Raw genomic sequence first — 55,640 nt, forward strand, 5'->3', positions numbered from 1 at the left:
CGCCGCCCGGGTCGAGGTTGAGGACAGCGGGGACGCCGGCGCCGGTCAGCGTGACCCGGGTGGGCTCGCCGGTACCGGCGACCAGGGTCGCGGCCGGGAGAGCGTCCTGGCCGGACGTGATGCGGTACACGCCTTCGTTGTCGGCGACCGTGCCGCCGCGCGCGAACAGCGTGCCGTCGGGGGCGGTGGCGGCGGAGGTGAGGTGGTCGAGGAGCTTGCGGGTGGCGCCGCTCGTCAGGTCGTAGGCGGTCAGCGCGTCTGAGGAGTACGTCCCGTCCGCGTCCAGTGCGCTGCGGTTGCCGTACGTCACCCAGGCGCCCTGCAGGCCGATTTCCAGCCTTCTCTGCGCTGCCTTGCCCACCGGAATGGTCTGCCGCGTATCCGTGGAGCGGTCGGTGACGACCACCGTCGCGTCATACGTCGCGTCCGGCGCGGCGTTGTACTCGACCCACGCCACGTGCGTGGTCGAGACCGCGATGTCCGTGCCCGCCGCAGCGGCCGGAAGCTCGTAGGTCTCGGTCACGGTACCGGCCGCAAGGTCGAGGAGGCCGAGGTAGCGCCGGGTGTCTGTACCGGTCCCGGTGGCGTAGGTCACCTGGGCATGGGTGGCGGTGGCGGGCACGACCCTCACCTCTGTGGCCGTGTCCGGCAGGCCGGTCACCGTGCGCAGCGCCGCGTCCTTGGTGTGCATGCGGAGCGTCTTGCCGCCCGCGGCGTTGTCCAGCGTGGTGAAGAGGCAGACGCCGGCAGCGCCCGCGAAGGTGGCCCCGGTGGCGGAGGGGCCGGGGTAATAGGAGTAGACGACCGTTCCGGTCGCCATGTCCGTGATCGTGCCGGTGGTGTTGGTGGGGGCGGCGTACGTGGCGACGAGGTCGCCGGACCCGGTGCCCAGGACCGTGTAACTCGACGGCCATTTCGTGGGGGAGCCGCCCGGGGCGGGAAGCCAGGTCCGTCCGGTGGCCGGGTTGTAGGTCAGGTAGCCCGAGGCGGTTGCCCCGGTGATGACGTCCCTCTTCGGGAAGGCGGTGACGGATTGGTCCGCGGCACCCGTGGCGGCGATGACGTCGGCGGGCGCGGCCGTCGCGGAGGAGGGCAGGGCGCCACCGGCGGCAGTGAGAGCGAGGACGACGGTGATGGCCGCGGCGAGGCGTGGCCGGGCGATGCGCAGGGGGAGCAAGGAGTGGATTCCTTCGTTTCAGGCGAAGAGGTCGCAGGATGTATATCTCTAAGAAGTGGACGTCGACCGGGGCGCGGACAGCACAAGTTTCGTGCCGGCGGGCCGCGTTCATGAAGGCAAGGAACCTCGCTGCTGTACTGCACCCGGGGCGCCGCGCCAGTACGCGGTGGCCAGCAGCACCCGGCAGATCCGGGGGCGAGTCGGACAGGGCCGCGTCAGCGCCGGCAACCAGCTGAGCGAGACGGCGTCGCGCGTCATCGTCCCCCGCCACGCACATCGCGACGAAGCCCGACAACACGTCGAGCCGGCGCGACACCTCCGCCCGCTGCCAGATCTCGTACAGTCCCGCCATCCACCGTTCCCTCGCCGCCGACCACGTCTCCGCGCCCCGAACCCTATGTCGCGCCACCGCCACCGGGTCCAACGGTTTTCTCGGGCTCAGCGAACGAACCTCATGCCGGCTCCGTGCGGCGCACGGTCTCCTCTCACAGCTCGCCTGTCCGCGAGCGCGTGCTTCTTGATCATTGCGGGACAGCCCTCAGTCCAGCCCCGCCCGCTTGCGTTCGTCGCCCGTCAACGGCGGCCCGCTCAACGCCGGTCTGAGCGGGCCCACCGCGGCGGCCAGCAGCACTCCGGGCGACAGCAGGACCTCGGGGCCCCGCTCCAGGGACGTCACGTCCGTCACCCGGCGGGCGACGCGGCCGTTGCCGGTGGCGGTGTACAGCAGGCGTCCGACGTACGCGGCCAGCAGACGGTCCCGGAGGCCGGGGCCGTTCTCGGTGGCACCCGGATAGAACACGTCCATGCCGAGGGCCAGGTCCCACGCGGTCGACGCCGGGCGGGACACCGCCTTCTGGACGCGGCGGGCCAGGCCCGGTGAGCCCGTTCCGTGGCGTCCCGCCATCTTCTTCAGCGCCAGTGCCCCCTGGGCGGCGACCGACATGCCGTGACCGTAGATCGGGTTGAGGGCGCACAACGCGTCACCGAGGACGACGAAGTCCTCGGGCCAGCTCCGCATCCGCTCGTAGAAGAGACGCCGGTTGGCGGTCGTCCGGGTGAACGCCACCTCGCCCAGCGGCTCGGCCCGTTCGACGAGGTCGGCGATGATCGGGTCCCGCAGTTCCTCGCGGGCGTAGCGGACGAAGTCCGAGGCGTCCGCGGTCGGTTCGCCGCCGCGGGACCCGAACAGCGTGACCAGCCACTGCCCGTCCTCGATCGGCAGCAGCACTCCGCCCCGGCCCGGCTCCCCGGTCCGGGGGGCGGGCTGCACGTTGACGACGGGAAAGGCGTCGCGGGCCGCCTCGGGCGCCCGGAACAGCCGGCTCGCGTACGCGACACCGGAGTCGACCACCCTGCGCTCCGGTTCGGGCAGACCCAGTGCGGTCAGCCAGCGCGGGGCCCGTGAGGCACGCCCGGTGGCGTCGACGACCAGCGCGGCCGGGACCGCCTCCTCGGTGTCCGCGGCGCCGCCCCGGTCACCGGCCGGACGCAGCCGTACGCCGGACACGGCCGCCGCCGTGCCGGTCAGACCCACCGCCAGGGTCCCTTCCCGGACCTCGATCCGCTCGTCCGCGAGCACGGCCGCCCGCACGGTCGCGTCCAGCAGGTCCCGGCCGGCGAGCAGCATGTGGTGCGACTCGGCCCACCGCCGGTACCAGCCGTGCGGTGACAGCGCGACCATGTCCGTCGTGACCGGCAGCCGGCGCACCCCGGCCGCGCGGAGCCGGTCCCCGACGCCCGGCACCAGCTCCTCCAGCGCCCGTGCACCACCCGACCAGAGCTGGTGGGCGTGCCGGGCCTGGGGCAGGCCCCGGCGCGGTGCGGGCCCGGTCGGCAGCGTGTCGCGTTCGACGAGGATCACCCGGCCGGTGACGTCCGCGAGGGCGCGGGCGGCCAGCAGGCCGGCGAGGGAACCGCCGAGGACGACGGCGGGGGTGCGGTCAGTCGTGGATCTCATGGACGGGAAAGGCCGCTCTCTGCTGCGGGAGCCCGATGGCCGGGCTCCGTCGGGTCGGTCACACGGGCACGGATCGCCGCCAGGTCGTCGGATGCGCGAAGGGCCCGTGACACGGACCCGATCTCCTGGAGCAGGTCCGTCGTGTCGGGGTTCTCGGTGCCCGTGCCGTCCGTCTCGCGGATCTTGCGGGCCGCCGCGTCCTGGATGCTCAGGGCGGCGGCCAGCGCCCTCGACCGCTCCGGGGGGAAACCGAGGGCGAGGGCGGCGGCGTACGCGTGGCGTACCTGTTCCTCGTCGATGTGGCGGGCCAGTCCGAGGAGCACGTCCCTGATGAACGTCTCACGGCGGATCAGCCGCAGTTCGGGGGTGGCGTACAGCCTGAAGCAGACCCCTGAGCCGTTGACGCTCCGCATCAGCATGTACAGGGGCCGCAGTTCACGGCGGGCCGTGCGGATCCGCCAGCGGTCGTGCAGGTACTGGCCGGCGTGCGGCAGGATGAAGCCGGCCGCGACGAGGATGGCGGACAGACAGGCCGCGAGCGGCGCCACGTTCGTGCTCAGCCAGTCCAGGTCGTGCCCCGTCCAACGCGCCCCCACCGCGGTGAGCTTGAGGGCGTCGAAGATCAGGTTCAGGCCGTAGCCGACCACCAGGCAGACCAGCCCCGAACGGAGCCAGACGTCGAGCCCCTCGGTGCGGACCCAGTTCCAGATGAGCCGGGAGGTGATGAGGACGGCCACGCAGTGCGCGAGGAGGTAGAGCAGGATCAGCTCACGCATGTAGGGCGTGTTGGCGTAGTAGGTGTCCAGGTCCCGCAGCCGCTCGACGGAGGCGTCCGCGAGGAAGAACAGCACCCACAGGGCGACGATCACACCGGCGTAGGTGCACAGCACCCAGAGCATGGCGCGGCGGGTCGCCGGCGACCGCTCGGACAGACCGTTGCGCCAGGCGATGATCAGCAGCAGGCAGGAGCCGGCGAAGGCGGTGAGGAGCGAGTAGCACCACGGTGCCGAGATGTTCGGCACTCCCGTGACCCGGTTGGTCCAGGCGATGGTCGAGGGAGCCACGAACACGAAGACCGTGCAGGCGAGCAGCAGGAGACCGCCGACCGCCCGCAGGAGGGGGTCCCGCCACAGCCGGATGATGGTCGGCAGCTTGATCGCGAGGGCGGCACACAGGACCGCGGTGGGGATCCAGAAGGAGATGTAGAGGTGGTCCAGCAGTCCGGATGAGCCGGCGGCCAGCAGTTCCGTGGGGGCGTTCGCGCGGGTCACCGGGCCGCGCCCCCGCGTCCGCGGTAGCCCAGCGTCCGCTGCACCGGCGAGCTCTCCCCGCCGGCCGCGCCCTCGGCGAGATAGCGCCGGAAGCGGGCCGCGAGCCGGTGCCCGAAGTCGTCGGCCTCGGCCTCCTCGGTCTCGCGGGACCCGTTGCGGGCGGCCACCGTCAGCGCCATGGACTCCCAGCCGCGCCGGTCGGCGAGCATCCCCGCCGCGTCCCGGCCGACCCCGTGGTGGTGCCGATGCCCGGCGTGCAGGTGCCACAACTCATGCCCCAGGATGACCAGTTGCTGCACGGCCTCGGCCCGCTCCTCCACGATGACCAGGTCGAAGTCGCGGAACTCCACCCACAGCCCGGTCACCCCGATCTCGTCCGGGAACCGCTCGAACCGCAGCTCCACGGGGCGTCCGCCACGCCGCGCGGCCATCGCCTCGCACAGGGCCCGGGACACCTCCCGCACCCCGGCCGGCCGCCGGGGCCTGGCTCGCAGCGCGGCGGAGAGCCCGACCGTCAGTTCGCGCATGGCAGGTCCGGTCCTCGGGCGCCGCAGCGCGGAGGCGATCCGGGACGCCGTCCCGCGCGCGCCCGCGATGTCCATCAGGTCCCGCCCCCTTCTCACCGCCGTACGGCAGCCCGCCCGGCGCCCTACGGCCGCGGCTTCGAGCCTACGCGGATGGTTGTGTCCGCGTCACGAAAAGCCGCGACGAGCGGGACGAGAAGCCGCCGACCGGGACGGAAAGCGCTATCAGGCTCCGGGGGAAACCATTGACGCGCACGCGCATCGATCTTACGGTCGCGTTCGAAGTCACGTGCGTGATCCGAGATACCGAACGGTAGTGAGGTGATGGACCGACCGGCCGTCACCCACCCTCGGACAGGAACCGAACCGAAAGGCAGCCATGCGCACCGCCCGCTTCACCCTCGACCCCGCCTTCACCGTCGGCGACGTCAACCCCCGTCTCTTCGGCTCCTTCGTCGAACACCTGGGCCGCTGCGTCTACACCGGCATCTTCGAACCGGACCACCCCACGGCGGACGAGGACGGCCTGCGCCAGGACGTCCTGGACCTGGTGCGCGAACTCGGCGTCACAGCCGTCCGCTACCCCGGCGGCAACTTCGTCTCCGGCTACAAGTGGGAGGACTCGGTCGGCCCGAGACAGGACCGTCCGCGCCGTCTCGACCTCGCCTGGCGCTCCACGGAGACCAACCGCTTCGGCCTCTCCGAGTACATCGCCTTCCTCCGCAGGATCGGCCCGCAGGCCGAACCGATGATGGCCGTCAACCTCGGCACCCGCGGCGTGGCCGAGGCCCTGGAACTCCTGGAGTACGCCAACCACCCCTCCGGCACCGCCCTGTCCGACCTGCGGGTCGCGCACGGCGACAAGGACCCCTTCGGCATCCGGCTGTGGTGCCTGGGCAACGAGATGGACGGGCCCTGGCAGACCGGCCACAAGACGGCCCAGGAGTACGGCCGGCTGGCCGCGGAGACCGCCCGCGCGATGCGCCAGCTGGACCCGGGCGTCGAGCTCGTCGCCTGCGGCTCCTCCAGCCAGTCCATGCCCACGTTCGCCGAGTGGGAGGCGACGGTCCTCGCCGAGACGTACGACCTCGTCGACCACATCTCCCTGCACGCCTACTACCAGCCCGAGGACGGCGACCTCGACTCGTTCCTGGCCTCCGCCGTCGACATGGAGTCCTTCATCGAGAACGTGGTCGCCACCGCCGACCACGTGGGCGCGCGGCTGAAGTCGAAGAAGAGGATCAACCTCTCCTTCGACGAGTGGAACGTCTGGTACATCTCGAAGTGGCACGAGATCGAGAACTCCGGCGCGCGGGACTGGGCGGAGGCCCCCCGCCTGCTGGAGGACAACTACAGCGTCCTGGACGCCGTCGTCTTCGGCTCGCTCCTGATCGCGCTGCTGCGGCACGCGGACCGCGTCAAGGTCGCCTGTCTGGCCCAGCTCGTCAACGTGATCGCCCCGATCATGACCGAGCCCGGCGGCCCGGCCTGGCGGCAGACGACGTTCTTCCCGTTCGCCCAGGCCGCCCGCCACGGCCGGGGCCGGGTGCTCGACGTACGGGTGGACTCGCCGACGTACGAGACGCAGAAGTACGGCGAGACCGACCTGCTGCACGCGACGGCGGTCCGGGCCGAGGACGGCACGGTCACCGTCTTCGCCGTCAACCGCAGCCGCACCGAGTCCCTGCCCCTGGACGTCGTCCTGAACGGCCTCGATCTCACCTCGGTCGTCGAGCACACCGTCCTGGCCGACGCCGACCCGGACGCCCGCAACACCCTGGCCGAGCCCGAGCGGGTCCTCCCGCACCGGGCCGAGGGCACGGCCCTGACGGACGGCACGCTCACCGCCGTGCTCGAACCGCTGTCCTGGAACGTGATCCGGCTGGCGTGAGCCCGCCCGCGGGCCGCGCCGCGCGTCAGAATGTGCGCATGAGGATCTCGGCACGCGCGGACTACGCGGTACGGGCGGTACTGGAGCTCGCCGTACGGCAGGGCGGCGACCCGGTGAAGGCGGAGACGGTCGCCGCCGCACAGGACATTCCGCACAAGTTCCTGGAAGGGATCCTCGGCGACCTCCGCCGGGCCGGTGTGGTCGACAGCCGGCGCGGCGGAGGGGGCGGCTACCGTCTGGCCCGCGATGCCGCGTCGATCACCGTCGCCGACGTGATCAGGGCGGTCGACGGCCCGATCGTCTCCGTCCGGGGCGAACGCCCCACGGGTCTGTCCTACACGGGTACCGCCCAGCCCCTGCTCCCGCTGTGGATCGCCCTGCGGGCGAACGTCCGCCGGATCCTGGAGGGCGTCACCGTCGCGGACATCGCGGCGGACGCCCTGCCCGACCCGGTGAAGGAACTCGCCGCCGAACCGGCGGCCTGGGAGAACCCCTAGTGGGAGGGGATGCAACGGTCAACACCCCGTGATCTCACACGAGTTGGGACAAGTGCCGGTCAGTGGCGGGACGTCGTCCGCTTCGGCGGCGCTATGCGGACCCGCTTCTCGGCGGGCGCGCTCTCGATGTCGTCGAGCTGCGCGACGATCGTGGCGCGCAGGTCGTCGTAGTCCTCGAAGCGGTGGTCGTGGAAGAGCGTGTAGCCGGTCCACATCAGGTTGGCGCACACCCGGGCCGGCACCCGGCCGGTCTGCGCGCCCAGCCCGACCAGCGCCACCGAACCGATGCCGCCGGGCGCCGCGGCGTTCACCCGGTGGATCGCCTGGAACGCGGCGGCGCAGGCCAGGGCCACGTTCAGTGTCTCGCTCACGTTCTGCGAGGACTGCTCCATGGTGGGCGTCGAGATCAGGAACCTCGGGTTCGTCGCCCCGGACGGCACGCACACCGCGCTGCCCACCGGCAGCCGCCCGCCGAACTCGTCGCGGATCGCCCGCTGCACCCGCAGCTGGATGCCCGCGCCGAGGTGCCGCTTGACCACGGCGTCCACCCCGCCGTTCATCAGGCCGCGGGCGTTGGTGGGGCTGACCCAGGCGTCGGCCGTCACGTCGAGGATCGAGCCCTTGCGGATCACGACCTCCGGGGTGTCGGCGAACGCGGCCCGCCAGGCCTCGACCACCTTGGTGTTGACGTCGGTCAGAACCACCTTCAGCGGCGGCTGCACACGGTTCTCGGTCATCTTCCACACTCCCGTCGGGGACCCGGTCCGTCCAGTGATCACGACGCTACAAGGACCCACTGACAACGCCCCGCGGCCGAAAGGCGTTGTCATACCCCGCTGTTAGCGTCGCCGCCATGATCGAAGCCAACGCCTCCGCGCAGCCCGACCCGAACGACCCGCTGGCCCTCGCCGAACTGTTCCAGGGCGGCGGTGAGCCGTGGCTCGACCTGCTCAAGCCGGTCATCGAGGCGCAGCCGGGCGCCGCCTCGTTCATCGGTCCGGGCCGCGGCCCGGACGTGGTCCCGGTCCGTGAACTGACCTTCCAGGCGCTCAAGCCGAACCCGCCGCACAAGTGGAAGGTCGTCGTCTTCGGGCAGAACCCGTACCCGCGGCCGGAGAGCGCCACCGGCATCGCGATGTTCGACAACACCTTCCACGACTGGAAGGACAGCCAGTTCGGCCGGGTCGTCAGCATCCGCTGCCTCATCAAGGCGGCGGCCATGTGGAAGTACGGCATCCCGAAGAAGACCCCGATAGCCGACGTCCGCGCGCTGCTGAAGAAGCAGGACACCGTCCAGCCGCCGGAGTGGTTCCAGGCGATGCTCACCCAGGGTGTCCTCCTGCTGAACGCGGCCCTCACCGCGAGCAGCGACGGACCGCGCGGGGCCGATCCGCACACCGCGTTCTGGCGGCCGGTCGCCGAGCGGATCGTCGAGGAGATCCTCAAGGCCAAGCAGGACGCCGAGGACGAGGAGGACCGCGGTGTCGTCTTCGCCTGGTGGGGAGCGCACGCGCGCAGCCTGAAGTCGGTGGTCCAGCGGCTGGAGAAGAAGTACCCGGACGTCGAGGTCCGGCACATCGACCACTGCAATCCGGCCGCCCAGGGTGACATCTTCTGCGACGGCGACCACTTCGCCCTGGTCAACGACGCCCTCCAGGCGGTCGGCGCCGAACCGGTCGACTGGCTGCCGAGCAGCGGCTGGGACCGGCGGGCGGGGGAGGGCGGCGGGGCCGACGACGGTGTGGCCGCACGCATGGGCGCGTTCATCACGTCCACGATGGAACTGCACCAGCTCTATCTGGAGCGGCTCTCCAGCGTCAAGGACGAGGGTCTCGTCCTCCCCGAGATCACCGGGGTGTTCGACACCCCGCTGCTGGACTTCCGGGACGCCGTCGGCCCGGTCGCCGGCCTGCTGCGCGGCCTCGACCGGCATGTCGAGCGCTCGCACGAGTTCGGCAAGCGGCTCGCGGACCAGCAGACGGGGAGCCTGTCCGCCGACGCGGTCGCCGCGCTCTACCTCTACACGTGCGAGTCGGCGTTCTACCGGGAGATCAACGCCGTCCTGCGCCACCCCGACCGGTCGAGACTGGCCCCGTATCTGCCGTATCTGCGGCTGCTGTTCTCGGCCGTGTCGGGGCTGCCCGTGCGCACCGAGCCGCTGTGGCGGGGTGTGCCGCTGGACCTGCGCGCGCAGTACCCCGTCGGACGGACCGTCACCTGGTGGGGTGTCTCGTCCTGCACCTCCGAACTCGGCGTGGCCCGCGCCTTCCTGGGCGGCCGCGGCAAGCGGACGCTGTTCGAGGTGCGGCCCGCGCGGGCCGTCGGCATCCGGCAGTTCTCCGCGTTCACCGGCGAGGAGGAGTTCATCCTGCTGCCCGGCACCCAGCTGAAGGTGACCGAGGTGACGGCCGAGCGCGGCGGCCTGTGCACCGTGCGGCTGACCGAGTCGGAGGAGCAGCCCCTGGTCTCCTGAGCAGGGGCCGACGGGCCGGGGTGTGAACGGGCCGGGGTGAATGGCCGGAGTTCATCCTGACCGGTTCCCGACGGCCTCCCTACGATGCGATCGCCGCGGTGCTCCACAGAAACATCACAGGTTCTCCACGCTTCAACGAAGTGCTTCCTCGAAGAGGAGAGACCCCCCATGGCAAGTGGACTGCTCCTGGGTGGCGCCGTCGCCGCCCTCGTCACCGCGGCGATGCCCGCGCCCCACCAGAGCGGGATCTCCAACCCGCCCCCGGACAAGATCGTCATCGATGTCGCCACGGTCAACGGCTCCGGCTGCCGGCCCGGCTCGGCGGCGGTCGCGGTCTCCGAGGACAACACCGCCTTCACCGTGACCTACAGCGAGTACCTCGCCCAGGTCGGCGGCAACTCCGACCCGACCGCGTTCCGCAAGAACTGCCAGCTCAGCCTGATCGTCCACGTCCCCCAGGGCTTCACCTACGCCATCGCCCAGGCGGACTACCGCGGCTACGCCTCGCTCCAGTCCGGGGCGAACGCCGTGCAGCGGTCGTCGTACTACTTCCAGGGTTCGTCGCAGACGGTGTTCAAGAACCACACCTTCAACGGCGCGCTCAACGACAACTGGCAGGCGACCGACATCACGGACTGGGCGAACCTCGTCTACGCGCCGTGCGGCGTCCAGCGCAACTTCAACATCAACACCGAGCTGCGCGTGAACGCGGGCAGTTCCCCACGGTCCAAGGTCAGCTTCATGACGATGGACTCGACCGACGGTGATATCAACACCACCTACCACATGGCGTGGAAGGAGTGCCCCGCCAAGTGAGCCGGCGCTGACCCTCGGGTCACCTCCCCGCGTGGGCCACGAACTCGGCCCACGCGGTGGGGGAGAGGGTGAGATGGGGGCCGCCTGTCCTGTCCTTGGAGTCGCGGACGAGGATCTGGTGGGGGCAGGGGGCTACCTCTACGCAGTCATCCCCGGAGCCGCTGCTGTATGTGGACTTGTGCCAGGTCAGGGCGACCTCTACGCAGTCCCCGTCGCCGCCGCTGCTGTAGCTGCTCTTGAACCAGGCCGGTTCGGACGCGTTCATAGGTCTCCTCGGATCTGCCGCAACAGGCTCGTGGAGTCCTCCGGTCGCTGAGCCTGTGAAAGCATCCTGGCATAGCGCATGTGCAGGATGCTGACCTCTTTCGCGTCGGAGGTCAGCAGGCCGCCCCGCTGCCCTTCGCAGTAGGCGAACCACTTGTTCTGCGGAGTTTCGAGCAGCTGGATGGGGCCGTCCAGTCCGGCGTGCGACGCACGGACCGTCGGCATCACCTGAATCTCGATGTTCCGCAACTCCCCGATCTCCAAGAGGTGATCGACGGCATCGCGGGTGATCTGCCCGCCCCCGGTCTGCCTCCGCAGGGTGTGCTCCTCGATGATGAAGCTGAAGTTGGTGTTCGGCCGTTCGCGGAGCAACCGCTGCCGCTTCGCCCGCGCCGCCCAGTTGACCTCGATCTGATCATCATCCATGGGCGGGAGTTGCTGGGTGAACAGATGCCGCGCGTACGCCTCCGTCTGCAATAACCCCGGAATCATCCGCGACTCGTACACGTACAACGTGATCGCCGTCGCCTCCAGCCGAGCCCACCGCTGGAACCAGGTCGCCAACCCGGCCTGCCGTTCGACGAACCCCGCCGCCCGCCTCAACGCCCCCGTGTTGCCCAGGGCCCCCTCCGCCGCCTCCACGAACTCCTCGTCCGGCATCCGCCTCCCCAACTCCACGGACGCCACCGTGTGTTTGGAGAAGCCCACGACGTCGCCGAGTTCCTCCCTGCTCAGCCCGTGGTGCTCCCGCAGGCCCTGGACGACCGCCCCGAACGTCCGCAGACTGTCCGAGGACTCCGGCTCACCGCTCTCGACCGCCATGGTCACCTCCCGCGCCCCATGCTCACGGTGGGTGATCGGTACTGTCCAGTGCGTCACCGCGTACGCTTGCGCAGCGTACGCGCCTCCCACCTGGCGTGCCGGGGGCCGGGCCCGACACATTGGCCCCATGACAGTCCGTCCCACCCCCCAATCCCCGGTCACCGTACGTGTGTTCACCCAGCGCTTCAGTGCGACGCCCCGGGGCGCCCGCCTGGCGAGGCGTCTCGCGCTGCATCAGCTCGACGCCTGGGGGATCCCGCACGGAACCGAGGCTTCCGACACGGTTGCGCTGATCGTCGCCGAGCTGGCCGCGAACGCCGTGACCCACGGCCGGGTACCCGGCCGGGACTTCGAGCTGTGTCTGTCCCTCGTGACCGGAAGTGTCCGCGTCGAGGTCAGCGACACGTGTGCGGGGGCCCGTCCACCCGGCCCCCGGGCCGTGCGCGCCCCCGGTCCGCTCGACGACGCCGGGCGTGGGCTGTACCTCGTGGACGCCCTGGCGGCCCGGTGGGAGGTGGTGGACCGGGAGCCGCCGCCGGGGAAGACCGTGCGCGCCGAGGTCGACGTCCTCAACTGGCTCTCCCTGGCCCGGCGGCCGTCCTGCCGCCCTGCGGATCAATACGCTCCCTCTCCAGGGGGAGAAACGGGGAGAGCATGAATCAGGGCACCGCGGTGGTCGTCGGCGGGGGCATAGGCGGGCTGGCCGCGGCGGTCGGGCTGCGGCGGATCGGCTGGGACGTGACGGTGCTGGAGCGCGCGCCCGTCTTCGCGGACGTCGGCGCGGGGATCTCGATGCACGCCAACGGCGTACGGGCGCTGGAGGCGCTCGGGGTCGGCGAGGCGGTGCGAGCCGTCGTACGCCCCCTCTAACCCGGCGGCACCCGCACCCCCCGTGGCCAGCTGCTGGCCCGGATGGGCGGCGCGGCCCTGGAACGCCGGCTCGGCACGCCGGTCGTCGGCGTCCTCCGTGCCGACCTGCACCGCGTCCTGCGCGAGGCGCTGCCGGCCGGGTGTATGAGGAACGGCGAGGAGGTGACCGGTCTGGGCGAGCTGCCGGACGCCGACCTCGTCGTCGCGGCCGACGGCTGGCGTTGCCAATAACGCGGGCAGAAACAAGGCCCGGCACCCCACCTCAGTGGGGTGCCTTCGTGTCAGGAGCTCGAGTACTACGAGGTGACGGAATACTGGTCAGAGCATTTCTGTCCAGCGTTGCCACCTATGCAAACCCAGAACTTGTAGGACTTGTCCTCGGTCAAGTTCCCACCCGTTTTGGCCGTGTAGGGAGAGCTGTGGCCATACGTGCTTGCCTCACGCACCGGGCTGGTGCTCAGGTAGGCAGCGATACCGAACCCGTCCGGGTGGGGGTCGACGGCCTCAAGAGTGTCCCCGTCGGCGTGCCAGTAGCCAATGCCAGAGTAGGTGCCGTTGACGAAAACTTCGACGAACCGCGACCCGTCACTCATCTTACCGCTGTCATAGAATCTGACGTTCTCCGGGACTGCCGCGGAAGCGGTTCCCGAACCAACCGTCATGACGGCACCCACCGTGATGACGGTTGCCGTGAGAAGATTCATGCCACGCTTGAGCGTAGACGTATTCATTTTCCCCCTTAGTGCAGTGGCTGATGGTCGAAAAAGATCGTAACTGAACTCTCACGAAAGCGCGAGCGAAAAATCAAATTACGCAAAGTAGGCCCATGTCGCTTATTGGAAATAGAGGGTAAAATGGGGCAAACTTTATCGCTTTTGTGACTCGCTCGGGGTTGTGAGTTTGGGCGAGGGAATGTCCAATATGGGCGCTCGGCGTAGGCAGGGCTAGTCTTCAAGCCGCGCAGCGGAATCGGTACTGCCATTCGAGCATTGGTGTAATTACGGGTGTTGTCGTAGCGTCTTTGTTCAGATCCCCACGGCGAAACCGGCCGACCAATCCTGCAAAGATGCAATCATACTGTCCCAGGCACCTGTTAGAAGCAGCACGCCAGTCAGGATCATCATGCTTCCGCCGATACGCATGACCCAGACGTATCGCTGCTTCACCCAAGCGAAGGCGCCTAGCGCCTTACGGAATGCGATCGCGGCCAGGATAAAGGGCAACCCGAGACCAAGACAATACGCGATTGTCAGAAGTGCTCCACGACCTGCACTGCCCTCATTGGCTGCGAGGATCGTCACCGAGGAGAGCGTGGGGCCCAGGCAGGGCGTCCAACCGATACCGAACAGCGCCCCAAGTAGAGGGGCGCCAGCGAGTCCTGACAACGGCCGTTTGTGGATACGAAATTCGCGTTGCGTCATCCACGGAAACAAGCCCATGAAGAAGATGCCCATCAAGATCATTAGGATGCCTAGTGTCTTAGACAGGATGCCCCGGTACTCCTGGAGCGTGGAGCCGAAGTAGCCGAACAAGGCACCACCGGAGACGAAGACCGCGGTGAAACCAAGCACGAAGAGAGAGGAGCCGACCGCCATCCGGCCGCGTCGAGCGGTTGCCAAATCGGTACCGGTGATACCCGTGACGTACGAGAGGTAGCCCGGCACTAGCGGTAGGACGCATGGTGAGAAGAAAGAAACGAGACCGGCAAGCACACAGATAGGAAAGGCGACGAGAATCGCCCCGCCGAGAACCGTGTTGTTCACCCCAACTTCTGCGGCAAAGGTTTCCACGGAATCAATTCTCCGCAATCAATGGATCGATCATCTTCAGTAGGCTATCTTCGGTTGGTGGTCGCAGCGCGCGAGCCGCCATCTTTCCCTCTCGATCAAGAATAACTGTGGAGGGAATGGTCTGGGGGTTCAGGGTTCCCTTAGGGAATCCATCCAAGATCAATTTGCCTGTCGGGTCGTACAGGCTGGGATATTCAATGTCGTATGCTTTCTCAAATGCGAGAGCCGGAGTCCGGCTGGTGTCACGTGTGTCGATTCCCACGAACGCCACACCCTGAGACTCAGTATCCTTTGCGACCTTCGCGAAGGTGGGCGCTTCTGCACGGCACGGTGGGCACCATGAGCCCCAGACGTTCATTACGACAACCTTCCCTCTGAAGTCGGCAACGTTGAGTTTCCTTCCCTGAAGGGTTTCGCCCGCTAGTTCTGCAGTGGGGCGACGTTCTCCCTTTGGGGCGGTGGAGACGCCATCTGTACCGGCAATAAAGTTCGGCTGCCCGCCGCCTTCGGAGGCTCCGCCGTCGCCGCAAGCAGACAGGGAGAGTGCGCCTACTGCGGCCGGCCGGCAAGGCGGCGCGAGGCACGCGGCTGAGACTCATGTGAAAAGTTTCGCATGGGCGGCCCATCGGGCCTCTCTCGCCCCCTCGATTGGTTAATATGGCCAGTAGGTTGAATTCTATCCAGTTAGCCCCCAAGATAACCGTTTAGGTCAATTTGGTATCGAGCGGATTCGGGTGGTTTGCACACAAACCGCACGCCGAGGGGTCAGGCTAGGGCCATCCACGTCGATGGCTCCGAGTCCGAGACATCATCCCGCGCATCGCCCGCAAGGGCATCGAGCCCTCTCATCGGCTGGGCTGTCACCGTTGGACCGTGGAGCGGACGGTGGCGTGGCTGGCCGACTGCCGTCGCCTGCACGGGCGGGTACGAACGCTCGCGCTCACCGACGACCGGGGCCGCCTGCTGTGGGTCTCGGCGGCCCGCCCCGGGCGATCCTCGGAGATCAGCGTCTGCCGCCACGACCAGCTCACCGCGAAACTGCGGGCGGCCGGGCTTGGCGGCATCGCCGACCTCGGGTTCGTCGGCCTCGACGACAGCGGCCCGGATGCCGACCCGACGGTGATCACCGGCTACAAGGCCGCCCGCAACCGGCCCCTGACCCGAGGGCAGATACTGTCCAACAAGGCACTGGCCGCCGTCCGGGCGCCGGTCGAGCACGGCTTCGCCCATCTCAAGAACTGGCGGGTCCTCGCCAAGGTCCGCACCGACCCGAAGCGGGCGACGGACCTGATCAGGGCCCTGCTGGTCCTGACGAACCGCGAAGTCTCCCGATGGCCGACGATCTTCAACGAAGTCATCCACCCGCGACCGGCACGAGTATCGAGAACCCGCGCACACCAGACCCGTGACCTGCAACTTCACGAAGCACACTGCTCAATGGGGCACGGCCTCACCCACCCCCTGGCCACTGCCCTGCGCGACACGGCCCTGCGGCCGGCCCCCTCCGGACTCACCCTCCGCGCGGCCCTCCGACACGCGGACTGGGCGCCGCCGCGGTTGCGGTGACGCCCAGCCGGAGGACGGAGAAGAGCTCAGGTGTCGACACCCAGGGTCAGGGTGCCCGCGTACCCGGAGGAGGTGGAGCTCCCCAGGGCGGTCAGGGTCAGCAGACCGGAGGCGGCGCCTGCGCCGTCGTAGATGGAATCCTGGGCGAGCGTGGTGCGGGTGACCGTGTTGGTCGTGTACGGGGAGACCCTGGCGACGGCGGTGGTGATGGTCTCGCTGAAGAACAGCTGGCCGGTGTGGAGCTCCCGGCCGCCGGAGAAGTGCCCGTCGGAGGAGACCGTGACACCGGTGGCGACCTTGACGTGGACGTGGATGCAGCGGCCGCGGTACCAGCCGGGGTAGATCGTGGTGATCGAGGCGAGTCCGCTGGAGTTGGTGAGCACACCGCCGCGCAGGAAGGTGCCGTCGTCCGGTTCGCTGTGGCCGTTGTTGCCGACGTAGCCGGAGTACTCGCCGAGGGCGTCGGCGTGCCAGATCTCCACCAGGGCGTTGCCGAGCGGGGCGCAGCTGCCGGCGTCGACCACGGTGAGGGCCAGCTTCAGCGGGATGCCGGCCTTGCCTTCGGTGACGTCGGAACGGACGTACTGTCCGTCGAGGTAGTAGGGGCCTTCGGTCATCTCCCTGGTGAGGGTGCAGACGGCCGCGGCGGCGACGGGAGCGGTGCGGTCGGCCGTGACGGTGGGGGCTTCGGTCGACGCGGCGGCGCCGACGGCGAGGGTGGCGGCGGTGGCACCCGTCGCCATCAGCACCGTACGGCGTCCGATGGGGCTGCGAGTTTCCGAGGTGTCTGTCATGAACACGGCACCGTAGGAACGGTTTCTGTTGGGAAGCTGTCAGACCATTAAAGTGAGCGCCCGTCAAGTTACTTGCCGGGCGCGTGTCGACAACCGGTGGCCCGCGTCTCCGACGGCGCCTACCCGGCCTGCCCCATCCCGGCGGCATTCGGCCACGACTGGGCCGGCTGAACGTTCGGCCACCCCGTGGCGGGCGCGGGGGTCAGGCCGTTCGTGCCCCGCACCTGCGCGGCGGTGAGCCCCCCGCGAGCGGGGACACCGGGCGGAGTCGGGCCGGGAGCCGGGGCGGGAGCCGGGGCCGGGGGCGGCACAGGAGTCATCGGCGCCTGCATGGCCGGAGTCATCGGGGCCTGCATGGCCGGAGCCATCGGCGCCTGCATCGCGGGAGCCATCGCCGGTGCCATCGCCGGAGTCATTGGCGGCGCCATCGCCGGAGCCATCATCGGCGCGGGGGCCGGGGGCGCGGGGGCCGGCGCCGGGGCCGGAGCGGCCGCGGGCACAGGCTGGGGGAAGACCTGTGCGGCGGCCGGCAGCGGCATCCCGGCGCCGTTGGACGGGGCGGCCTGCGCCGCCGCGGGCGCCTGCATGGGCAGGCTCGCGGCGGCCGCCGCCGGGACCAGTCCCGGCATGCCCATGGCCTGAGCGGCGAGGCCCTGCATGCCCGCCCCGTTGGTCGCCTCCACCAGCAGCCGGTCCACGGCGGCCGTGCCCGAGCTGTAGCTGATCCCCGGGCTCAGCTCGGGTACGGGGGCTCCCCGCTTCGTCCCGTAGAGCACCTGCTCCAGGCCGGACACCAGGCGACGCACATCCACCTGGGGGCGCACCACGAGCCGCGCGAAACGGCTGGAGGAGCCGATCTTGTTGCCGCACTCACGGATCAGGATGCGGTGCTCGGTGAGCAGCCGGTCCCGCACGACCGTGCCCTCGGCGCCGACGGGAAGGCGTACGAAGAGGAAGTTGCCCTGGGAGGGGTAGACCGTCAGACCGGGGAGGGCCGAGAGCTGGCTGGCCATGTCGAGGCGGTCCCGGCGCACCTGTATCAGGCTCTGCAGGTACTCGGGGCCGTGCTCCTTGAGCATGAAGACCACGTACTCGGCGAAGGCGTTGAGGTTCCACTTCGGCAGCATGGAGCGGACCTTGCCGGCCAGGGAGGGGTTGGCCACCATGTAGCCGAACCGGATGCCGTGCAGACCGAAGTTCTTGCCGAGGCTGCGCAGGACGATGACGTTCGGGCGGATCATCGCCTCCTGCACGACGCTGGGTTCCTGCTCGGCGTCGGCGAACTCCAGGAACGACTCGTCGATGATGATCAGGTCGAGGTCGGCCATCGCGTCCATGAACTGCACGAGGGCGCGCTTGTGCTGGAAGCCGCCGTCGGGGTTGTTCGGGTTGCAGATGACCGCGACCCGGGTCCCGCGGGTGCGGATGAAGTCGGCGTACTGCCCGAGGTCGAGGGCGAAGCCGCTGGACTCCTGGAGCGGGAACATGTCGACCCGCTTGCCGGTCTCCATCGGCTGGTCGGTCCAGCGGCCGAAGGTGGGCACGGGCACGGCGACGGACTCACGGATCAGCAGATGGTCGATCCAGGTGATCAGCTCGGTGGAGCCGTTGCCCATGGCGACGGCGGACGGGGGCAGCTGGAGGAGGTTGCACAGCTCGGCGGTGATCGTCTCGGCGCTGCTGGGGTAGTAGGTGACGATGTCCCGCAGCCTGGCGGACATGGTGTCCATCATGGCCGGAGTGGGGAAGTAGGGGTTGCAGGGGATACAGAAGTCGACCGGCCCCGTGCCGTCGCCGCCTTCTCGTGTCAGCGCCGCCATCGACGGGCTGTGCGCCGCCGTACTGCGGAACAACGAGGTGACGTTGTCGGCCATGGAACCTCCGTAGGGGGCGGGCCCGCTGGGGACGACCGGGCCCGTCGTCTGGGTGGCCCGAGCGGGGGAGCACGGGCCACTCGTACATACGGGGATGTGTGTCATCCCGTTCAACCGATGTGAAAGAAATGTGAGGTGCGGAACGGCCGCCCCGGGTTTGGCATCCGTGTGCGCGGATCAGGTGCCGGGGCCGCGGGGCCTGCCGTCAGACCCCGAAGGTGTGCACCGTCGTCGAGCGGTACGTCTGTCCGGGCCGCAGGGTCGTCGAGGGGAACGACGGCTGGTTGGGGGAGTCCGGGAAGTGCTGGGTCTCCAGGCAGAGCGCGTCGCCCTGGCGGTAGACCCGGCCGCCCGGGCCGGTCAGGGTGCCGTCGAGGAAGTTGCCGGAGTAGAACTGGAGACCCGGCTCGGTCGTGGCGACGGTCAGGGTGCGACCCGAGGACGGGTCGCGCAGGAACGCCACCGGGACGGGCTCCCGCGTGACGCCCTTGTCGAGGACCCAGTTGTGGTCGTAGCCCTGGCCGTGCAGCAGCTGCGGATCGGCGACCCGCAGGTCCCGGCCGATCTCCTTGGGCGTCCGGAAGTCGAAGGGGGTGCCCGCGACCTCGGCCAGCTCGCCCGTGGGGATCAGCCCCGGGCCGACCGGGGTGTAGCGGGCGGCGGCGATCGACAGTTCGTGGTCCGTGACCGGGCCGCTGCCCTCGCCGGCCAGGTTCCAGTAGACGTGGTTCGTCAGGTTGACCACCGTCGGGCGGTCGGTGGTGGCCTCGTAGCCGATCCGCCAGCCGCCGTCCGCGGTGAGGGTGTACGTCACCTCGACCGCGAGCGTGCCGGGGTGGCCCATCTCGCCGTCGGGGCTGGTGCGCGACAGCCGCAGGCCGACCTCCCCGCCCTCCTCGAAGGGCTCCACGTCCCAGACCCGGCGGTCGAAGCCCTCCGCCCCGCCGTGCAGGCTGTTCGGCCCGTCGTTGACGTCCACCTGGTGGGTCACGCCGTCGAGGGGGTAGCGGCCCGCGCCGAGCCGGTTGCCGTAGCGGCCGATCAGCGCGCCGAAGTACGGGGTCTTCCCGACGTACTCCTCGATCGTGGCGAACCCGAGGCTGACGTTCACACGGCGGCCCTCGCGGTCGGGGATCTCCAGGGACCGCACGATCCCGCCGTAGGAGAGGACCTCCAGCCGGGTCCCGCCGTTCTCCAGCGCCCAGCTGTGGATCTCCGTGCCGTCGGCCAGCTCGCCGAACAGCGACTTCACCGGCATTGCGCCTCCCTGTTCACAGGACCTCATGGGAAGGGCCCCGCCGTGCGGCGGGGCCCGATCCGGTCGGTTCGATCGTTGTGGTCTACGAGCCGGACTTGCGCTTGTTCCAGACGTCGAAGCCGACCGCGAGCAGCAGGGCGAGGCCCTTGATGACCTGCTGCCAGTCGGTGCCGACGCTCAGCAGGTTCATGCCGTTGTTCAGGACACCGAGGACGAGACCACCGATGATCGCGCCGAGCACGGTGCCGACACCGCCGCTCATCGACGCGCCGCCGATGAACGACGAGGCGATCGCCTCGAGTTCGAAGCTCAGACCCGCCTTCGGCGAGGCCGCGTTCAGCCGGGCGGCGACCACGAGACCCGCCAGCGCCGCGAGGACGCCCATGTTCAGGAAGACGTAGAAGGTGACCTTCTTGTCCTTCACACCGGACAGCTTGGCCGCCGGCAGGTTGCCGCCGATCGCGTAGATGTGCCGGCCGAAGACGGCGTTGCGCATGATGTAGCCGTACCCGACCACCAGCAGGCCCAGGATCAGCAGCACGATCGGCGCGCCCTTGTAGCTGGCGAGCAGCATCGTGACGGTGAGGACCGCGGCGACGATCGCGACGAGCTTGAGCAGGAAGAGGTTGCGGGGCGGCACGTCGAGCGAGAACTCCTGCTGGCGCTTGCGGTCGCGGACCTCCTGGAGGACCACGAAGACCAGCAGGACGATGCCGAGGAGCAGCGTGAGGTTGTGGTAGTTCGTCTTCGGGCCGACCTCCGGGAGGAAGCCGTTGCCCATCTTCTGCAGGCCGTCCGGGAACGGGCCGAGGGTCTGGCCCTTCAGCAGGATCTCCGTCAGACCGCGGAAGAGGAGCATGCCCGCGAGGGTGACGATGAAGGACGGTATGCCGAGATAGGCGATCAGGAAGCCCTGCACCGCGCCGGCCACCGCGCCCACGACCAGGCACAGCAGCAGGGCGAGCGGCCACGCGATGCTGTGCTGCACCATGAGGACGGCCGCGAAGGCGCCGACGAACGCGGTCAGTGAGCCGACCGACAGGTCGATGTGGCCCGCGATGATCACCAGCATCATGCCGATCGCGAGGATCAGGATGTAGCTGTTCTGGAGTACCAGGTTGGAGACGTTGCGCGGCAGCAGCAGGTCGCCGCCGGTCCAGATCTGGAACAGGACGACGATCAGACCGAGCGCGATCAGCATGCCGTACTGGCGCATGTTGCGGCGCAGACCGCCCAGCACCAGCTGGAGCAGGTTGCCGTCGGACGATCCGCCGCTCTTGCCGGGCGGCGCGGCGGCCGGGACCTTGTCCGTGACTTCGGTGCTCATCGGGTTACCTCTTTGTCCTTCGTCATCTGACGCATCAGCACTTCCTGCGTGGCCTCGGCCCGCGGGACCTCGCCCGTCAGCCGCCCGGCGGCCATGGTGTAGATGCGGTCGCACATGCCGAGCAGTTCGGGCAGCTCGGAGGAGATGAAGACGACCGCCTTGCCCTCGGCCGCCAGCTGGTCGATGACCGTGTAGATCTCGTACTTGGCGCCGACGTCGATACCGCGCGTGGGCTCGTCCAGGATCAGCACGTCCGGACCCGCGAAGATCCACTTGCTGAGGACGACCTTCTGCTGGTTGCCGCCGGACAGCTTGCCCACCGGCTCGAAGACGGTCGGTGCCTTGATGTTCATCGTCTTGCGGTAGCCCTCGGAGACCTGCCGCTCCTCGTGCTCGTCGACGATGCCCCGCTTGGCCACCTTGTTCAGGGCGGTCAGCGAGATGTTGCGGTTGATGGTGTCGATGAGGTTGAGGCCGTAGTGCTTGCGGTCCTCGGTGACGTACGCGATGCCGTGGCCGACCGCCTCCGCGACGGTCTTCGTACGGATCTCCTTGCCGTCCTTGAGGACCGTGCCGCCGGTGTACCGGCCGTAGGTCCGCCCGAAGACGCTCATCGCCAGCTCGGTGCGGCCGGCGCCCATCAGGCCCGCGATGCCGACGATCTCCCCGCGCCGCACCTGGATCGACACGTCGTCGACGACCTTGCGCTGCTGGTCGATCGGGTGGAGCACGGTCCAGTTGCGGATCTCCAGGGCGGGAGCCGCGTCCACCTCCGTCTCGTGCGGGGTGCGCTCGGGGAAGCGGTGGTCGAGGTCGCGGCCGACCATGCCGCTGATGATCCGGTCCTCGGTCGTCTCCGGGGCCTTCACGTCGAGGGTCTCGATCGACCGCCCGTCCCGGATGATCGTCACCGAGTCGGCGACCTTCCGGATCTCGTTGAGCTTGTGGGAGATGATGATCGAGGTGATGCCCTGGTTCTTCAGCTCCAGGATGAGGTTGAGGAGCTTGTCGCTGTCCTCGTCGTTGAGCGCCGCCGTCGGCTCGTCGAGGATGAGCAGCTTCACCTTCTTGGAGAGCGCCTTCGCGATCTCCACCAGTTGCTGCTTGCCCACGCCGATGTCGGCGACGCGGGTCTCCGGGTGGTCGTCGAGACCGACCCGGCGCAGCAGCTCGCTGGCGTGCCGCAGGGTCTCCCGCCAGTCGATGAACCCGCCCTTGGCGTGTTCGTTGCCGAGGAAGATGTTCTCCGCGAGGGAGAGGTACGGCGACAGCGCCAGTTCCTGGTGGATGATGACGATGCCGCGTTGCTCGCTGGCCCGGATGTCCTTGAACGAGCAGGTCTCTCCGTCGAAGAGGATCTCGCCCTCGTAGCTGCCGTGCGGATGGACGCCGGAGAGCACCTTCATCAAGGTGGACTTGCCGGCGCCGTTCTCACCGCAGATGGCGTGGACCTCGCCTTGGCGGACGGTCAGCGTGACGTCCGACAGCGCTTTCACACCGGGAAAGGTCTTGACGATCGAGCGCATTTCCAGGACGGGTCCCGCCATGGTCGTGCCTTCCAATCAGTAGGTTCCGCTGGTTACTTGAGCTCGTCGGCGGTGTAGTAGCCGCCGTCCACCAGAACCTTGGAGTAGTTGGTCTTGTCCACGCTCACCGGCTGGAGCAGGTAGGCCGGGACGACCTTCGAGCCGTTGTCGTAGGTCTTGGTGTCGTTGGTCTCCGGCTTCTTGCCGTTGAGGACCGCGTCCACCATGTTCGCGGCGACCTTGGCCAGCTCACGGGTGTCCTTGTAGACCGTCTGCGTCTGCTGGCCCGCGATGATCGACTTCACCGAGGCCAGCTCGGCGTCCTGGCCGGTGAGGACCGGCAGCGGCTTGCTCTTGGTGCCGTAGTCGTCCGACTTCAGCGCCGACAGGATGCCGATGGAGATGCCGTCGTACGGCGAGAGGACCGCGTCGACCTTCTTGCTGGAGTACGACTTGGTCAGGATGTCGTCCATGCGCTTCTGGGCGGTGGCACCGTCCCAGCGCAGGGTCGTGACCTGGGTGAGGCCGGTCTGGCCGGACTGGACGACCAGCTTCTTCTTGTCGATGTACGGCTGGAGCACGCTCATCGCGCCGTTGAAGAAGTACTTGGTGTTGTTGTCGTCGTTGGAGCCCGCGAACAGCTCGATGTTGAAGGGGCCCTTGCCGGCGGCCAGACCGAGCTTGTCGACGATGTAGTTGGCCTGGAGCTCGCCGACCTTGGTGTTGTCGAAGGACGCGTAGTAGTCGACGTTCGGCGTGCCGAGGATCAGGCGGTCGTACGCGATGACCGGGATGTCCGCGTCCTTGGCCTGCTGCAGGACGTTGTTCAGCGACTTGTTGTCGATCGCGGCGACGATCAGCGCCTTGACGCCCTGGGTGATCAGGTTCTCGATCTGGGAGACCTGCTGGTCGGGGTCGTCCTCGCCGTAGACCAGCTTGGTCTTGTAGCCGGCGGACTCCAGGTTCTTGACGACGTTCTTGCCGTCGGCGATCCAGCGCTCGGAGGACTTGGTCGGCATCGCGATGCCGATCGTGCCGCCCTTGGTGCTGCCCTTGTCCTCCTTGCTGCCGCCTTCGCTGTTCTGGCCGCAGGCGCTGAGCGTGAGGGCGAGGGAGGCGGCTCCGGCTATGGCGGCGAGTGCGGCTCTGCGGTTACGCATGATCATCATCCTTGATGTATGGCGGGACTCGGTACTGCGGTGCGAGGACGCCCGGGAGGGACGCCGTGAAAAGACCGAGAAGGAGGTGTGTGGGATTCTGCGCGCCTGTGTCGGCTTGTGTGAAGCGAGGTTTCCGGAACGTTATGACCGGGCGTCAAACCTGTTCAGTTCGCCGGGCAACCGGGAGCCCAGAGGGGCCATGTCGCCGTCGGCGCCGTGCCGCGCGAGCAGGTCGAGCGCGAGCCGGCCGCGCCGGACCCGCTCCCGCGCGGTGGACAGGGTCAGATCCCTCATGTGGTGGCCGTAAGGGTAGATCCCCGGGGCCTTGGACAGACCGAACTTCAGGTACAGAGGGGCGCCGCGCCGGATCAGCTCGGCCACTTCGTACATCCGGATGTACCCGCCGAGGTCGTCGGGTGCCTCGATGTACATGTCCATCGGGGCACCGGAGACCCGGCGGATCTCGGTCAGGTGGTCCAGCGTGAGGTCGCTGGGCACGTTCACGGAGTCGGCGCCGAGCCGCTCGTACACGGCGTACGCGGCCGGGTTCACGGGGCCGATCAGCGCCGACACCTTCAGCGTGGTGTCGGCGGGGATGATGCCGGACGTACGGGCCCGGTGCAGTGTCCACAGCACGCCCTCGTCGGCGACGAGCAGGCACTTCACGCCCAGCTCGGTCGCGCGGACGGCGTCCTCGACACAGCCGGCGACGGCGTCGTGCCCGCGGGCGCGCAGACCCCCGCCGCGCGAGTCGGTCCGGGTGGAGCCGCCGATGTCCCAGGTGCCGCGCGGGCCGGTGAACAGGCAGAGCTCGATGTCACGCTCGTTCGTCGCGTCGACCATCTCGGTGATCTCGGCGTCGGACAGCATCCACACGCCGCTGCCCTGGCTGATGCGGTGGATCGGCACGTCGAGCCGCGAGGCCTCCTTCAGGATGACGGCCAGCGCCTCGGGGCCCTCGCACGAAGGGACCTCGGTGCGCCAGCGGCCGCCGCCCGGGAAGGAGTGGGGCGAGGCGTCGGCGGGGTCGAGGGCGGGCGCGCCCAGGCCGAGTGCGGCGAGCGCCTGCTCACCGGGTCGACGGGCTGCCGGGGCGGAAGCGTCGGTCACAGGGTGTCCTTAGTGTTCGGTATTTCGGACAAGGTTCGCGGCTCAGGGTGCGGGTGGGTCTGGATGTACGCCGGTGCGGGGACCGTCAGGTCGCCCCCGCACCGGCGTACGACTCGAGGGGCGTGCCGCTACGGCTTGAGCAGCACCTTGCCCACCTTCGGATCGCCGGATCCCACCAGCTCGATGGCCTCGGGGAACTCGGCCAGCGGCAGTTCGTGCGTGACCAGCGGCAGCGGGTCCAGCAGTCCGGCGCCGAACACCCTCACCGTGTGCGACCAGGCGTCCGGCGGTGCCCCGAAGACGGTGTGCACCTCCAGCTGCCGTACCACGAGATCCGTCGGGTCGAGACCGTCGGCGCCCGCGGCGGGAATGCCCGTGAGGACCAGACGTCCGCCCCGGCGCAGCAGCGCGGCGGCCGTTCGGGCGGCACTCGCGGACCCCGCGGTCTCGATCACGACGTCGAAGTCGTCGGGGAGCTCCTGGTCCTTGGTGCGGAAGTCGGTCGCGCCGAACCGCCGTGACAGCGTTTCCCTGTCGTCCCGGGTGCCCACGACCAGCAGTTCCGCCGGCGAGCCCGCCTTCAGGAACTGCACCGCGAACATGCCGAGCGTCCCGGTGCCCACCACGGCCACCTTCTCGCCCGGCAGCGCCCGCGCCTTGATGGCGGCGGCCGCGATGCACGCGGCCGGCTCCAGCAGGGCCGCGGCCGTGAGGTCGGCGTCCTCGGGCAGCGCGTGCAGCAGCCGCGCCGGGAGGGTCAGGGTGGTGGCCATCGCCCCGGGCTGGGTGAAGCCCGTCTCCTCGTACCCGTCCGTGCACAGCGTCGTCTCGCCCGCGTGGCAGCGGTCGCAGACCTGGCAGTTGCGGAAGCCCTCGCCCACCACCTTCCGGCCGACCAGGGATACGGGCACCCCGGCGCCCACGGCCTGTACGGTCCCGGACCACTCGTGGCCGGGCGTGAGCGGGTAACGGACGTACCCCTCCGGCCGGTTGCCCTGGTACACCTCGCGGTCGCTGCCGCAGATGCCCACCGCGTGGACGCGTACCAGTGCCTCGCCCGGGCCCGGCTCACGCGGGGTGTGCGCGGTGAGCCGGTGCTCGCCGGGCGCCTCGATGACGACCTCGGTGCTCACTTGGTGCCCTTCGGCTTCCGCTGCTCCCAGCCCTCGGCCCACAGGTCGAAGCGGGCCTGCTGCTGCGGGAACTCGGCGGCGGCGTCCACGTCCAGCTCGACGCCGAGGCCGGGCTTGTCGGAGAGGTGGAAGTAGCCGTCGACCACCTCGGGCGCCCCCTTGACGACCTTCTTGATCTCCGCGTCGGCGAAGTCGTTGAAGTGTTCGAGGATCTTGAAGTTGGGGGAGGTGAAGCCGACCTGGAGGGAGGCGGCGGTCAGCACCGGGCCGCCGACGTTGTGCGGGGCCACCAGCACGTAGTGCGTCTCGGCGGTCGCGGCCAGCTTCCGGGTCTCCCAGATGCCGCCGATGTGGCCGACGTCCGGCTGGATGATGTCCACGGCCTGGCTCTCGAAGAGCTCGCGGAACTCGATGCGGTCGTGGATGCGCTCACCGGTGGCGACCGGGATGTCGACCTTGGCGGCGACCTTCTCCAGCGCCTTCAGGTTCTCCGGCGGGCAGGGCTCCTCCAGCCACGCCGGCTTGAAGGGGGCCAGCTCCTTGGCCAGTCGCACGGCGGTGGCGGGGGAGAAGCGGCCGTGCATCTCCAGCATCAGCTCGGCGTCCGGCCCGATGGCGTCGCGCACGGCCTCGATGAGGGAGACGGCGTACAGGCTCTGCTCGTGGTCGAGCTCGAAGTGCCCGGTGCCGAAGGGGTCGATCTTGAGCGCCTTGTAGCCGCGCTCCATGACGCCCTGGGCGGCCTTGTGGTAGGCCTCCGGGGTGCGCTCGGTGGTGTACCAGCCGTTCGCGTACGCCTTGACCTTGTCGGTGACCTTGCCGCCGAGCAGCTGCCACACCGGGACGCCGAGGGCCTTGCCCTTGATGTCCCAGCAGGCCATCTCGACGACGGCGATGCCGGACATCACGATCTCGCCGGCGCGGCCGTAGTCGCCGTACTTCATCCGGCGGGTGAGGTCCTCGACAGCGAACGGGTCGGAGCCGAGAATGTGGTTCTGCTCGGCTTCTCTCAGGTAGCCGATCAGCGCGTCGGTGTGGCCCAGCATGCGGGTCTCGCCGACACCCGTGAGGCCCTCGTCGGTGTGCACCAGGACGTAGGTCAGGTTCCGCCACGGTGTCCCGACCACGTGCGTGCTGATTCCGGTGATGCGCACGGAAGTTACCCTTCGGCTGTTCGAGATTTCGTCACATGTTCGAAATGCTGGGCAGACAGTAAGGACGGGGCGAGGGGAGTGTCAATGGGTCGAACAGGTAACGGTTTGACGGTTTCGATGCACGTTTCGCCGTTCGAGGGTGTCGGAGGTGTGTGACAGGTCACCCGGGCCGCCGCACCGGTATGGCCGGTTTCCCACACAACTTTCACAGCCGGGCCCAGGAACGTGCCCGCCGGGAAGCCTAGTCTTCCCGCGTCATGGACTACTGCCACCCGTGCCGACGGCACCTCAACGGCGCCCTCACCTGCCCGGGGTGCGGCGCACCCGCTGCTCCGCCACAGGCCTGTCCCGAGGACGCGTTCGCTCCGCGGCCGTACGGCGATGACGGGGGCCGGGCCGAGTGGGACGGGCGCGAGGCCGAGGGTGACGGCGCGGGCGCATGGGACGGTCGCGAGGTCTACGGCGGTGACGCGGGCCGGGGCGGCCAGGCCGGGCGCGGGGCCCTTGGGGGCGACGGCCGGGAGGCGGAGGCCGGCCGCGCGGCCCATGGCGACGCGCGGGGTGAGTGGGCCGGTCGCGAGGTTCGTGGCGGCGGTGAGGGCCTGGCGGCTGACGACTGGGGCGGGCATGCGGCCGCTGACCAGGGTGAGCGTGCGGCTGATGGCCGGAGCGGACATGGGCATGCGGCCGATGGCCGGTTCGGCCATGCGGCCGATGGCCGTTTCGGCCATGCGGCTGATGGCCGGGGTGGGCATGCGATCGACGGGCGGGGCGAGTGCGCGGTCGGCGGGCCGGACGCGTACGCGGTCGGTGGGCGGGGCGGCTATGCGGCTGATGGCCAGGGCGGGCCTGCGGTTGACGGGCGGGGCGCGTACACGGCTGACGGGCCGGACGCGTATGCGGTCGGTGAGCGGGGCGGGCGCCCCGGTTCCGGTGGTCGGGGCGCCCGGGAGGGTGACGGTGGTGCGCCGCAGGGGCGCGGTGCGCGTCGGCAGGGGCGGGGCGGGCGCGAGGACGCGGTCGGCGCCTCGGACGCGAGCCGGGGGGACCGCAAGGCGGCCGTCCACCGCAGACGCCGTAGGCGTACGGTCCTGATCACCGCCGGTTTCGTGCTGGCGGCGGGCGGGCTGAGCCTGGCCGAACTCGGCGTGGACGCGCCCGGGTTCTCCTCGAAGCCGAACCCGGCGGCGGCCGGCGGCGAGTCCTCCGAGGTGGACGACTCGGTGGCCGAACCCAGCGCGTCCACGCAGCCGTCGGGCGACCGGAAGGGCTCGGGCGAGGACCGGGCCTCGGCGTCCCCCAGCGCCTCCGCGTCCCCGTCTGCCTCGAAGTCCCCGGACGCGGAGGGCGCGAGCCGGACCCCGGACAGGGAAGCCCAGTCGGCGGCCGTCCCCGGTTCCTCCGGTGCCACCTCGGGCGGGAGGACCCCCTCCGGCTCCACCCCGACCGCCGCCCCGACGGCCTCCGCCCCCTCCTCGCCCGCGCCCTCCCCCTCGGAGACCTGCACCCGTTTCCTGTGGTGGTGTTCCTAGCGCCGGGCCGGCCCCGGCGACCCCAAGAATGGCTCAACTTCGCTGGTGTGAGCGGTGGTTGAGCATCGTTGGACGAGCGTCCAAGCAACTCCGCCCACCAGGCGCGTTATTCAACCGTGACGCCGTTCCGTTGCAGCCCTCTTGACCGCCATGAATTGTTAGCGCTCACAATGACGTCCGCATTCACCGGTCGGTGTCCAGCGTCAGCGTGGGAGGTATGAGCGTCGTGCCCGAAGTGCCCCAACTCGCCAGTCACGGCAGTGCTGTTGGGCGCACGGACAGCGCGGAGTGAAACCGGCCGCGCGCAAACCGCCGCCCCCGAACCAGGATCCGTCCGCAGAAGACCGCCAAGGAGGTGCGACCGTGTCACCAGCGCAGCTGCGGCCGCCCACCATGGCCGACGTCGCCCGCCGGGCCGGCGTCTCCCACCAGACCGTCTCCCGCGTCCTCGGGGATCACCCCAACGTCCGGGAGGAGACCCGGGCCAGGGTGCTCCGCGTGATCGAGGAGATGGGCTACCGCCGTAACTCCTCGGCCCGGGCCCTGGCCACCCGCCGCACCCGGACGCTCGGCGTCATCGCCTCCGACACCACCCTGTACGGGCCGGCCAGCACCCTGTTCGCGCTGGAGGAGGCGGCGCGCGCCGAGGGCTACCTCGTCTCCACGGTCAGCCTGCGCGAACTGACCATGGCGACCCTCTCCGAGGCCCTGGACCACCTCAGCGACGGCGGGGTCGAGGGGGTGGTGGCCATCGCCCCCCAGCGGTCGGCGGTGGATGCCCTCGGCGAACTCCGCAGCCCCTTCCCGGTGGTGGTCGTGGGCAGCGGGCAGGGCATCGACATCCCCAGTGTCGGCGTGGACCAGCGGCTGGGGGCCCGCCTGGCCACCCGGCACCTGCTGGCCGCCGGTCACCGCAGGGTCTGGCATCTCGCCGGACCCGAGGACTGGCTGGAGGCGGCCGACCGGGCCGCCGGCTGGCGGGCGACCCTGGAGGCGGCGGACATCGAACCGCCCCTGCTGCTGCGCGGTGACTGGAGCCCGCTGTCGGGCTACCGTGCCGGGCAGGAGCTGGCCGGCTGGGTGGGCCGGGGGCTGACCGCCGTCTTCGTCGCCAACGACCAGATGGCGCTGGGGGTGCTGCGGGCGCTGCGCGAGGCCGGGGTGCGCACCCCGCAGGACGTCGCGGTGGTCGGCTTCGACGACATCCCGGAGTCGGAGTTCTTCGCACCGCCCCTGACCACCGTCCGGCAGGACTTCTCGGCGGTCGGGAAGCGGGGCATCGCACTGCTCCTGGAGATGATCGAGGGCCGGCCCCCCGGCGCCCCGTCCCCGATCGCGATCGAGCCCCAACTCGTCGTGCGCGCAAGCACCTTCCCGCACGCCGCCCAACCCGAAGGCGTGCCCCTCTGACGGATCCGTAGGCCGCACTGCCGCGCAGTATGGCCGAAATGCCGAACGATGATCGACAGGCTGGACGCAGTGCGGCCGGTCCCCGAGTACCAGCAGGTCCGTCCCCGGGCCGGCTCTTCAAAGGAGAAGAACATGCTCAGCAGAAGGAACTTCCTCACCGCGGCGGTCGGCGTGGCGGCGGCGGGCGGCCTGGCGGCCTGTGCCAAGAAGGACGACAGCTCTTCCGGCTCGTCCTCCGGGGGCAGCAAGACGATCACGCTCGGCTTCTCCCAGGTCGGCGCGGAGAGCGGCTGGCGCAGCGCCAACACCACCTCGGTGAAGGACGCGGCCAAGGAGGCCGGCTACAACCTGAAGTTCTCCGACGCGCAGCAGAAGCAGGAGAACCAGATCTCCGCGATCCGCAGCTACATCGCCCAGAAGGTCGACGTCATCGCCTTCTCGCCGGTGGTCGTCACCGGCTGGGACGCCGTGCTCAAGGAGGCCAAGGCCGCGAAGATCCCGGTGGTCCTCACCGACCGCTCGGTGGAGACCTCGGACGACTCGCTCTACGTCACCCTCGTCGGCTCCGACTTCACCGACGAGGGCCGCCGCGCCGCCAAGATGCTGGCGACGGTCGTCCAGAAGGCCGGCCTCAAGGGCACGGTGAAGATCGCCCAGCTGGAGGGCACCACCGGTGCCGCCCCCGCCATCGAGCGCGCCAAGGGCTTCAAGGAGGTCATGGACGCGGAGCACAAGGACTGGAAGATCGTCGTCAGCCAGACCGGTGACTTCACCCGCGCCGGCGGCAAGCAGGTCATGGCGGCCTTCCTGCAGTCCAACCCCGACATCAACGTCCTCTTCGCGCACAACGACGACATGGCCATCGGCGCCATCCAGTCCATCGAGGCGGCCGGCAAGAAGCCCGGCAAGGACATCCTCATCGTCTCGATCGACGGCGTGAAGGACGGCTTCGTGGCCATGTCCGAGGGCAAGATCAACGGCATCGTCGAGTGCAACCCGCTGCTCGGCCCCCAGCTGATGGAGGTCGTGAAGCAGGTTCACGAGGGCCAGAAGGTCGAGCGCTGGATCAAGACCAAGGAAGGCGACTTCCTCCAGGACCAGGCCAAGGCCGAGCTCCCGAACCGCAAGTACTGACCCACGGCACCCACCGCCACAGGAGCCTCCGGCCGGCCGGCATCACGGCCGGCCGGGCCCTGTGGGCCCGCAGGGGCCCGAGTTCTCGTATCACGCAATGAAGTCACCCACCGGGCGAAGCCGGTGATCCCTCACTAGGAGAGGTATGGCAGAGCCGCGGCCCGTCCTGGAAATGGCGGGCATAGTCAAGGAGTTCCCGGGGGTACGGGCTCTGTCGGACGTCGACTTCCGGCTCTTCCCCGGCGAGATCCACGCCCTGATGGGCGAGAACGGCGCGGGCAAGTCCACCCTGATCAAGGTGCTCACGGGGGTCTACTCCCTGGACGGCGGCACGATCACGCTGGACGGCGAGTCCGTGCGGTTCGCCAGCCCGTTGCAGGCCCAGCAGGCCGGCATCAGCACCGTCTACCAGGAGGTCAACCTCTGCCCCAACCTGTCGGTGGCGGAGAACATCTTCATCGGCCGCGAACCGACCCGCATGGGCCGCATCCAGTGGAAGCGGCTGCGCCAGGAGGCGGCCCGGCTGGTGGACCGGCTCGGCCTCGACATCGACGTCACCGCCCCGCTGTCCTCGTACCCCCTGGCCGTGCAGCAACTGGTGGCGATCGTACGGTCGTTGGGGATCGGTGACGACGACGGCGAGGGGAGCGGCGGCGGGCCGGGCACCAAGGTGCTCATCCTCGACGAGCCGACCTCCAGCCTCGACCGCGACGAGGTCCTCCAACTCTTCGCCCTGATGCGGCGGCTGAAGGACGAGGGCGTGGCGATCCTGTTCGTCTCGCACTTCCTCGACCAGATCTACGAGGTCTGCGACCGGATGACGGTCCTGCGCAACGGCACCCTCGTCGGCGAGCACCTGGTGAGCGACCTCGACCAGGTGGGCCTGGTCCAGCTGATGCTCGGCAAGGCCATGGGCCAGCTGGAGGAGCTGCACGAGCACCAGCTGCGCTCCGACGCGGGCGAGACCCTGCTGAAGGCGGACGGGCTCGGCCGCACCGGCAGCATCGCCCCGTTCGACCTGGAGATCGACAAGGGTGAGGTGATCGGCCTCGCCGGACTGCTCGGCTCGGGCCGCACCGAACTCGCCCGGCTGCTCTTCGGCGCCGACCACCCCGACAGCGGCACGGTCACCGTCGACGGCAAGCAGGTCTCGCTCAGCGCCCCGAACGGGGCGATCGGCGCCGGGGTCGCCTTCTGCTCCGAGAACCGCAAGACGGAGGGGCTGGTGCCCGACCTGACGGTCCGGGAGAACATCATCCTGGCCCTCCAGGCGGCCCGCGGCTGGACCCGGCCCGTCCCGGCCGCCCAGCGCGACGAACTGGTCGCCAAGTACATCAAGGCCCTCGACATCCGCCCCGCCAACCCCGAGGCGAGGGTCGGCCAGCTCAGCGGCGGCAACCAGCAGAAGGTGCTGCTGGCCCGCTGGCTGATCACCCAGCCCAAGCTGCTGATCCTCGACGAGCCCACGCGCGGCATCGACATCGGCGCCAAGGCGGAGATCCAGAAACTCGTCGTCTCGCTCTCCGAGGACGGCATGTCCGTGCTGTACATCGCCGCCGAGCTGGAGGAGGTGCTCCGGCTCAGCCACACCATCGGAGTGCTGCGCGACCGACGGCTGGTGGCGCGGATCACCAACGGGCCCGAGATCACCACCAGCAAGATCCTCGAGACCATCGCGAGCGGAGAACACCAGTGACCACCACCTCCCGCTGGCGAGCACTGACGCACCACCAGCTGTTCTGGCCGGTTGCGGTCCTGATCCTCCTGCTGCTCGTCAACGTCCCGTTCACCCCCGACTTCTTCTCGATCAAGATGACGGACGGCCACCTCTACGGCAGCCTCGTCTCGATCGTGCTGTTCGGATCGCCCCTCATCCTGGTCGCGGTCGGCATGACCCTGGTCATCGCCACCGGCGGCATCGACCTCTCCGTCGGCGCCGTCGTCGCCATCACCGGCGCGCTGACCTGCTCCTACATCAGCGACCAGGCCGACCAGGGCGCCCTGTCCGGGGTGCTTCTCGCGATGGGCCTGGGGCTTGTCGCCGCGGTCGTCTGCGGCCTGTGGAACGGCTTCCTGGTCGCGCGGATGGGCATCCAGCCGATCATCGCCACGCTGATCATCATGGTCGCCGGACGCGGTGTCGCGCAGTTCATCACCGACGGCCAGATCATCACCATCAACAGCGAGCCGTACAAGCTGATCGGCGGCGGCTACTGGCTGACGCTGCCCTTCTCCATCTTCGTCGTCGCCGTGGTCGTGGCCGTCACCGTGGCGCTGACCCGCCGTACCGCCCTCGGCCTGCTCGTCGAGTCGGTCGGCGGCAACGCCGAGGCCAGCCGGCTGGTCGGCATCAGGTCCAGCCGCATCAAGATCATGGTGTACGTGTTCTGCGCCCTGTGCGCCGGTATCGCGGGCCTGATGATCAGCTCCAACACCTCCGCCGCGGACGGCAACAACGCCGGCCTGTGGATCGAGCTCGACGCGATCCTCGCCGTGGTCATCGGCGGCACCTCGCTGCTCGGCGGCCGGTTCTCCATCGGCGGCACGGTGGTCGGCGCCCTGGTCATCCAGACCCTGACCACCACGATCTACACCATCGGCGTCCCCACCCAGACCAACCTGGTCTTCAAGGCCGCCGTCGTCATCGTCGTCTGTCTGCTCCAGTCCCCGAAGTTCCGCGCCAAGGTCTTCGGCGCGAAGTTCGGCGCGAGGTTCGGTGCCCAGGGCGGCGCCCGGCCGGCCGCCGCCCCGGCCGACCCCGCCTCGCCCGCCGACGCCGCTCCCAAGATGGAGGTGTCGTGATGACCACGACCACCCAGAGCCCCCAGGCCGCCCCGGACAGCCGTACGCCGTCCAGGGCCGCGCGGCTGCTCGCCGACCGGCGCCTGCCCGTCGCGGCCACGGCCCTGCTCTTCCTCGCCATGTACGGCGTGGGCCTGAGCCGCTACCAGTTCTACGGCTTCGCCGAACCGCAGGTCTTCCTGAACCTGTTCATCGACAACGGCTACCTCCTGGTGGCCGCGGTCGGCGTCACCTTCGTCATCCTGTCCGGCGGCATCGACCTGTCCGTCGGCTCGATGATCGGCTTCACCACGATGTTCACGGCGTGGCTGGTGGAGCGCCAGGGGCTGCCGCTCGCCCTCGTGATCCCGCTGGCCCTCGCCGTCGGCGCGTTCGGCGGCTTCCTGATGGGCTACGTGATCCACAACTTCGAGATCCAGCCCTTCATCGTGACCCTCGCCGGCCTCTTCCTCTTCCGCGGCCTGTGCCTGGTCATCAGCAAGGAGTCGATCTCCATCAGCGACTCCGGGGTCAGCAGCATGGCCCAGGCGCAGGTGTCGCTCGGCATGGGCTTCCTGTCGATCGGCGCGGTCGTCTCGCTGGTCGTCCTCGCCATCGCCTTCTACGTCCTGCACTACACCCGCTTCGGGCGCCGGGTGTACGCCATCGGCGGCAACGAGCAGTCGGCCCTGCTGATGGGTCTCCCGCAGGGCGGCACCAAGATCGCGGTGTACACGGTGAGCGGCTTCTGCTCGGCGCTCGCCGGCCTCCTGTTCACCCTGTACATCCAGTCCGGCGACCCGCTGCACGCGACCGGCATGGAACTCGACGCGATCGCCGCGGTCGTCATCGGCGGCACCCTGCTGACCGGCGGTTCCGGCTATGTCCTCGGCACCCTGTTCGGCGTTCTGGTCCTCGGCCTGATCAAGAGCCTCATCCAGTTCGAGGGCACCCTCAGCTCCTGGTGGACCAAGATCGCCACGGGTGTGCTGCTCTGTGCGTTCATCCTGATCCAGCGCTTCATGACGACGCGTAAGAAAGCCTGACCCGCAGAGCCGGCGGACAACGGCGGAGGTCCGGCGCACGGCACCCGTGCGCCGGACCTCCGCCGTTGTTCCGGGAACCGGGGCCCGGCCCGCCGGGCCGGCCTCCGGAGCAACAGCACGGGCCGGCACGGCTGAGGGCCCTGACCAGGGCCCTCGGGGCGCGGGGAACCGCGCGACCGGCCGCGACCGACCCGCGGGCGCACGACGGACCGTCGTGTCAGCTCCGGCCGGCGCTCACCTCTTCCCGTTGTCCACGATCACCGGCGTCCCGTTCGCGTCCGTCCCGCAGGGGACCGCGTACACCGGGTTGGCCTTGGCGGCCTCCTTGTACGCGTCCAGGCACTGGTTGTAGAGGATCTTGTCGGTCAGCGAGCGCTCGATGATCTTGTTGGCGTCGGCGATGCCCTGCGCCTCGATGCGCTTGCGCTCGGCCTCCGCCTTGGCCGTGCGCGCCGCCTCCAGGGAGCGCTCGGTGGCCTGCTCCTGCTGGATCTTCTTGTCGATCTGATCCTGGAGCTCCTTCGACGGCTTCACGTTGCGCAGGTTGACGACGGCCACGTCGATCCCGCGCGGCGCCAGCCGCTCCTTGATCGAGGCGGCGATCTCCGCGCCGATCTGCTCCCGGGCCGAGGCGTAGCCCTCCTCGCTGGTGTGCTTGGCGAAGACGTTGCGGATGATCTCGCGGCTGTCGGGCAGCACCAGGCGGGCCTGGACGGCCTCCGCGCTGCCCGCCAGCCGGTACAGCTCGACCGCCTTCGACGGCATCACGGCCCACTTGACGGTGACGTCCACGTCCAGCACCCCGCCCTCCGAGGAGCGGACCTCGACGACGTCCTTGTCGTAGAGGTTGAGGTCGACCGGACGCGTGGAGAAGGACGTCACGTCGGTGAACGGCGACGTGAACTGGATGCCGGACGTCATGGGCGAGCCGACCTTGCCGAAGGTCACCGGCACGCCGACCTCGTAGGCGTTCACCACGTGCACGCACGAGAACACCCCGAACAGCAGGCCCCCGACGACGCCGAGCGCCGCTCCGATCCTCCACCCCGACTCCTCGCGGGCCCGGCCGACGAGAAACAGCACGACCGCCGCGATGAGCAGCAGTACGGACAGCACGAACACAGAGATCCCCCCTTGGACGCGGTACCGCGTCGCCGCCGGTGCGACAGCGCGGCGCAGCGCATCGTAGAGGGCCCGGTACACGGACCGTAATGGGTCCGCATCTCCGGTCGTCAGGGATTCACCGCGATGTCAGACGCCGTTCGCCTCGTCCGTCAGCATCCGCCGGAGCAGTCCCCGCAGTATCACCCGTTCCTCCTCGGCGAGTCCGGCCAGGGGCTCGCGGGCGAAGCGCAGGGAGGCGCGCAGGCCCTTGGCGACGCTGCGCCCCTCCTCCGTCGCCGCGGCCAGCTTCACCCGGCGGTCGGCCGGGTCGGGCCGGCGCTCGACCAGGCCGCGGGTCTCCAGGCGGTCGACGATGCCGGTGACGTTGGACGGCTCGCACTTCAGCTTCTGCGCCAGCTTGCGCATGGGCAGCGGTTCGAGGGAGAGCAGGCTGAGCAGCCGGGCCTGGGCGCCGGTGAGGGTGTGGTCGGAGGCCGCCTCCTCGTAGTCCTCGTAGTAGCGGGCCACGACCTCGCCGATGAGTTCGACGACCTCCAGCGTGAGGGCGTCGGGCGGTGGGGTACTGGGTGAGCTGGCCATGGCGTCGAGAATACCCCTTTACTTGACAACATGAAATATTCAGGCGCATGGTTGTTTCAGGTAGTGAAACATTTGGTTTTGATGTGAGAGGCACCACCCATGACTGACTCCGCCCTGCCCGCCACCGGCCGCGAATGGCGTCTGCTCAGCCGTCCCGTCGGCTGGCCGAAGCCCGAGGACTTCGAGCTGGCCGAGGCGGAGATCCGGCAGCCCGGCGCCGGCCAGGTGCTCGTGCGCAACGCGTACGTCTCCGTCGACCCGTACATGCGCGGCCGGATGAGCGCCGCCAAGTCCTACGTCGCCCCCTTCGAGCTGGGCAAGGCCATGCAGGGCGGGGCCGTCGGTGAGGTCGTCGCCTCCGCCGCCGAGGGGATCGCCGTCGGCGACCACGTCCTGCACTTCGGCGGCTGGCGCGAGTACGCCACCATCGACGCGGCCCAGGCCGTCAAGGTCGACCCCGAGGCCGCGCCGCTCTCCACCTACCTCGGCGTCCTCGGCATGACCGGCCTCACCGCCTACGCCGGCCTGCTGCGCACCGGCGCCTTCAAGGAGGGCGACGCCGTCTTCGTGTCCGGCGCCGCGGGGGCCGTCGGCAGCCAGGTCGGCCAGATCGCCAAGCTGAAGGGCGCCTCCCGGGTCATCGGCTCGGCCGGCTCCGACGACAAGGTCAAGCTCCTCGTCGAGGAGTACGGCTTCGACGCCGCGTTCAACTACAAGAACGGCCCCGTCGCCGAGCAGCTGCGCGCCGCCGCCCCCGACGGCGTCGACGTCTACTTCGACAACGTCGGCGGCGACCACCTGGAGGCCGCCATCGGCTCCCTCAACCAGCGCGGCCGGATCGTGATCTGCGGCATGATCTCCGTCTACAACAACACCGAGGCCGCCCCCGGCCCGAAGAACCTCGCCCGTCTCATCCAGACCCGCGGCCGTATCGAGGGCTTCCTGGTCGGCGACCACTACGACCTCCAGCCCGAGTTCGTCCGCGAGGTCGGCCGCTGGATCCGCTCCGGCGAGCTGAAGTACCGCGAGACCGTCGCCGAGGGCATCGAGAACAACCTGGAGGCGTTCCTCGGGGTCCTGCGCGGCGACAACACCGGAAAGATGATCGTCAAGCTCTGACCGTGACGCGGCTCTGCCGCCGGTCGTTGCATAGGGAGAAGGCCGCACCCTTGGACGTGGGGTGCGGCCTTCGCCCTGCGCCGGATCACCCGGCGAGCGCCGCCCGGTGCACGGCCGCCGCCAGCCGGTCGTTCTCCGCGGCCGGCCCGCCCCGGAACGCGATCCGGCGCCGGGTGTACCCGTAGGCCAGCCCGCTGCGCGGATCCGCGAACGCCTGGCTGCCCCCGCCCCCGCCGTGCCCGAACGTCCCCGCGCCCAGGAACGGGTGGTGGACGTCCGCGGTCGCCTGGAAGCCGAGCCCGTACGCCCGGTGCCCGCGGAACACCAGGTCGTACCCGACCGAGTGCACCTGCCCGAACTCCGCCGCCGTGTCCTCCTTCAGCAGCGGCGCCTTCCCCTCCCGCTCACTGATCGCCGCCGCGTACAGCCCCGCGAGACCGCGCGCCGAGGCCACCCCGCCCACCGAGGCCGGACCCTTGGCCCGGACCAGCGGGTCGTTGGGCAGCGCCTCCGGGTCGGCAGGCTCGGCCGTGTGCCGGTTGAAGGCGATCGAGGTGAGCGTGTGCGGTCCACCGGCCTCGGCGTCCAGCAGCGCCCGCTGCTCGGCCGTGGGGGTCATCGGCAGCGTGGTGCGGAACCGCGGCTCGTGCGCGGCGGGCAGCCCCAGGAAGAAGTCCAGCCCGTAGGGGGCGCGCACCCGCTCCTCGTACACCTCCTGGAGCGTACGGCCGGTGGCCCGTCGTACCACCTCGCCCGTGAGCGCGCCGATGACCATCCCGTGGTAGCCGAACGCGGCGCCCGGACGCCAGAACGGCCGCTGGTCGGCGAGGCGTTCGGCGAGCTGCCGGTCGTCGGCCAGCTCCCGCAGGGAGAACCCGGTGTCGGTGCCCACCACCCCGGCCCGGTGCGCCATCAGCTCGCGCAGGGTCAGCTGGCCCTTGCCCTCGGCCGCGAACTCCGGCCAGTAGTAGGTCACTTTGCGGTCCAGCTCCAGCGTGCCGTCCTGGACCAGCAGGGCGACCACGAGATGGGCGGCGCCCTTGGTGGACGAGAACACGCCGTACAGGGCGTCGGCTTCGCACCCCGCCCAGAGGTCGACGACCCGCCGCCCGTGCACATACGCGCACAACTGGCCCTCGTAATCCGGCTGTTCCTCCGCCACGAACGCGCTGAACTCGTCCCGCACCGCTTCGAAACCGTCGGCCACGGTGCCGTGGATCTCCCTGGTCATCCGCTTCTCCTCGCACTCAGCCGCTCCTGGAGATCGGTACGGCGAGGCGTGCCCGTTCGACTCAACATAGAGTGCGGGCATGCGAGATCTCGGGGTGGGTTTTCAGTATCTGGTGGAAGGCCAGCGGTGGGTGGCCCGCAACGGCCGGCAGTACGGGTTCGGGCTGCTGCCGGGGCTGATCACCCTGGTGCTGTATCTGGCGGCGCTCGTGGCGCTCGCCGTGTGGGGCGGGGACTTCGTGGCGTGGGCGACGCCCTTCGCGGACGACTGGTCGAGCCCCTGGCCGGGTCTCTTCCGGGGCTTCCTCCTCGTCGTGCTGTTCGCCCTCGGTCTGCTGCTCGCCGTCCTCACCTTCACCGCCGTCACGCTGCTCATCGGCCAGCCCTTCTACGAGAGCCTCTCCGAGGCCGTCGACCGTGACGTGTCCCCCGACGGCACCGCCCCCGAGTCCGGGCTGCCGCTCTGGCGCGAGCTGTGGATCTCCGCGCGGGACAGCCTGCGCATCCTGGTGCGCGCCGGGGTGTGGGGCATCCTGCTGTTCGGCCTCGGGTTCGTCCCCTTCGTCGGGCAGACCGTCGTCCCCGTGATCGGCTTCTTCGTCACCGGCTTCTTCCTCGCCGAGGAACTCACCGCCGTCGCACTCCAGCGCCGTGACGTCGACCTGCGCGCCCGCCTCGCCCTGCTCCGCTCCCGCAAGACCCTGGTCTGGGGCTTCGGCACCCCGCTCGGCCTCGCCTTCCTGGTCCCGGTCGTCGCGGTGTTCCTGATGCCGGGCGCGGTCGCGGGCGCCACCCTCATGACCCGCGACCTGCTCGGCGAGGAGACCCGCGACGGCGACGACCGCCCCGAGCGCGACCACCTGGCAGTCGGCCACCCGGAGGACGAGCCGACCGGGTGATCCACCTGCCGGCCCCGAGACCCGCCTACTCGGTTTCCTCGCCCAGCAACCGCAGGAAGTCCCGGAACGCCGCCGTCATGTCCACCGACTCCGGGTCCAGCAGCCACTGGTACTGGAGGCCGTCCATCACCGCCACCAGCAGGGGGGCCGTGCGCTCGGGCGTCAGCCCGTTCGGGAGGCGGTCGCCGTACTGGGCGCGCAGGGCCTGCGCCATGGTCCGCCGTACGCCCGTGTACCGCTCGGTGAAGTACTCCCGCGCCGGATGCCCCTCCGTGACGCTCTCGCCGAGCAGCGCCGAGAAGGTCTGGATGATGCCCGGCCGCATCGCGTTGTAGTCGACGAGCGAGGTCAGCAGATCGAGCCGCCACCGGGTGTCGGGCACCGCGTCCCACTGGTCGCGTTCCTTCAGGACGGCCACCAGGAGCGCCTCCTTGGTGGGGAAGTGGTGCAGCAGCCCCTGCTGGGTCAGCCCGACCCGCTCCGCCACGGCCGCCAGGCTCGCCCCCCGGTAGCCGCGCTCGGCGATCACCTCCAGCGCGGCCCGGACGATCTCGGCCCGCCGCTCCTCGCTCCTGGTTCTGGCGCTCATGCCGTCACCGTACGGCATCCCTCCGTGGTAGATAACGGCGCGATAACGAAACCTACCGTTCGCCAGGTGATCGATGCACGATGGGGACAGCGCACGACACGCACTCAACGAGGAGGCACCGCCGTGGCGGGAACGGAGCAGGCCGTCGAGGCGGCCCTCGGCAAGCTCGACCTGGACGCCAAGGCCCGGCTGCTGGCCGGGCAGGACATGTGGTCGCTGCCCGAGCTGCCGGAGATCGGCCTCAGGTCGCTCGTCATGTCCGACGGCCCGATCGGCGTCCGGGGCGTGCGCTGGACCGCCGACGACCCGTCCGTGGCGCTGCCCTCGCCGACCGCCCTCGCCGCCACCTGGGACCCGGAGCTGGCCCGCCGCGCGGGTGTCCTGCTCGCCCAGGAGGCCCGCCGCAAGGGCGTCCACGTCCTGCTCGCCCCCACCGTCAACCTGCACCGCTCCCCGCTCGGCGGCCGCCACTTCGAGGCCTACAGCGAGGACCCCTACCTGACCGGCCGGATCGGCACCGGGTACGTCACGGGCGTCCAGGAGGGCGGCGTCGGCACGACCGTCAAGCACTTCGTCGCCAACGACGCCGAGACCGACCGCTTCACCGTGAACAACCTGGTCGGCGAGCGCGCCCTGCGCGAGCTGTACCTCGCCCCGTTCGAGGCCATCGTCGCCGACGCCCGCCCCTGGGGCATCATGACCGCCTACAACACGGTCAACGGCACCACCATGACCGAGCACCACCACCTGGTGAACGAGGTCCTGCGCGGTGAATGGGGCTTCGACGGCTACAACGTCTCCGACTGGATGGCGGCCCGCGACACCGTCGGCGCCCTCCGCGGCGGCCTCGACGTCGCCATGCCCGGGCCGCAGACCGTCTACGGCGAGGCCCTCGCCCAGGCGGTCCGCGACGGCCGGGTCGCGGAGTCCGAGGTCGACGAGGCCGTCCGCCGCGTCCTGCGCCTCGCGGCCCGGGTCGGCGTCCTCGCCGACGCCGAGCCCGCGGTCACCGAACTGCCCGAGCCCGTCGACGGCGAGGCCCTGGCCCGCGAGATCGCCGGCCGCTCCTTCGTCCTGCTGCGCAACGAACGTGCCGCCCTGCCGCTCAAGCCCGGCACGGTCGCCCTCATCGGCGCCGCCGCCCGCGACGCCCGGGTCCTCGGCGGCGGCTCCGCCACCGTCTTCCCCGCCCGGATCGTCTCCCCGCTGGAGGGCCTGACCGCCGCCCTCCCCGAGGGCACCCTCAGCTACGCCGTCGGCGCCGACCCCACCACCGAACCGGCCGTCGCCGACAAGGGCTTCACCCTCAGGGCGGTCTGCCGGGACACCGCGGGGACCGTCCTCGGCACCGCCTCCGCCCCCAACGGCCAGATCCAGTGGGCGGGCACCGACCTCCCCGAGGGCGTCACCCACGAGGCCCTCCACACCGTCGAGCTGACCGGCACCTTCACCCCGCGCGAGAGCGGCACCCACTCCTTCGGCATCAAGGGCACCGGCGCCTTCACCCTCACCGTCGCCGGGACGACGTACTTCGACGGCCCCCAGCTCCCCGCCGACGTCAGCGACCCCTTCGAGGCCTTCTTCGGCGCCCCCGTGCCGCACGCCCGCGTGGATCTGACCGCCGGCGAACCGGTCGAGGTCTCGCTCACCCACGTCTTCGCGCTTCCCGACGGGATCCCCTTCAAGGTCGTCGCCTTCGCCCTCGCCCACCAGGAGCCGCAGCGCGACCCCGACGAGCTGATCGCCGAGGCCGCCCGGGCCGCCCGGGCCGCCGACACCGCGGTCGTCGTGGTCGCCACCACGGACCGCGTCGAGTCCGAGGGGTTCGACCGCAAGGACCTCACCCTCCCCGGCCGCCAGGACGACCTGGTGCGCGCGGTCGCCGCCGCCAACCCGAACACCGTGGTGGTCGTCAACTCCGGCTCTCCGGTCGAACTGCCCTGGCGCGAGGAGGTCGCCGCGGTGCTGCTCACCTGGTTCCCCGGCCAGGAGGGCGGCGCGGCCCTCGCCGACGTCCTCACCGGCGCCCGCGAGCCCGGCGGCCGCCTCCCCACCACCTGGGGCTCCCTCGCCGACGCCCCCGTCACCCAGGTCGTCCCCACCGACGGCGAACTCCGCTACACCGAGGACCTCTTCATCGGCTACCCCGCCTGGGAGAAGGCGGGCCGGACCCCCTCGTACCCCTTCGGCCACGGCCTCGGCTACACCGACTGGGCCTACGAGTCCGTCGAGGTGGCCGCTGCGACGGTGACGGTACGGGTCCGCAACACCGGTGAGCGGGCCGGCCGCGAGGTCGTCCAGGTGTACCTGGCGCCCACCGCCCCCGGCGCCGACCGCCCCGCCCGCCGGCTCGCCGGGTTCGCCGCCGTCGAGGCCGGCCCGGGGGAGGAGGCCGAGGTCACCGTGGAGATCCCGCGGCGCGCCTTCGAGATCTGGGACGAGGCCGCCCACCGGTGGTTCTTTGTGAAGGGTTCGTACGAAATCCAGGTGGGTAGGTCCCTCGCGGACCGCAGGATCACCGCGACGACTAACGTCTGAGGCGGGTACTCCTCACCCCATGAACAGCCCCGGCCCGGGACCTGACCCCCGGGCCGGGGCTATGTCTCACCGGACGCCGAACCCGTACACCGTCTCCGACCGGTACACCCCGCCCGGCCGCAGCACGGTCGTGGGGAACTCCGGGCGGTTCGGCGAGTCGGGGAAGTGCTGGGTCTCCAGCGCGATCCCCTGGCACGGCGCGAACGGCTCGCCCAGATGGTCCGCCGTGTACACCTGGATGCCCGGCTCGGTCGTCGACACCGACAGCACCCGCCCGCTCGCCGGATCGTGCAGCTCGGCCACCTCCCGCGGCTCGGCCGTGACGCCCTTGTCCAGCACGAAGTTGTGGTCGTAGCCGGCGCCGGTCTTACGGGCCGTACGGAAGTCGAAGCGGGTCCCCGCCACCTCCGCGAGCTCCCCGGTCGGAATCAGATCCGCGTCCACCGGCGTGTACCGCGCGGCGGCCAGCCGCAGTTCATGGCCGCCCGCGTCGCCGCTGTCAGGGCCGCCCAGGTTGAAGTAGCTGTGGTTGGTCAGGTTCACCACCGTCGGCGCGTCCGTGACCGCCTCGTACGCCAACCGCAGCGCCCCCGACGCGTCCAGCGTGTACGTCGCCGAGATCTCCAGCCGCCCCGGGAAGCCCTCCTCGCCGTGCGGGCTCACCCGGCTCAGCCGCAGCCCGTGCTCGACCGGCTCCACCTCCCACACCCGCTTGTCGAAGCCGCGCGGACCGCCGTGCAGCGAGTTCGGCGCGTTGTTGGGCTCCAGCGCGTACGTCAGCCCGTCCAGCGGGAAACGGGCCCGGCCGATCCGGTTCGCGTACCGGCCGATCAAGGCACCGAGGAACGGCTCGGGGTGGGAGAGATAGCCCTCCAGGTCCGCGAACCCCAGCACCACGTCCGCCGTCCGCCCGTCCCGGTCGGGGACCTCCACGGACTGCACGATCCCGCCGTACGACAGCACCCGCACCCGGGTGCCCGCCCGCTCCAGGGTCCAGCGGTGTACCGGGGTGCCATCGGAAAGTGTTCCGAAGTGTTCGCTCATGGTCGGAACACTAAGTCACCCGACCCGCGCGGTGACTTTCCCATAGGCGATCTCCGCGAGCCGCGCCTGACCGTCCTTGCTCGGATGGAACCAGTCCCAGTGACTCAACTGATCGGTGCCGAACCGGAAGTCGTACACCGCGCCGCCGTCGAACCGGCACCGCGCGTCCTTCGCGCAGACCTCCTCCAGCACCCGGTTGTAGTCCTCCACCCGCCGCTGCACGGTGTCCCGCCGCGCAGTCGCCGCCGCGTCCAGCGCGTCCGCGTCACCCAGCATCGAGGGACAGATCCCCAGCTTCCAGATCTGCTTGCCCAGCGCGTTGGTCCGCCCCTGCGACCACAGCCGCTTCAGGTTCGGCACGCTCGCCACGTACACCTGTGCCTTCGGCAGCGACCGGCGCAGCGTGCGCAGCGCCCCCTCGAACTCCGCCCGGAAGTCCGCCACCGGCGTCATCGCCCCCGGCGACTCCCGGCAGGCGTCGTTCGCCCCCGCCATCACCGTCACGAGCTGCGGTTTCTCCGCCGCCGCCCGGGTCATCTGGTCCGTCAGATCCGCCATCCTGGCCCCGGTCACCGCGAAGTTCCAGCTGTGCGTGGCCGCCTTCGACGCGCCCAGCAGCCGCACCGCGAGACTCTCCACCCCGGCGCTCGCCCCCGTCGCCCAGGACACCTCGGGGCAGTCCTGGAGGACCGTACAGGCGTCGAAGCCACGGGTGATGGAGTCACCCACCGCCGCCATCGACGCCGGGCTCGTGTCCCACAACGGCGCCCTCGCCGCCCTCGCCTCGCGCGCCCCCGCGTCCCCCGGGCTGCCGCCCCCGCCCAGCGCGTCACAGCCGGCCAGCCCCAGGACGGCTGCGCCGGTGACGGCCAGTACCGCCCGCACCCGCCGGTTTCGCATCCGCATCCCCTGGTGATCCCCTCGCTGCTCGGACAGACGGCCCCACCCACGACAGGCCCCACCCATGACAACGCACAGGAGTTCCCGCGCACCCGGACCGCGCGCCGGGACCGGGACAGGACAGGACCCACAAGATGGAACGCATCACACCCGTACAGGCGTCCTGCCGAGTGAAAGGCGGACGTTCACGGCACCGGGACCGACGGTACGTCACACTCCTTGCGCCGCCGCACGGTAGCCTCGCCATCAACGCGGCTGCCCCGCCACCGCCGCCCTGCCCGCCTGCAAGATGTCCCGCTCTGCCCGGAGGTCCCGGTGACGACACGTGGAGTTCTGTACGTGCACTCCGCGCCGCGCGCGCTCTGCCCGCACGTCGAGTGGGCCATCGCCGGGGTGCTCGGCACGCGCGTCAACCTCGACTGGATCCGGCAGCCCGCCGCGCCCGGCACCTGGCGCTCGGAGTTCTCCTTCAAGGGCGAGGCCGGCACCGCCTCCAAGCTCGCCTCCGCCCTGCGCGGCTGGCAGATGCTCCGCTTCGAGGTGACCGCCGAACCCTGCGCCACCGCCGAGGGCGAGCGCTACAGCTGCACCCCCGACCTCGGCATCTTCCACGCCGTCACCGGCATCCACGGCGACATCCTCATCCCAGAGGACCGGCTGCGCGCGGCCCTGCTGCGCAGCCGGCGCGGCGAGACCGACCTCGAGGCCGAACTGTCCAAGCTCCTGGGCAAGCCCTGGGACGACGAACTGGAGCCGTTCCGCTACGCCGGCGAGGGAGCCCCGGTCCGCTGGCTGCACCAGGTCGTCTGAGGCCGACCCGACCACGGGAAAGGGCCCCCACCTCGCAAGGTGGGGGCCCTTCACCTGTGTGAGGACGTTTCTCAGACCGAACGGAACGCCAGGACGACGTTGTGCCCGCCGAAGCCGAACGAGTCGTTCAGCGCGGCGATACGGCCCTCCACGGGCAGCTTGCGGGCCTCGCCCCGGACGATGTCCGCGTTGGCCTCGGCCTCGGGGTCGAGGTTGTCGACGTTGATCGTCGGCGGTGCCACCCGGTGGTACAGGGCGAGCACGGTCGCGACGGTCTCTACACCGCCCGCGCCACCGAGCAGATGCCCGGTCATCGACTTGGTCGCCGAGACGGCCATGTGGTCGGCGTCGTCGCCGAAGACCTTGCGCAGCGCCTTCAGTTCGGCGATGTCACCGGCCGGAGTGGAGGTCGCGTGCGCGTTGACGTGCACGATCTCCGCCGGGTCCAGATCGGTGCGCTCCAGCAGGTTCTGGAGGGCGTGCGAAATGCCGCGGCCCTCCGGCTCCGGCTGCACGATGTCGTGGGCGTCGGCGGAGATGCCCTGCCCGACGGCCTCGGCGTACACCCGGGCCCCGCGCTTGGCCGCGTGCTCCGCGGACTCCAGGACGATCACACCGGAGCCCTCGCCCATCACGAAGCCGTCGCGAGCCACGTCGTAGGGGCGGGAGGCGCCCTGCGGGTTCTCGTTGTTCTTGGACATCGCCATCATGTTGCCGAACGCGGCGATGGGCAGCGGGTGGATCGCCGCCTCCGTACCACCGGCGACGACGACGTCGGCGCGGCCCGTACGGATCATCTCGATGGCGTAGCCGATGGCCTCGGCGCCCGACGCGCAGGCGGAGACCGGGGTGTGCACACCGGCGCGGGCGCCGACGAGCAGACCGACGTTGGCGGACGGGCTGTTCGGCATCAGCATCGGCACGGTGTGCGGGGAGACCCGGCGGACGCCCTTCTCCTTCAGCACGTCGTACTGGTCGAGGAGCGTGTTGACACCGCCGATGCCGGACGCGATGACCGCGCCGAGGCGGTCGGGGTCGACGGCGCCGTCGCTGCCGTCCTCGCCCGCCTTGCCGGAGAAACCGGCGTCCTTCCATGCTTCCTGGGCCGCGATCAGCGCGAACTGCGCCGAGCGGTCCAGCTTGCGGGCCTGCGGACGCGGGAGGACCTCAAGAGGCTCCACAGCGATCGGGGCCGCGATACGGACGGCCTGGTCGGCCGCCCACTCCTGTTCCAGGACCTTGACACCGGACTTGCCGGCGACCAGGCCCTCCCAGGTAGAGGCTGCGTCGCCACCCAGCGGTGTGGTTGCGCCGATACCGGTGACGACCACGGTGCGATTGGTCGGGCTCACGGATTCTTTCTCCAACGTTACGAGGATTCAGCGGCGCCACCGCCGGGTGGCGGGGCAGTTCAGCCCAGAGGATCGGAAGATCAGCCCTGGTGCTTGAGGATGTAGTCGGTCGCGTCACCGACGGTCTTGAGGTTCTTGACGTCCTCGTCCGGGATCTTGACGTCGAAGCGCTCTTCGGCGGCGACGACGACCTCGACCATGGACAGCGAGTCGACGTCCAGGTCGTCGGTGAAGGACTTGTCCAGCTGGACGTCCTCAACCGGGATGCCGGCGATCTCGTTCACGATGTCGGCGAGACCGGCGACGATCTCTTCCTGAGTGGCGGCCATGATGGCGCTCCTTCGTTGTGTTCCAGAGGGTGTGGCAGTGGTGCTGTCCGCCACCGGATCGCATGATCCGGTACGGAGTGCCTAGGGGAGGGTAACGACAGTCGCGGCGTAGACGAGACCCGCCCCGAAACCGATGACGAGCGCGGTGTCGCCGCTCTTCGCCTCACCGGTCGCCAGGAGCCGCTCCATCGCGAGCGGGATCGAGGCGGCCGAGGTGTTGCCGGTGGTGCGCACGTCACGGGCGACGGTGACGGACTCCGGCAGCTTGAGAGTCTTGACCATCGAGTCGATGATCCGCTCGTTGGCCTGGTGGGGGATGAAGACGTCCAGCTCGTCGGCGGTGATGCCGGCGGCGTCCAGCGCCTCCTTGGCGACCTTGGCCATCTCGAAGACGGCCCAGCGGAAGACCGCCTGGCCCTCCTGCGTGATCGCCGGGAAGCGCTCCACGGTGCCGTCGCGGTAGTCCGTCCACGGCACGGTCTGCTTGATGGTCTCCGACTTGTCGCCCTCGGAACCCCACACCGTCGGCCCGATCCCCGGCTCGGTGGCGGGACCGACGACGACCGCGCCGGCGCCGTCGCCGAACAGGAAGGCCGTGGCCCGGTCCTCCAGGTCGGTCAGATCGCTCAGCCGCTCCACGCCGATGACGAGGACGTACTCGGCGGAGCCCTCGACGACCATGCCCTTGGCGAGCGTCAGGCCGTAGCCGAAGCCCGCGCAGCCGGCCGAGATGTCGAACGCGGCGGCCTTGTCGGTGCCGAGCTTGTCGGCGATCTCCGTCGCGACGGCCGGCGTCTGCTTGAAGTGCGAGACGGTCGAGACGACCACGGCGCCGACCTGCTCGGCGGTGATCCCGGCGTCGGCGATCGCCTTGCCGGCCGCCTCGACCGACATGGCGGCGACGGTCTCCTCGCCGTTCGCCCAGTGCCGGGTCTCGATGCCCGAGCGCGAGCGGATCCACTCGTCGGAGGAGTCGATCGTCTCCAGGATGACCTCGTTGGGCACGACCCGGGTGGGCCGGTAGCCGCCGACGCCGAGGATGCGCGCGTACGGATGGCCCTTGCTGGGCCTGATCTTCGCCATCAGGGCTCCTTGTCAGGCGGCGCCGTGCTCGGAGAGGAGCTCACGAGCGGCGTCGAGGTCGTCGGGGGTCTTCAGCGCGAGCGTCTTCACGCCGGGCAGGGCGCGCTTGGCGAGGCCGACCAGCGTGCCGCCGGGGCAGACCTCGATGATCGCGGTCGCGCCGAGCTCCTTGAAGGTCTCCATGCACAGGTCCCAGCGCACCGGGTTGGCGATCTGGCCCACCAGCCGCTCCAGCACCTCGGCGCCGGTCGCGACGGTCCCGCCGTCCTTGTTGGAGACGTACACGACCTTCGGGTCGGCCGGGGCCAGCTCCGCGGCGGCCTCGGCGAGGATCTCGACGGCCGGGGCCATGTGGTGCGTGTGGAACGCGCCGGCGACCTTCAGCGGGACGACCTTGCGGACGCCCTCGGGCTTGTCCTCGTTCAGTGCGGCGAGCTGCTCCAGGGTGCCGGCCGCGACGATCTGGCCCGCGCCGTTGACGTTCGCCGGGGTCAGCCCGAGCTTCTCCAGATGCGGCACGGTCACCTCGGGGTCGCCGCCGAGCAGCGCCGACATCCCGGTCGCGGTGATCGCGGCGGCCTCGGCCATGGCCAGGCCGCGGCGGCGGACCAGGGTCAGCGCGGCGGTGTCGTCGAGGACGCCCGCGAAGGCGGCCGCGGTGATCTCGCCGACGCTGTGACCGGCGACCGCGCCGGGCGTCACGGCACCCAGCGCCGTGGCGGAGACGATCCCGGCCGCCACCAGCAGCGGCTGGGCGATCGCGGTGTCACGGATCTCGTCGGCGTCGGCGTGCGTGCCGTAGTGCACCAGGTCGAGATCGACGGCCGCCGACAGGGTACGCAGGCGGTCCTCGACACCGGGGAGGTCGAGCCAGGGGGTCAGGAAGCCGGGCGTCTGGGCGCCCTGGCCGGGAGCGACGAGTACGAGCACTCTCACACTCTCTCTTGTGGACGGCCGAGGCCGCCCGTGGGGACAGGGACGAAGAACGGCAGGGGGTTTTGTGGGCCCCCGACAAAAGCCTATGTCTGGGGATCCCCGTCGACGAGGCGCCCCAGGATGAGCGCGATCCTCAGGGTGAATGCGGAGCGTACATCGGATGGCGACCAACCGGTGACGTCAGTCACACGTCGGAGCCGGTAGCGGACGGTGTTGGGATGCACGAACAGCATCCGCGCCGCGCCCTCCAGACTGCTCGCCTGTTCGAGATAGACCGAGAGCGTCTCCAGCAACGCGGAGCCGGCCTCCTCCAGCGGTCTGTAGATCTCCTCCACCAACTGCTCGCGCGCGCTGGGATCACCGGCGATCGCGCGCTCCGGAAGCAGATCGTCCGCCAGGACCGGGCGCGGCGCGTCCTGCCAGGCGGAACACGCCTTGAGGCCCGCGGCGGCGGCCTGCGCGGACCGGGTGGCCGCCAGCAGGTCGGGCACCACCGGCCCGGCCACGACCGGACCGGCGGCGAACGGCCCGATCAGGGACTTCGCCACGGCGATCGGATTGTCGCTGCCACCCGCGATGACGACCAGCCGCGAGCCGAGCACCCCGGTGAGCACCTGGAGTTTGGCGTGCCGGGAAGCGCGCCGGATGGCCTCGACGGTCAGCTCGGAGTCCCCGTCGGGCGCGGTGCCGAGCACCACGCACACATGTTCGGGAGCGTTCCAGCCGAGCGCGGCGGCCCGGCTCACGGCACCCTCGTCGGCCTCCCCGCTGAGCACGGCGTTGACGACCAGCGACTCCAGCCGGGCGTCCCAGGCACCGCGCGCCTCGGCGGCCTGCGCGTACACCTGGGCGGTCGCGAAGGCGATCTCGCGCGCGTAGACGAGCAGTGCCTCGCGCAGCACGCCCTCGTCCCCGGGCGCCGCGACCTCGTCGATCGCGGACTCCATGACCTCGATCGTGGTGCGCACCATCTCCACCGTCTGGCGCAGCGTGATGGCCCGGGTCAGCTCCCGGGGAGCGGTCCCGAACACATCGGTGGAGATCGCCTGCGGGGCGTCCGGGTGCCGGAACCACTCCGTGAAGGCGGCGATGCCGGCCTGGGCGACCAGCCCGATCCAGGAACGGTTCTCCGGGGGCATCGCCCGGTACCACGGAAGCGTCTCGTCCATCCGTGCGATGGCCTGCGCGGCGAGGCTCCCGGCGGACTTCACCAGCCGCTTCAGGGTCGCGGGATGCGGGTGGGCGGGGTGCGCTGCCGCGTCGGGGAGGGTGGTTTCGGGTTCGGGCACGTGCACAAGGTTGCCTTATCGGGAGGGCGATGTGCGTGGCCGGGGCCTCATGGGGGCCGACTCGCGCGCCCGAGGGCTACCGTGGGGGCGTGATGGACGTACGCCGCGCCGACGAGCGCTACCCCGGAGGGGACCCGGCGGCCGGCATCGAGACCCGGCACGCCTTCTCCTTCGGGTCCCACTACGATCCCGACAACCTCCGCTTCGGCGCGCTGATCGCCTGCAACGAGGAGCGGCTCGCCCCCGGCGCCGGCTTCGACGAGCACCCCCACAGCCACACCGAGATCGTCACCTGGGTCGTGCGGGGGCAGCTGACGCACCGCGACTCACGGGGACACGAGACGACGGTCCGGCCGGGGGACGTGCAGCGCCTCAGCTCGGCGGACGGCGTCCGGCACGTCGAGCGCAACGACGGCACGGCCCCCCTCACCTTCGTGCAGATGTGGCTGGCCCCGCTGGACCCCGGCGGCGACCCGACGTACGAGATCGTCCACGGCATCGCGGACGCCACGCCCTACGCCGTCCCCGCCGCCGGGGCGATGCTCCACGTACGACGGCTGGTGCCGGGGGAGCGGACGGCGGTGCCGGACGCGTCCCGCGTGTACGTCCACGTGGTGCGCGGCACCGTCCGGTTGGGCCCGCACGACCTGGGCCCCGGGGACGCGGTGCGCGCCGCCGACGAGAAGGACCTCGACCTGCTCACCCTGACCGGCCCGGCGGAGGTGCTGATGTGGGAGCTGTCGGGCTAGCGGGCGTTGCCCCTAGGAGCCGGCCGCCGCGGCCTCCGCCAGCACCGCGTCCGTGAACGGCGGCCACGCCTCCACCGCCCACGGCCCGAAGGCGCGGTCCGTCAGCGCGACGGTCGCCAGCCCCGCGGCCGGGTCGATCCACAGGAACGTACCGGACTGGCCGAAGTGGCCGAAGGTGCGCGGGGAGGACGAACTCCCCGTCCAGTGCGGGGACTTGCCGTCGCGGATCTCGAAGCCGAGGCCCCAGTCGTTGGGGTTGTGGTGGCCGAAGCCCGGCAGGACGCCCTTCGTGCCGGGGTACTGCACGCTCATCGCCTCCGCGACCGTGCGCGGGTCCAGCAGCCGCGGCGCCTGCACCTCGGCCGCGAAGCGGAGCAGGTCCTCGACCGTGGAGACGCCGTCCTTCGCGGGGGAGCCGTCCAGCGTGGTGGCCGTCATCCCCAGCGGCTCCAGCACCGCCTGCCGCAGATACTCCGCGAACGGGATGTCCGTGGCCTTCGCGAGATGGTCGCCGAGCTGCTCGAACCCGGCGTTGGAGTACAGCCGCCGCTCCCCGGGCGCCGCCGTCACCCGGTGCTCGTCGAAGGCGAGTCCCGAGGTGTGCGCGAGGAGGTGCCGGACCGTCGCCCCGGGCGGACCGGCCGGCTCGTCCAGCTCCACCGCCCCCTCCTCGTAAGCCACGAGCACGGCGTAGGCGGCGAGCGGCTTGGTGACCGAGGCCAGCGGGAAGCGCCGCCCGACCGGCCCGTGGGTGCCCAGGACCGTGCCGTCGGCCCGGACGACACCCGCGGCGGCGGAAGGAACCGGCCAGTTCTCGATCAGCGCAAGGCTCTTCAGCGACATGCCGACGAGCCTAAGGGCTCACAGCGGCAACTCCGGCAAGGGGGTCGGGCTCGGACTTGAAGCCCGGAGACACCTACGGCGGCCCGGCCTCGGCGGACGGCGGCGGCGTCCTCGGGCAGCGCCCGGCGCGCAGCGGTCACGGTCCCGCGCGTCCATCGGCGTGATCAGGCCGCGTCCCCTCAATTCTTACCGATTCCGCTTGCTTGGAGCCCACTCCAAGGTCATAGCGTGGAGGCCATGACGGTGTTGCAGACCACGCCCGTGACCACCGAGCAAGCCCCGAGCCCCGCAGACGTCTGCTCCGCGCCACCACCGCGGCATCCCCGCCCCGACGGGCAGGACAGCTACACGATCAGCGAGGTCGTCGCGTTCACCGGCCTGACGGCCCACACCCTGCGCTGGTACGAGCGGATCGGGCTGATGTCCCACATCGACCGCTCGCACACCGGCCAGCGCCGCTACAGCAACCGGGACCTCGACTGGCTCGACCTCGTCGGCAAGCTGCGGCTCACCGGCATGCCGGTCGCCGACATGGTGCGGTACGCCGAGCTGGTGCGCGAGGGCGACAGCACCTACGGGGAGCGCTACGCGCTGCTGGAGGCGACGCGGCGGGACGTCACGGCCCGGATCGCCGAGCTCCAGGACACGCTCGCCGTGCTCGACCGCAAGATCATGTTCTATGCGGACGCCTCACGCGTCCAGGCGTACGAAAGGGAGAGGACCACCCGATGACCGACAGCAGGATCCCGACCGTGCGACTCGGCGCCGACGGCCCCGAGGTCGGCGTCCAGGGCCTCGGCTGCATGGGCATGAGCTTCGCGTACGGCCCCTCGGACGCGGCCGAGTCCCGGGCCGCCCTGGAGCGCGCCCTGGAGCTCGGCGTCACCCTGTACGACACGGCGGACGCCTACGGCGCCGGGGAGAACGAGCGGTTCCTGTCCCCGTTCTTCCGGGCGCACCGCGACGAGGTCGTCATCGCCACCAAGTTCGCCCTGTCGATCCCTGCGGACGACCCCACGCGCCGGGTCGTCCGCAACGACGCGCCGTACATCCGGGAGGCCGTCGAGGCGAGCCTGAAGCGGCTGGACGTCGACGTCATCGACCTCTACTACATGCACCGCCGCGATGTGGACGTGCCGATCGAGGACACCGTCGGGGTGATGGCCGAGCTGGTCCGTGAGGGCAAGGTCAAGCAGCTGGGCCTGAGCGAGGTGACGGCGGCCGAGCTGCGCGCCGCGCACGCCGTGCACCCGATCGCCGCCCTGCAGTCAGAGTGGTCCCTGTTCAGCCGGGACATCGAGGCCAGGGTCGTCCCGGCCGCCGCCGAGCTCGGCGTGACCCTGGTTCCGTACTCCCCGCTCGGCCGGGGCTTCCTCACCGGCTCCTTCGCCGACGCCGCCCAGGACCTCACCGCCGACGACTTCCGCCGGACGCAGCCCCGCTTCACCGGCGAGAACGCGGCCGCCAACGGCGCCCTGCTGGAGCCGGTCCGCGCGCTGGCCGAGGCGCGCGACGCGACGCCGGGGCAGATAGCCCTCGCCTGGGTCCACCAGCAGAGCGAGATCCACGGTCTCCCGCTGGTCCCGATCCCGGGCACGCGCAAGGCGACGAGGGTGGAGGAGAACACGGCGGCGGCGGCGATCCGTCTGACGCCGGAGGAACTGGCGGTGCTGGACCCGATCGCGGCCCAGGTGGCGGGCGACCGTTACGCGGACATGCGGTTCGCCTCGGCCGGCCGCGAGTAGTCACAGCTCGGACAGCAGTTCCGCCTTCTTCGCGGAGAACTCCTCGTCGGTCACCAGACCGGACCGGTGCAGTTCTCCCAGATGCCTGATCCGTTCGGCGATGTCCGAGGGATCACGCCGGGGGCCCGTGACCGAGGCCACGGACCCCCGCGTGCGGACGGCGGCCAGGACCGCAGCCGCGAACGGCAGCGACTCGTGCACCGGCCCGTACCCCAGCCCGAACACCACGGTCCCCGGGTCCTGGTCGGCCTGTGCCGGGGAGTCTTCACCGCGCACCAGCCGCAGATGCCCCTCGAACACCTCCGGCGACCGCCACTCCACCCCGCTCAGCTCGGACACCGCGAAACTCTGGTCCCCGGCCTTCCACTTCGCCGACGACGCCCCCGTCCAGGACCATCTGAACCGCACGGTCCGGCCGTCGAAGGACGCCTTCCCGTCGTACGCCTTGAACGCGCGCGGCGCCTCCGGCGCGGGCACGAGGAACCGTTCCGCCGGGCCGGACTCCTTCAGCTCCGCCAGCCGGGAGCGCAGCTCGTCGGCGTAGTACTCCGCGAGCACCTCCCGCTCGGCGGGCAGCACCAGCCGGTAGGGGTCGGAGCCGTCCTTGAGCTGGCCCGCCGCCGCCTCGATCAGCGGATCGGCCCCCGCCCGCGGCTCCGCGCGCAGCACGACGGTCCCGCGCCGGCCCGGGGAGAGCGTCACCCCGGCCAGGGCGGTGAGCGGAATTCTTCGTTCACCCAGCGCCGACAGCAGCTTGGGTGTGCGCATCCCCCGTTCGTAGCGGATGAGGACGGAGTCGGACTCGAACTCCCAGGCGGCATGAAATCCGGCCAGTACGTCACCCATGCGGCTCATCGTATGCGGGACACGCATCGTCGTCCCCTCCCCGCGCACGCCGCGATTCCTGCGTCTCTACGCGCGTCCAGCCGTCGTCGTGTCGGACAAACCCTCCCGGCAGGCGCCGAAGTCGTCGGCGCACTCCACCGAACGGTACGCGCCGGAGCCGATGTCGGCGAGGTTGCGCAGACTGTCGGTGCCGGGCACGAAGTAGCCGCCGTGGCCCTGCGCGTCCTCGGAGGACAGCACCCGCGCCCCGAACGCCCGCGCCATCGGGTCCTCGCCGTGCCCGAGCCCGCCGACCTCCAGGTGCGGGACGTCCCCCACCCAGTCGTCGGCGTCCCGCATCGCCCACACCCGGGCGCCGGTGCCCAGCTCGGCGGCCTTCTCCACCCGCATGCCGGGGCTGCCCGCCACCGCGATGTCGCTCACCCGGTCCGGCAGCGTGTGCGCGGCGACCCCGCACAGCACCGAGCCGTAGCTGTGG

Annotated in this window: 51 protein-coding genes and 3 pseudogenes (2 of these 54 only partly in view); 21 read left to right on the forward strand and 33 right to left on the reverse strand. The window is 70.5% G+C overall.

Annotated features, from left to right (window positions below):
- The 4 genes from AQJ58_RS03395 to AQJ58_RS03410 all read right to left on the reverse strand — a co-directional run.
- Positions 1–1,177, reverse strand: the 5' portion of a protein-coding gene (locus AQJ58_RS03395) for an FG-GAP repeat domain-containing protein (RefSeq protein ID WP_234359942.1). The gene continues 1,061 nt to the left of window position 1, outside the view; the window shows 1,177 of its 2,238 coding nt (coding positions 1–1,177); the start codon lies at positions 1,175–1,177; the stop codon falls past the left edge of the window.
- A 538-nt stretch (positions 1,178–1,715) separates the two neighbouring features.
- Positions 1,716–3,134, reverse strand: a complete 1,419-nt coding sequence (locus AQJ58_RS03400) for a pyridine nucleotide-disulfide oxidoreductase (protein WP_199844518.1) — start codon at positions 3,132–3,134, stop codon at positions 1,716–1,718.
- On the reverse strand, positions 3,131–4,378 hold the full coding sequence (locus AQJ58_RS03405; RefSeq protein WP_067245721.1) for an MAB_1171c family putative transporter: 1,248 nt from the start codon (positions 4,376–4,378) through the stop codon (positions 3,131–3,133). Before AQJ58_RS03405 ends, AQJ58_RS03400 begins: the two co-directional genes overlap by 4 nt.
- 23 nt (positions 4,379–4,401) lie before the next feature.
- Complete coding sequence (locus tag AQJ58_RS03410; protein ID WP_199844519.1) at positions 4,402–5,007, reverse strand: toxin-antitoxin system, toxin component family protein; 606 nt, start codon at positions 5,005–5,007, stop codon at positions 4,402–4,404.
- Positions 5,008–5,308: 301 nt separating this feature from the next.
- Between AQJ58_RS03410 and AQJ58_RS03415 the strand changes: the two genes are divergently transcribed.
- Both AQJ58_RS03415 and AQJ58_RS03420 read left to right on the forward strand, forming a co-directional pair.
- Positions 5,309–6,820 (forward strand): arabinosylfuranosidase ArfA, encoded by a 1,512-nt coding sequence (locus AQJ58_RS03415; protein WP_067244593.1) that lies wholly within the window; start codon positions 5,309–5,311, stop codon positions 6,818–6,820.
- A 38-nt stretch (positions 6,821–6,858) separates the two neighbouring features.
- Positions 6,859–7,317 carry an RrF2 family transcriptional regulator gene (locus AQJ58_RS03420; protein ID WP_067244595.1) on the forward strand — a complete coding sequence of 153 codons (459 nt, stop codon included), beginning with the start codon at positions 6,859–6,861 and terminating at the stop codon, positions 7,315–7,317.
- 59 nt (positions 7,318–7,376) lie between these two features.
- On the opposite strand, the gene AQJ58_RS03425 is transcribed toward AQJ58_RS03420, so the two are convergent.
- Positions 7,377–8,054, reverse strand: a complete 678-nt coding sequence (locus AQJ58_RS03425) for a macro domain-containing protein (RefSeq protein WP_067244597.1) — start codon at positions 8,052–8,054, stop codon at positions 7,377–7,379.
- A 116-nt stretch (positions 8,055–8,170) separates the two neighbouring features.
- Between AQJ58_RS03425 and AQJ58_RS03430 the strand changes: the two genes are divergently transcribed.
- Together AQJ58_RS03430 and AQJ58_RS03435 are read left to right on the forward strand one after the other, a co-directional pair.
- Positions 8,171–9,790 (forward strand): ADP-ribosyltransferase domain-containing protein, encoded by a 1,620-nt coding sequence (locus AQJ58_RS03430; protein WP_067244599.1) that lies wholly within the window; start codon positions 8,171–8,173, stop codon positions 9,788–9,790.
- Between the two features lie 168 nt (positions 9,791–9,958).
- A complete protein-coding gene (locus tag AQJ58_RS03435; RefSeq protein ID WP_067244601.1) occupies positions 9,959–10,606 on the forward strand; it encodes a DUF4360 domain-containing protein in 648 nt (215 codons plus the stop codon).
- Between the two features lie 19 nt (positions 10,607–10,625).
- Here AQJ58_RS03435 and AQJ58_RS03440 read toward each other — a convergent pair whose 3' ends face one another.
- A complete protein-coding gene (locus AQJ58_RS03440) occupies positions 10,626–10,871 on the reverse strand; it encodes a DUF397 domain-containing protein (RefSeq protein WP_067244603.1) in 246 nt (81 codons plus the stop codon).
- A complete protein-coding gene (locus tag AQJ58_RS03445; RefSeq protein WP_067244605.1) occupies positions 10,868–11,692 on the reverse strand; it encodes a helix-turn-helix domain-containing protein in 825 nt (274 codons plus the stop codon). Before AQJ58_RS03445 ends, AQJ58_RS03440 begins: the two co-directional genes overlap by 4 nt.
- Positions 11,693–11,819: 127 nt before the next feature.
- Here AQJ58_RS03445 and AQJ58_RS03450 point away from each other — a divergent pair, with 127 nt between their 5' ends.
- The gene (locus AQJ58_RS03450; protein WP_067244607.1) at positions 11,820–12,350 is read left to right on the forward strand and encodes an ATP-binding protein; all 531 of its coding nucleotides are present in this window, start codon (positions 11,820–11,822) and stop codon (positions 12,348–12,350) included.
- Positions 12,347–12,778, forward strand: a pseudogene (locus AQJ58_RS40375) (FAD-dependent monooxygenase); the annotation flags it as partial. The gene AQJ58_RS03450 and the pseudogene AQJ58_RS40375, both read left to right, overlap by 4 nt.
- A gap of 80 nt (positions 12,779–12,858) precedes the next feature.
- Here AQJ58_RS40375 and AQJ58_RS03465 read toward each other — a convergent pair.
- The 3 genes from AQJ58_RS03465 to AQJ58_RS40380 all read right to left on the reverse strand — a co-directional run bounded on the left by AQJ58_RS03465 (position 12,859) and on the right by AQJ58_RS40380 (position 14,890).
- Complete coding sequence (locus AQJ58_RS03465) at positions 12,859–13,266, reverse strand: hypothetical protein (RefSeq protein WP_067244612.1); 408 nt, start codon at positions 13,264–13,266, stop codon at positions 12,859–12,861.
- A gap of 321 nt (positions 13,267–13,587) precedes the next feature.
- Entirely contained in the window at positions 13,588–14,361 is a 774-nt protein-coding gene (locus AQJ58_RS03470; RefSeq protein WP_067245727.1) for a cytochrome c biogenesis CcdA family protein, read from the reverse strand.
- Positions 14,357–14,890, reverse strand: a complete 534-nt coding sequence (locus AQJ58_RS40380; RefSeq protein ID WP_079078673.1) for a TlpA family protein disulfide reductase — start codon at positions 14,888–14,890, stop codon at positions 14,357–14,359. The genes AQJ58_RS03470 and AQJ58_RS40380 overlap by 5 nt, the downstream gene beginning before the upstream one ends.
- Positions 14,891–15,135: 245 nt before the next feature.
- Between AQJ58_RS40380 and AQJ58_RS42280 the strand changes: the two are divergent.
- A pseudogene (locus AQJ58_RS42280) lies at positions 15,136–15,267 on the forward strand (IS5/IS1182 family transposase); the annotation flags it as partial.
- Positions 15,265–15,918, forward strand: coding sequence for a transposase family protein (locus AQJ58_RS45815; protein WP_420712135.1), 654 nt, complete (start codon positions 15,265–15,267; stop codon positions 15,916–15,918). The pseudogene AQJ58_RS42280 and the gene AQJ58_RS45815, both read left to right, overlap by 3 nt.
- A 26-nt stretch (positions 15,919–15,944) precedes the next feature.
- On the opposite strand, the gene AQJ58_RS03480 is transcribed toward AQJ58_RS45815, so the two are convergent.
- The 9 genes and pseudogenes from AQJ58_RS03480 to AQJ58_RS03520 form a co-directional block, all read right to left on the reverse strand.
- Complete coding sequence (locus tag AQJ58_RS03480; protein ID WP_067245729.1) at positions 15,945–16,712, reverse strand: intradiol ring-cleavage dioxygenase; 768 nt, start codon at positions 16,710–16,712, stop codon at positions 15,945–15,947.
- 119 nt (positions 16,713–16,831) lie between these two features.
- A complete protein-coding gene (locus AQJ58_RS03485) occupies positions 16,832–18,586 on the reverse strand; it encodes a pyridoxal phosphate-dependent aminotransferase (protein WP_067244615.1) in 1,755 nt (584 codons plus the stop codon).
- 205 nt (positions 18,587–18,791) lie between these two features.
- A pseudogene (locus tag AQJ58_RS03490) lies at positions 18,792–19,853 on the reverse strand (aldose epimerase family protein); the annotation flags it as partial.
- Positions 19,854–19,926: 73 nt separating this feature from the next.
- The gene (gene mmsB, locus AQJ58_RS03495) at positions 19,927–21,171 is read right to left on the reverse strand and encodes a multiple monosaccharide ABC transporter permease (RefSeq protein WP_067244617.1); all 1,245 of its coding nucleotides are present in this window, start codon (positions 21,169–21,171) and stop codon (positions 19,927–19,929) included.
- Positions 21,168–22,718 carry a multiple monosaccharide ABC transporter ATP-binding protein gene (mmsA, locus tag AQJ58_RS03500; RefSeq protein ID WP_067244619.1) on the reverse strand — a complete coding sequence of 517 codons (1,551 nt, stop codon included), beginning with the start codon at positions 22,716–22,718 and terminating at the stop codon, positions 21,168–21,170. The genes mmsB and mmsA overlap by 4 nt, the downstream gene beginning before the upstream one ends.
- 32 nt (positions 22,719–22,750) lie before the next feature.
- Positions 22,751–23,857, reverse strand: a complete 1,107-nt coding sequence (chvE, locus tag AQJ58_RS03505; protein WP_067245734.1) for a multiple monosaccharide ABC transporter substrate-binding protein — start codon at positions 23,855–23,857, stop codon at positions 22,751–22,753.
- A 141-nt stretch (positions 23,858–23,998) separates the two neighbouring features.
- Positions 23,999–24,967: a hypothetical protein gene (locus AQJ58_RS03510; RefSeq protein WP_067244621.1), complete on the reverse strand. Its 969-nt coding sequence runs from the start codon at positions 24,965–24,967 to the stop codon at positions 23,999–24,001.
- Positions 24,968–25,095: 128 nt separating this feature from the next.
- Positions 25,096–26,100 carry a zinc-dependent alcohol dehydrogenase gene (locus AQJ58_RS03515; protein WP_067244622.1) on the reverse strand — a complete coding sequence of 335 codons (1,005 nt, stop codon included), beginning with the start codon at positions 26,098–26,100 and terminating at the stop codon, positions 25,096–25,098.
- Positions 26,097–27,254 carry a mandelate racemase/muconate lactonizing enzyme family protein gene (locus AQJ58_RS03520; RefSeq protein ID WP_067244624.1) on the reverse strand — a complete coding sequence of 386 codons (1,158 nt, stop codon included), beginning with the start codon at positions 27,252–27,254 and terminating at the stop codon, positions 26,097–26,099. Before AQJ58_RS03520 ends, AQJ58_RS03515 begins: the two co-directional genes overlap by 4 nt.
- 1,109 nt (positions 27,255–28,363) lie before the next feature.
- Between AQJ58_RS03520 and AQJ58_RS43230 the strand changes: the two genes are divergently transcribed.
- From AQJ58_RS43230 to yjfF, 6 genes are all read left to right on the forward strand, one after another.
- Entirely contained in the window at positions 28,364–28,786 is a 423-nt protein-coding gene (locus AQJ58_RS43230) for a hypothetical protein (RefSeq protein ID WP_159056208.1), read from the forward strand.
- A 363-nt stretch (positions 28,787–29,149) separates the two neighbouring features.
- Positions 29,150–30,196, forward strand: coding sequence for a LacI family DNA-binding transcriptional regulator (locus tag AQJ58_RS03530; RefSeq protein ID WP_067244628.1), 1,047 nt, complete (start codon positions 29,150–29,152; stop codon positions 30,194–30,196).
- A 132-nt stretch (positions 30,197–30,328) separates the two neighbouring features.
- Positions 30,329–31,330 (forward strand): ABC transporter substrate-binding protein, encoded by a 1,002-nt coding sequence (locus tag AQJ58_RS03535; RefSeq protein WP_067245737.1) that lies wholly within the window; start codon positions 30,329–30,331, stop codon positions 31,328–31,330.
- Between the two features lie 145 nt (positions 31,331–31,475).
- Positions 31,476–33,026: a sugar ABC transporter ATP-binding protein gene (locus AQJ58_RS03540; RefSeq protein ID WP_067244630.1), complete on the forward strand. Its 1,551-nt coding sequence runs from the start codon at positions 31,476–31,478 to the stop codon at positions 33,024–33,026.
- Positions 33,023–34,132 (forward strand): ABC transporter permease, encoded by a 1,110-nt coding sequence (locus AQJ58_RS03545; RefSeq protein ID WP_067244632.1) that lies wholly within the window; start codon positions 33,023–33,025, stop codon positions 34,130–34,132. The genes AQJ58_RS03540 and AQJ58_RS03545 overlap by 4 nt, the downstream gene beginning before the upstream one ends.
- The gene (gene yjfF, locus AQJ58_RS03550) at positions 34,132–35,157 is read left to right on the forward strand and encodes a galactofuranose ABC transporter, permease protein YjfF (RefSeq protein ID WP_067244634.1); all 1,026 of its coding nucleotides are present in this window, start codon (positions 34,132–34,134) and stop codon (positions 35,155–35,157) included. The genes AQJ58_RS03545 and yjfF overlap by 1 nt, the downstream gene beginning before the upstream one ends.
- A 234-nt stretch (positions 35,158–35,391) precedes the next feature.
- Here the strand turns inward: yjfF and AQJ58_RS03555 are convergent, their stop codons facing one another.
- Entirely contained in the window at positions 35,392–36,279 is an 888-nt protein-coding gene (locus AQJ58_RS03555; protein WP_067245740.1) for a prohibitin family protein, read from the reverse strand.
- A 129-nt stretch (positions 36,280–36,408) separates the two neighbouring features.
- A complete protein-coding gene (locus AQJ58_RS03560; protein WP_067244636.1) occupies positions 36,409–36,861 on the reverse strand; it encodes a MarR family winged helix-turn-helix transcriptional regulator in 453 nt (150 codons plus the stop codon).
- Positions 36,862–36,960: 99 nt separating this feature from the next.
- Between AQJ58_RS03560 and AQJ58_RS03565 the strand changes: the two genes are divergently transcribed.
- Complete coding sequence (locus AQJ58_RS03565) at positions 36,961–37,980, forward strand: NADP-dependent oxidoreductase (RefSeq protein WP_067244637.1); 1,020 nt, start codon at positions 36,961–36,963, stop codon at positions 37,978–37,980.
- 85 nt (positions 37,981–38,065) lie between these two features.
- Here the strand turns inward: AQJ58_RS03565 and AQJ58_RS03570 are convergent, their stop codons facing one another.
- On the reverse strand, positions 38,066–39,211 hold the full coding sequence (locus tag AQJ58_RS03570; RefSeq protein WP_067244639.1) for a serine hydrolase domain-containing protein: 1,146 nt from the start codon (positions 39,209–39,211) through the stop codon (positions 38,066–38,068).
- A gap of 79 nt (positions 39,212–39,290) precedes the next feature.
- On the opposite strand from AQJ58_RS03570, the gene AQJ58_RS03575 reads away from it, so the two are divergent.
- Positions 39,291–40,109, forward strand: a complete 819-nt coding sequence (locus AQJ58_RS03575) for an EI24 domain-containing protein (protein ID WP_067244641.1) — start codon at positions 39,291–39,293, stop codon at positions 40,107–40,109.
- A 25-nt stretch (positions 40,110–40,134) separates the two neighbouring features.
- Here the strand turns inward: AQJ58_RS03575 and AQJ58_RS03580 are convergent, their stop codons facing one another.
- On the reverse strand, positions 40,135–40,716 hold the full coding sequence (locus AQJ58_RS03580) for a TetR/AcrR family transcriptional regulator (RefSeq protein WP_067244643.1): 582 nt from the start codon (positions 40,714–40,716) through the stop codon (positions 40,135–40,137).
- A 105-nt stretch (positions 40,717–40,821) separates the two neighbouring features.
- On the opposite strand from AQJ58_RS03580, the gene AQJ58_RS03585 reads away from it, so the two are divergent.
- A complete protein-coding gene (locus tag AQJ58_RS03585; protein ID WP_067244645.1) occupies positions 40,822–43,236 on the forward strand; it encodes a beta-glucosidase family protein in 2,415 nt (804 codons plus the stop codon).
- A gap of 66 nt (positions 43,237–43,302) precedes the next feature.
- On the opposite strand, the gene AQJ58_RS03590 is transcribed toward AQJ58_RS03585, so the two are convergent.
- On the reverse strand, positions 43,303–44,280 hold the full coding sequence (locus AQJ58_RS03590; protein WP_067244647.1) for an aldose epimerase family protein: 978 nt from the start codon (positions 44,278–44,280) through the stop codon (positions 43,303–43,305).
- Between the two features lie 15 nt (positions 44,281–44,295).
- Positions 44,296–45,186, reverse strand: a complete 891-nt coding sequence (locus AQJ58_RS03595) for an SGNH/GDSL hydrolase family protein (protein WP_067244649.1) — start codon at positions 45,184–45,186, stop codon at positions 44,296–44,298.
- 309 nt (positions 45,187–45,495) lie between these two features.
- Here AQJ58_RS03595 and AQJ58_RS03600 point away from each other — a divergent pair, with 309 nt between their 5' ends.
- Positions 45,496–45,990 (forward strand): DUF3145 domain-containing protein, encoded by a 495-nt coding sequence (locus AQJ58_RS03600; protein ID WP_067244651.1) that lies wholly within the window; start codon positions 45,496–45,498, stop codon positions 45,988–45,990.
- A gap of 71 nt (positions 45,991–46,061) precedes the next feature.
- Here AQJ58_RS03600 and AQJ58_RS03605 read toward each other — a convergent pair whose 3' ends face one another.
- The 5 genes from AQJ58_RS03605 to fasR form a co-directional block, all read right to left on the reverse strand.
- Positions 46,062–47,342, reverse strand: a complete 1,281-nt coding sequence (locus AQJ58_RS03605) for a beta-ketoacyl-[acyl-carrier-protein] synthase family protein (RefSeq protein WP_067244653.1) — start codon at positions 47,340–47,342, stop codon at positions 46,062–46,064.
- An 80-nt stretch (positions 47,343–47,422) separates the two neighbouring features.
- Positions 47,423–47,671 carry an acyl carrier protein gene (locus AQJ58_RS03610; RefSeq protein WP_004001566.1) on the reverse strand — a complete coding sequence of 83 codons (249 nt, stop codon included), beginning with the start codon at positions 47,669–47,671 and terminating at the stop codon, positions 47,423–47,425.
- Between the two features lie 81 nt (positions 47,672–47,752).
- On the reverse strand, positions 47,753–48,754 hold the full coding sequence (locus tag AQJ58_RS03615) for a ketoacyl-ACP synthase III (RefSeq protein WP_067244655.1): 1,002 nt from the start codon (positions 48,752–48,754) through the stop codon (positions 47,753–47,755).
- A 12-nt stretch (positions 48,755–48,766) separates the two neighbouring features.
- Positions 48,767–49,684, reverse strand: coding sequence for an ACP S-malonyltransferase (locus AQJ58_RS03620; protein ID WP_067244657.1), 918 nt, complete (start codon positions 49,682–49,684; stop codon positions 48,767–48,769).
- 89 nt (positions 49,685–49,773) lie between these two features.
- Positions 49,774–50,979 (reverse strand): fatty acid biosynthesis transcriptional regulator FasR, encoded by a 1,206-nt coding sequence (fasR, locus tag AQJ58_RS03625; RefSeq protein WP_067245743.1) that lies wholly within the window; start codon positions 50,977–50,979, stop codon positions 49,774–49,776.
- Positions 50,980–51,071: 92 nt separating this feature from the next.
- On the opposite strand from fasR, the gene AQJ58_RS03630 reads away from it, so the two are divergent.
- On the forward strand, positions 51,072–51,728 hold the full coding sequence (locus AQJ58_RS03630; protein ID WP_107121944.1) for a pirin family protein: 657 nt from the start codon (positions 51,072–51,074) through the stop codon (positions 51,726–51,728).
- Positions 51,729–51,740: 12 nt separating this feature from the next.
- Here AQJ58_RS03630 and AQJ58_RS03635 read toward each other — a convergent pair whose 3' ends face one another.
- Complete coding sequence (locus AQJ58_RS03635) at positions 51,741–52,571, reverse strand: serine hydrolase domain-containing protein (RefSeq protein WP_067244660.1); 831 nt, start codon at positions 52,569–52,571, stop codon at positions 51,741–51,743.
- Positions 52,572–52,808: 237 nt separating this feature from the next.
- Here AQJ58_RS03635 and AQJ58_RS03640 point away from each other — a divergent pair, with 237 nt between their 5' ends.
- Both AQJ58_RS03640 and AQJ58_RS03645 read left to right on the forward strand, forming a co-directional pair.
- On the forward strand, positions 52,809–53,303 hold the full coding sequence (locus AQJ58_RS03640) for a MerR family transcriptional regulator (protein WP_067244662.1): 495 nt from the start codon (positions 52,809–52,811) through the stop codon (positions 53,301–53,303).
- Positions 53,300–54,316 carry an aldo/keto reductase gene (locus AQJ58_RS03645; RefSeq protein WP_067244664.1) on the forward strand — a complete coding sequence of 339 codons (1,017 nt, stop codon included), beginning with the start codon at positions 53,300–53,302 and terminating at the stop codon, positions 54,314–54,316. The genes AQJ58_RS03640 and AQJ58_RS03645 overlap by 4 nt, the downstream gene beginning before the upstream one ends.
- Here AQJ58_RS03645 and AQJ58_RS03650 read toward each other — a convergent pair whose 3' ends face one another.
- Positions 54,317–55,171 (reverse strand): DUF4429 domain-containing protein, encoded by an 855-nt coding sequence (locus AQJ58_RS03650; protein WP_067244666.1) that lies wholly within the window; start codon positions 55,169–55,171, stop codon positions 54,317–54,319.
- A 57-nt stretch (positions 55,172–55,228) separates the two neighbouring features.
- Positions 55,229–55,640, reverse strand: partial view of an alpha/beta hydrolase gene (locus tag AQJ58_RS03655; protein WP_067244667.1) — the final stretch only. It continues 806 nt past the right edge of the window; only the last 412 of its 1,218 coding nucleotides appear in the window; the start codon falls outside the window, past its right edge; it ends in the stop codon at positions 55,229–55,231.

Source organism: Streptomyces sp. DSM 15324, assembly GCF_001514285.1.
In the GTDB taxonomy this organism is placed as follows: Bacteria; Actinomycetota; Actinomycetes; order Streptomycetales; family Streptomycetaceae; genus Streptomyces.

What these genes read in the sequence shown, in the direction of transcription:
- AQJ58_RS03485 (WP_067244615.1), bottom strand. Translation starts at nt 18,586, where the DNA reads ATGGCCGACAACGTCACCTCGTTGTTCCGCAGTACGGCGGCGCACAGC.
- AQJ58_RS03575 (WP_067244641.1), top strand. Translation starts at nt 39,291, where the DNA reads ATGCGAGATCTCGGGGTGGGTTTTCAGTATCTGGTGGAAGGCCAGCGG.
- AQJ58_RS03540 (WP_067244630.1), top strand. Translation starts at nt 31,476, where the DNA reads ATGGCAGAGCCGCGGCCCGTCCTGGAAATGGCGGGCATAGTCAAGGAG.
- AQJ58_RS03465 (WP_067244612.1), bottom strand. Translation starts at nt 13,266, where the DNA reads ATGAATCTTCTCACGGCAACCGTCATCACGGTGGGTGCCGTCATGACG.
- AQJ58_RS03610 (WP_004001566.1), bottom strand. Translation starts at nt 47,671, where the DNA reads ATGGCCGCCACTCAGGAAGAGATCGTCGCCGGTCTCGCCGACATCGTG.
- AQJ58_RS03640 (WP_067244662.1), top strand. Translation starts at nt 52,809, where the DNA reads ATGACGGTGTTGCAGACCACGCCCGTGACCACCGAGCAAGCCCCGAGC.
- AQJ58_RS03650 (WP_067244666.1), bottom strand. Translation starts at nt 55,171, where the DNA reads ATGAGCCGCATGGGTGACGTACTGGCCGGATTTCATGCCGCCTGGGAG.
- AQJ58_RS03435 (WP_067244601.1), top strand. Translation starts at nt 9,959, where the DNA reads ATGGCAAGTGGACTGCTCCTGGGTGGCGCCGTCGCCGCCCTCGTCACC.
- yjfF (WP_067244634.1), top strand. Translation starts at nt 34,132, where the DNA reads ATGACCACGACCACCCAGAGCCCCCAGGCCGCCCCGGACAGCCGTACG.
- AQJ58_RS03590 (WP_067244647.1), bottom strand. Translation starts at nt 44,280, where the DNA reads ATGAGCGAACACTTCGGAACACTTTCCGATGGCACCCCGGTACACCGC.
- AQJ58_RS03480 (WP_067245729.1), bottom strand. Translation starts at nt 16,712, where the DNA reads ATGACAGACACCTCGGAAACTCGCAGCCCCATCGGACGCCGTACGGTG.
- AQJ58_RS03595 (WP_067244649.1), bottom strand. Translation starts at nt 45,186, where the DNA reads ATGCGGATGCGAAACCGGCGGGTGCGGGCGGTACTGGCCGTCACCGGC.
- AQJ58_RS03410 (WP_199844519.1), bottom strand. Translation starts at nt 5,007, where the DNA reads ATGGACATCGCGGGCGCGCGCGGGACGGCGTCCCGGATCGCCTCCGCG.
- AQJ58_RS03615 (WP_067244655.1), bottom strand. Translation starts at nt 48,754, where the DNA reads ATGGCGAAGATCAGGCCCAGCAAGGGCCATCCGTACGCGCGCATCCTC.
- AQJ58_RS03535 (WP_067245737.1), top strand. Translation starts at nt 30,329, where the DNA reads ATGCTCAGCAGAAGGAACTTCCTCACCGCGGCGGTCGGCGTGGCGGCG.
- mmsA (WP_067244619.1), bottom strand. Translation starts at nt 22,718, where the DNA reads ATGGCGGGACCCGTCCTGGAAATGCGCTCGATCGTCAAGACCTTTCCC.
- AQJ58_RS03580 (WP_067244643.1), bottom strand. Translation starts at nt 40,716, where the DNA reads ATGCCGTACGGTGACGGCATGAGCGCCAGAACCAGGAGCGAGGAGCGG.
- chvE (WP_067245734.1), bottom strand. Translation starts at nt 23,857, where the DNA reads ATGCGTAACCGCAGAGCCGCACTCGCCGCCATAGCCGGAGCCGCCTCC.
- AQJ58_RS03415 (WP_067244593.1), top strand. Translation starts at nt 5,309, where the DNA reads ATGCGCACCGCCCGCTTCACCCTCGACCCCGCCTTCACCGTCGGCGAC.
- AQJ58_RS03400 (WP_199844518.1), bottom strand. Translation starts at nt 3,134, where the DNA reads ATGAGATCCACGACTGACCGCACCCCCGCCGTCGTCCTCGGCGGTTCC.
- AQJ58_RS03570 (WP_067244639.1), bottom strand. Translation starts at nt 39,211, where the DNA reads ATGACCAGGGAGATCCACGGCACCGTGGCCGACGGTTTCGAAGCGGTG.
- AQJ58_RS03560 (WP_067244636.1), bottom strand. Translation starts at nt 36,861, where the DNA reads ATGGCCAGCTCACCCAGTACCCCACCGCCCGACGCCCTCACGCTGGAG.
- AQJ58_RS03450 (WP_067244607.1), top strand. Translation starts at nt 11,820, where the DNA reads ATGACAGTCCGTCCCACCCCCCAATCCCCGGTCACCGTACGTGTGTTC.
- AQJ58_RS03630 (WP_107121944.1), top strand. Translation starts at nt 51,072, where the DNA reads ATGGACGTACGCCGCGCCGACGAGCGCTACCCCGGAGGGGACCCGGCG.
- AQJ58_RS03430 (WP_067244599.1), top strand. Translation starts at nt 8,171, where the DNA reads ATGATCGAAGCCAACGCCTCCGCGCAGCCCGACCCGAACGACCCGCTG.
- AQJ58_RS03440 (WP_067244603.1), bottom strand. Translation starts at nt 10,871, where the DNA reads ATGAACGCGTCCGAACCGGCCTGGTTCAAGAGCAGCTACAGCAGCGGC.
- AQJ58_RS03645 (WP_067244664.1), top strand. Translation starts at nt 53,300, where the DNA reads ATGACCGACAGCAGGATCCCGACCGTGCGACTCGGCGCCGACGGCCCC.
- AQJ58_RS03565 (WP_067244637.1), top strand. Translation starts at nt 36,961, where the DNA reads ATGACTGACTCCGCCCTGCCCGCCACCGGCCGCGAATGGCGTCTGCTC.
- AQJ58_RS03445 (WP_067244605.1), bottom strand. Translation starts at nt 11,692, where the DNA reads ATGGCGGTCGAGAGCGGTGAGCCGGAGTCCTCGGACAGTCTGCGGACG.
- AQJ58_RS03420 (WP_067244595.1), top strand. Translation starts at nt 6,859, where the DNA reads ATGAGGATCTCGGCACGCGCGGACTACGCGGTACGGGCGGTACTGGAG.
- mmsB (WP_067244617.1), bottom strand. Translation starts at nt 21,171, where the DNA reads ATGAGCACCGAAGTCACGGACAAGGTCCCGGCCGCCGCGCCGCCCGGC.
- AQJ58_RS03425 (WP_067244597.1), bottom strand. Translation starts at nt 8,054, where the DNA reads ATGACCGAGAACCGTGTGCAGCCGCCGCTGAAGGTGGTTCTGACCGAC.
- AQJ58_RS03635 (WP_067244660.1), bottom strand. Translation starts at nt 52,571, where the DNA reads ATGTCGCTGAAGAGCCTTGCGCTGATCGAGAACTGGCCGGTTCCTTCC.